The sequence below is a fragment of the Antrihabitans spumae genome (assembly GCF_043944905.1).
Lineage (GTDB): Bacteria > Actinomycetota > Actinomycetes > Mycobacteriales > Mycobacteriaceae > Antrihabitans > Antrihabitans spumae.
The window spans coordinates 1-56,596 of record NZ_JBIMSN010000098.1 but is presented as its reverse complement, the minus strand read 5'-3'; the positions used below and the strand labels follow the sequence as shown (position 1 = coordinate 56,596).

The window sequence follows — 56,596 nt, the reverse complement described above, 5'->3', positions numbered from 1 at the left end:
GCAGATCACCGACGCGATCGTTCCGGTCATGATGCTGGCACTGTTCCCGTTTTTCGAGTGGATCATCCACGTGCTGATCCTGCATTGGCGTCCCCGTAAGGTCGCCGGGCTGACGATCGATCCGCTGCTAGCCCGCAAACACCGTGAACACCACACCGATCCGCGCGATGTACCGCTCATCTTCATCCCGTGGCAGGCGTTGCTCTGGGTGCTGCCTGCGACGCTCGCGATCGCGTTGCTCGCCTTCCCGCGCCTCGGACTCGGGCTGACCTACCTTGTGTTCATCGCGATGCTCGGCATTGTCTACGAGTGGAGCCACTACCTCATCCACAGCGACTACAAGCCGAAATCCCGCGTCTACAAGGCGATCTGGCGCGACCATCGGCTGCATCACTACAAGAACGAGCACTTCTGGTTCACGGTCACGACCTCAGGTACAGCCGATCGTGTGCTCGGAACCTTCCCGCACGCCGAAGATGTGCAGACCTCGCCGACGGCCAAGAACCTGCACGCCGCGCGGTAGTTCGGGTCGACTACGCAATGCTGGTTCGCACTTCGCAACGCCTCGAACCTGCTGGGGGCGTTGCGAAGTGCGGCTATGCGTTGCGCAGTTCACTTATCCCGCCGCTCAGCCTTTGCGCGTCGTTCGGCAAGCTCCGCCTCTTCCAATTCGGCGGCCGCACCGAGATCGGGAGCCCCACCTCCGAGACGCGCGGGCACCCACGGCTCCCCCGCCGGCGCTGGGTAGCCAGCCTGAGCCTTGTCGAGCAAGTCTTTCATCGCCGCACGCAACTCTCCGGTCAGTGCGTCGATCTCTTCGCGCGGCGCTATCGGCTCACCGATCTCGATATGAATCGGAAAGTTGTGTCGGCCAAGCTTTTTGGGGAACCCTTTGGTCCAGATCCGGTGCGCACCCCAGATCGCGATCGGAACAATCGGCTTGTTCGATTCCAGGGCCATCCGCGCCGCGCCGGATTTGAAGTCCTTCAGTTCGAAGCTGCGACTGATGGTCGCCTCCGGATAGACGACGACCAGTTCGCCGTCGCGCAATGCCGTCACGGCGTGCTCGTAGGCTTCGGCACCCGCAGCTCGATCGACCGGAATTGCCTTGCAGTGCTTCATCAGAAATGCGACGAACCGATTGTTCTGCAGCTCAGCCTTCATCATGTAGCGGACGTTGCGGCCACGGTTGCGGCCGACGAGCCCGATCTCGATGAAGTCGAGATAGGCCGTGTGATTCACGGCGAGCACGGCACCACCGACGGCAGGAATGTTGTCCTGACCGTTGATGCGCAGCCGCACACCCTGCAGCTTCAGCATCGACCGCCCCACGATGTTCAGCGCGTCGTAGACCAACTCGCGGGCCATCGACTAGCACGGCCTACTCGGCAGACTTCGCGCGTCGGGCCGCCATCCTCGCTTCTGCTTCTGCATTGTCGAGTGCGGTGGCTTCCTCGAGTGTCGGCGCACTTCCGCCGAGCCGAGCGGGCACCCAATATGCGCCTGCCGGATGGTCGTAGTCCTTCTGCAGTTCGAGTAGCAGTCCCTGCATCGTGGACCGCAGTTCTGCCGTCAGATCAGCAGCCGGTTCGTACGGCTGGATCGGCTCGCCGACCGCGATCGAGATAGGAGTGTTGGTGCGGCCCAACCGTTTAGGGTGACCCTTCGTCCAGACGCGCTGTGCACCCCAGATCACGATCGGGACGATCGGCACATTCGCCTCGATCGCCATACGCGCTGCACCGGACTTGAATTCCTTGATCTCGAAGCTTCGGCTGATCGTCGCTTCCGGATAGACGCCGACCAGTTCGCCGCGGCGCAACGCGTCGACAGCTTGACGGTACGACTCAGCGCCAGCAGTGCGGTCGACCTCGATGTGCTTGAGGTTGCGCATGATCGGCCCGGAGATCTTGTTGTCGAAGACCTCCTTTTTCGCCATGAAGCGGATCAAACGTCTCGGCGTCCGCGCGGGCAGGCCCGCATAGGTGAAATCGAGGTAGCCGGTGTGATTGACCGCGACGACGGCACCACCGGTAGCCGGGACATTCTCTGCACCGTGGACCGTGAACTTCAGGCCCTCCAGCGCGAAGACGGCGCGCGCGATACCGACGATGGTCTGATAGAGGGGTTCCACAGTCGGCTAGCGTAGTCGGTGACCAACCGATCACACACACCGATCGAACGCACACGCGCGGCGGAACGACGACGAAAGGTTCGATTCGTGAACCGACAGCGGACAGCGGTATTCACCTGTGCGGTGGGAGTGTCGGCAATCCTGCTGGTGAGTGGCTGCGACAGCCGTAGTGGCGTGGACACCGCGTCGAGTCCGTCCACAGCGTCGACTGCGCGACCATCCGCCGCGGCCTCGACGGCCCCGACGACCGGGACGCCGACCTCGGCTACCACTGTCGCGACGGTCCCTGTCGGCGAAGTCCCGACCAATCCGCAAGCAGCCGAAGCGCTGCGACCATGGGCGACCGACCTCGTCGACGGTGACATCGACCTGCTGACGAAGACGTGCTGGACGATCTCGCCGCAGGGCGTCGCAGAGATGTACACCGACACCGACGCCATCCTCGCTGCCATCGCACAGCCCGGCGTAGATGGCCAGTTCGCAGTCACCTGGACGGGTCCGCAACGGACGGTCAGCGTGAAGCGCAGCGAGATCGTGTCCGGCTATGCCTGCCCGTCGGTACGCCCGACCGGCAGTTCCGCCGACCTCGATCCTCGCGAAGCACGGCACACCGTTCGGCGCTACCTGTCGCGTTTCATCGGAAAGCCCGTCAACCCGGCCGACGTCGAGGGTGACTATCGACTCGTCTGCGATGGCGCGCTACAGACGTGGGACCCGGACGGCACCGGCACAGCGACGGCTCCCCCGCTGGCCAACAACCCGGGGCGCCTCACCGGCATCACGGCGTTCCAGGACAGTGAGATCACCTCCGAGCAACTCGGCAACTCCTATGTGCGGGTTTCGGTGCCGGTGACCAACGCGGCCGGCGTCACCACAACCGAAATTTTCACCCTCGATGTCGGCGCGAACGGCTACTGCATCGGCGACGTCAGCCCGTAGGCCCTACTCTGGATAGCTGCAGTCGGTCACCAGGAGGCATACAAGTGCAGGTCACGAGCGTCGGACACGCCGGGTTCCACATTCAGACCAAGGCGGGGTCGATTCTGTGCGATCCGTGGGTCAATCCCGCGTACTTCGCGTCGTGGTTTCCCTTCCCGGACAACTCCCAGCTCGACTGGGACGCACTCGGCAACTGCGACTACCTTTACGTCTCCCACCTGCACAAAGACCACTTCGACCCGGCGACCCTGACAAAGCACGTCAACAAGGACGCAACGGTTCTGCTGCCCGATTACCCGGTGCCGGACCTCAAGCGCGAACTCGAAGCGCTCGGCTTCACGAAGTTCTTCGAGACCGAAGATTCGGTGAAGCATCACGTCGACGGGCTCGACGTGATGATCATCGCCCTGCGCGCACCCGCCGACGGACCGATCGGTGATTCCGGTCTCGTCGTGTCCGACGGCGAGACGACGTGTTTCAACATGAACGACGCGCGGCCGGTCGACATGGATGTGCTGCACGATCAGTTCGGGAAGATCGACATCCACCTGCTGCAGTACTCGGGCGCGATCTGGTACCCGATGGTCTACGACATTCCCAAGCGCACCAAGGCGAACTTCGGCAAGCAGAAGCGCCAGCGCGGTATGGATCGCTGTCGCAGCTACATCGAGCAGGTCGATGCGACATGGGTCGTCCCGTCTGCAGGCCCGCCGGTGTTCCTCGATCCGGAGTTGCGGTACCTCAACGACGATCAGGCGGACGAAGGCAACATCTTCCCTGATCAGATTGTTTTTCTCGAGCAGATGCGGATCCACGGCAAAGACAAGGGTGTCTTGATGATTCCCGGCTCGACCGCGGACCTGCACGGCGCCGACCTGACGCTGACGCATCCGGTCGAGGACCCGATGGCGATCTTCGACAACAAAGCGGACTACATCGAAGAGATGGCTCAGCGGATGGCGCCGGTCCTCGCGGCCGAGAAGGCGTCGTGGGCTTCGGCCGAGGGTGAGCCGCTACTCGGACCGCTGCGGGACCTGTTCGAGCCTCTGATGGCCCTGACCGATCAGATCTGCGACGGCATCGGCTATCCCGTCGGACTCGTGCTGGGTGACGAGACGGTTGTCCTCGACTTCCCGGCGCGTACCGTCCGGGCACCTGGTGAGAACGACGGCAAGTATCGGTTCGGTTTCCGCATCGCGCCCGAACTCGTCCGCACGGTCCTGCGCGACAACGAGCCCGACTGGGTCAACAGCATCTTCCTGTCGACGCGTTTCACCGCCTGGCGCATCGGTGGCTACAACGAATTCCTCTACACCTTCTTCAAATGCCTCACAGACGAGCGCATGGCCTACGCAGACGGTTGGTTTGCGGAGTCTCACGACGACTCTGCGTCCACCGAGCTTGCAGGTTGGGAAATCCAGCGGCGGTGCCCGCACTTGAAAGCGGACCTATCCAAGTTCGGCGTCATCGAAGGCGAAAAGCTGACCTGCAATCTGCACGGCTGGCAGTGGGATCTGCCGAGCGGCCGGTGTTTGACGTCGAAGGGCCACGAACTGCGTTCGCGGAAGCTCGAAGCGTAGTCAGGCGGATCGGTCAGGCCCGGTTGAGCACCGCGTGCACGGTGTTCGCGACGCGGCGTGACCGTGTCTCCGGCCGTTTGGCGTCGGTTATCGCGGTCACGTGCTCGCGGCGAAGCGAGAAGGCAAGCTTGTCGAACGCCTCCCGCACACCAGCTTCGGCGAGCGCTGCTGCGAGATCGTCGGGGACGTCGACCGTCCGTTCGGCGTTGTCCCGCTCGACGGTGACGAGCACCGAATCGCCTGGATGTTTGCTGAGTTCGTTGCGTATCGACTTGAGAATGCCGAGGCACGGGCCGGCACCCATGTCGACGACCGAACCTTTGTACGGAATGCCGTCGAACGTCGCTTCGACCGGAATTCGTCCGCCTCCACCGAGTGCATCGACCACGGCCGCCGGAACTGCCACGTAGGCTCCGCCGCCGCCGGACTCTGTCGACTTGATCTGCGCCTCGAACTCCTCCACCGACAGCAGAGTAGTCCAATGGAAGGCCGGGCCGTGACGACTCGGGCCTACGTTTTGCTTCTGCCTGCCGCAATCCACACGGCGACGAGCGTCAGCACACCGCCGACCACCACCGTCACGGTCAGGGTCGCCCCGCTCGCAGGGACGATCGCGTCGAGTAACAATGCGCCGAGAAGTTGACCGGCGATGACGCTGAGGCCGAGCAGCAGCACGCCGAGCGTTCGCACCAGCACCGCCGCGGCAGCGATGTGCGCGATGCCGAGCGTTCCGCCGACATAGAGCCACCAGTCTGTCGGCGGCGTCGACGGCCAGCCCCGGACCGTCAGCCCGATCGCCGCGACGATCACCAGCGCTGTCGTGCCCGTTGCGAAATTGATCCACGTCGCAACCATCGGACCGCCGACAGCGGCGACGCGACCGTTCACTGCCTGCTGCCAGGCGAGACCGATACCCGCGATCGCAGGAAGGACAGCGAACAGCAACGCGCTTGCGTCGGCGTCGATCCGACCTGAACTTGCAACGGCGACCGCGACCAAAGCCAACGCGGCACCCAGCACACGGTTGCCGGTGAGCGGGCTCGATTCGGCAGGTCCGAGTCCCGCACGATCGACCAACAGACTGCTCAGCAACTGGCCACCGACAACGGCGACGGTGAACACGGCGACACCGATCGTCGAGATCGTAATCCCCTGGCACGCAACGTAAAAAGCACCGCACACGCCGCCGATGCACTGCCATGGCGCAAGGGTTTTCGTCCGCAGCGCAGTGCGCACCTCGGCGAGCCGGTTCTGCATTCGTCTGCTGAAAGCCAAACCGATGCACAACAACACGAACCCACTGCCGAAGCTGATCACCGCGGCTGCGACGCCATCGTCCAAACGTGCCCCGAGAGCGCCGTTGAGTCGCGACTGACCGGCGATCGATACACCGACCAGAATCGCGACGACAACACCGAAGCGTTGCGAATTCACTTGGCCAATAGTGCCATCCGCAGTGAACTCGCCCGACAGGGCCGACGAGTGGTTAGCCGCCCTCGGGGTCCTCTGGCACGACTGGCGTTGTCGTGATGACGGCGGGTGCCGTTGTTGTCGGTACGACCGGAGCCAGTGTCGTCGTCGGTGCCGGCGTCAGCGGCGCGGGCGCCGGTGTCAGCGGTGCCGGCGCAGGCGTCAAGGGAGCAGGAGCCGGATTGAGCGGCGCCGGAGCAGGATTCAGCGGTGCAGGCCTCGGGTTTCCTGGTTCGACGGGCGCTGCTGGTGGCGGTACGACCGCCGGCGTCGTCGCACTCGTACTGGTCGCGCTTGGTGTCGTCGTTGCCGACTTCGTCGTGCTGGACGTATCGGACGGCTTCGGATCACCGTCATCGGATCCACAAGCACCGACGAGCAACAGGGCAGCGCAACTAACGGCAGCAATAATCAGGCGTTTCAAGACTGGACCCCTCCATTGTCAACATGTACCGAACAGCCGATCGTTACCGACGCTACTGTTCTGCCGCACGGAATCTTGGCGAATCGGCAAAAGTCAGCCTACGGTTTCCGACGCGGCCGACCAGGTGTTGCAGGTATCCAGCGACGTCCGACCCGCACCCTTCGTGAACCACTCACCGAAGTTCCTCGGCGATCCGTGGTCAGCAGGCCTGCCCGGCGCATCGCCACGTGTGTAGTTGTCGCGCTGGGCCACCTGAATGCTTGCGATGTCGAAGTTGGTTCCGACGAAGATCCCCGACAGGCACTGCGCTTGCAGTTCGGTCCGGCGCGAAATCTCGAGTCCGGCGGGCGTCTCCCTGCCCATCAGCGTGATCATCTCGGTCGCCGCGCCCAACGTGCCGCTCAATTGCTGCAGGTGATGGCCATATTCGTGGGCGAGCATGCTGATCGCCGCCGTCGGAATCGCATCCCGACCCGCATTTGTGCCCTGGTAGCTCGACGGGGCGAGATAGATCGTTCCGTCGCAGTAGAAGCTGTTCTCCTCGGGCGGGCGACCGCAACCCAACGACGCGACTGACGCCGAAACCTTCAACTCGGGCGCGGTGAACGGGATCGACAACCGTGCCAGAACCGGTTGCCACGTGGAATTGAGGCAGCCCATCGCCACGTCGAGGAACGTGCGGACCGTGGGATCGTCCTCGGCCCACGGCGGTAGAACACATGCCTGCTTGCGCAGCGACACGGGCGAGGTGAGCGGATTGGTCCCTATTCCGACGACCGAATTCGGGCGCAGTGACGTAGGCACGGTCGACGGACTCGGTGCGACCGTGCTGGCCGCGGGATTCGTGGTACTCGACGCCGCGCCGGACATCACGTACTGCGACCCCTCTTCGGAATCGCCGACCATCCGCGCGAGGAGCAACAATCCGGCAAGAACGAGTCCCGCGACAACGGCAACCGACGCGATCACCAGCGGGCCGCGTCGATGCCGTTCGATCACCCGGTCACTGTAGGGCCATGTGACTGGCGCGGTAGCCACTTCGGCACAAGGGCTGCCGCCAGGACCACCGGTATCCCGAGTAGTGCGACCAACACCGGCGTAGACAGCCACACCGAACCGAGTGCGACAGCGGCAAAGATAGCCAGACTGACAACCTCTGCCAGCAAACTCGATGCCGACGTCACAGTCGCGCGGGCGGGTCCCTCGATCGCGTCCTGCAGGCGGGCTTCGCTCACGATCACAGCGTTGGTGATGATGCCGTAGCCAACTCCGATTGCGGCGAACCCGATTATGCCGAGTATCCCGGGTCCACCGATCAGGGCACCACCTGCCAGCGCAATGCCGGCAACGACAACACCGCGAGCCATCGTCGACGCCTTCATCGACGCCGTTCGACCAGCCAGCGCAGAGCCGACGAGCGAACCCGCTACGGTCAATCCCACCAGAATCGGGATGAAACCTGTTGCGGCACCATTGTCTTCGGCAAGAAGGCCGAAGTACTCGTCGATTGCCGTGAATCCGAACAGCACCGACGACAGCAGGACGCCACGGCGAACGGTCTTGTGCCGCAGCGCTTCCGTGACACCACTGCGCAGCATGGTGAGGTAGGTACTAGTCGGGGTGTCGGCGGCAACGTCCGGGTCGTCTTCGTAGTCGTCTCCGTCGTCGTCGATTTCGGCGACGGCGGCAACGGATGCCGCCTTCGGCGCGCTCGGCAACGAGGCTGCCAGCAGTGCGGCGCACAGTGCGACGGCGACACTCGACGCGCCGACCAATCCATAGCCGCCCCATGCGAACAGCGGTGCGGCAGAGAGGATTCCCAACAATGCGCCCGTCTCGGCGGCCGAGTTCGCGAACCCGATAATGCGCGCGTACTCACGCGTCGCCGATCGTGCAGCCAACTCGTCGTACAGCAAGGCTTGGAACGTTCCCGACTGCAACGAGCCACCTATGCCCCACAGTACGAAGCCGAGCGCAAAGCCCGCATACGAGGGAAAGACGGTCCAGACTGCGAACCCCGACGCGGTTACCAGCGCGCCAAGTACGAGCAGCCCGCGACGGGAGACCGTGTCCGCCCAAGCACCCGACGGCACCTCGAAAACGAACGCGGTGACCGACCAGATGAACAGCAGCGACGAGATCTCCGCTGTGTCCAGACCATGGTCGGCGAAGAGCAGCGCGTAGAGCGCGTACAACGGGATCAGTTCACCGACACCGGAATACGCGATCGCGCGAACGGCAAGCGAGCTATTGGAACTGGGTCAAGTGTCGCCGCTGAAGAATCGCATGCGTCCACTCTGGCAACGAACCGACCGAGCCGTCAAGGCATTAGTTCGGCGGCACCTTCCAGTACCAGACGGCATCGGCTTCGACCCGGATGCTCTCCAGCAGAGCTCCCCTACGCGTGACTTTTACGTCGATTGCCCGATCCAGCCTGTTCGCCAGACGAAAGTCGTTGTCCTGCTGGACCGTCGTCGTGTCGATTCGGTAGGTACCAGGAACGAAGCCGGGCAGCACGGTGACCAGGTGGTTTCGCGGATTCTCGAGTTCGAACGCGGTCTCGCGGGAATCGATCGTGAGGGTGAATCGATAGCCGTCGTTCGGCACGGGTGTCTCGGGACCCGGACCTGCCGAGCCCGAACCCGACGAACCGGTATCGGGTGCAGCCGCGGCAGGTTGAGCAAGGAGTACCGCTGCGCATCCGATGACGATGACGGTGACGACGGAAATGACCGCAGAAACAAGTGCCCGCAACATGCTCAAAACGATATAAGGCCGCTCCGCGGCTTGTGAGTCCTTTCGGAGGGCGGAACCGCCGAAAAGACTCACGAGGCGCGGAGCGCCATAGACTTACCGATCAGTACGAAATGGCCCTACTCGAGGAGCAGCGTGTCCAAGATTCGCACCGAGCGCGACGGCAGGGTCCTCACGGCGACGATCAGCAACCCGCCGTACAACTTTCTCACCGGCGAGATCATGAAGGAACTGCACGAACTTCTGCTCGAGATCAACGGCGATCGCAGCATCGGCACCGTGGTCCTCGCGAGCGATCTCGACGGAATCTTCATCTCGCACTTCGACGTTCGTGAACTTGCCGTCGCGCCCGACGTCCCGATGGACCAAGGGGTACCGCATGCTGTCGCCAGCGGAACATTGAGGCTGCAGGGTGTCATCGAGCAGATCCCCGGTGCCAGAAACGCGCTCAGCAAAACTGCGGCCGCGGCTGTTTCCGACCTCCTGCATTTCCACGAGACCTGCGCCTTGATGCAGCGCATCGACAAGGTGCTGATCGCGTCCATCAACGGTCGCGCGCTCGGCGGTGGCTCCGAACTCGCCCTCGCCTGCGATATCCGGATCATGGCCCAGGGCCCGTTCCAGATCGGTCAGCCAGAAGTGCTCATCGGAATCATCCCCGGCGGCGGCGGAACGCAACGCCTGCCGCGGGCGATCGGACACGGACGCGCGCTCGAGCTACTGCTCGAAGGCAGGCCCCTGAGCCCGATGGAAGCCCTCGACATCGGCTACGTCAATCACGTCGTTGCACCCGGCGATCTCGTCGAGTTCACCAACATCACCGCTCATCGCCTCTCCCGTCGGTCCAACGATGCCGTCGCCGCGATCAAGCGGACGGTCAACGGCGACGCTTCGCTCGCGAAGGGGCTGCGCGCCGAACGCTCGGCCTTCCTCTCGACCGTCTCGTCGAAATCGGCGCGCACGGCGATGCGCGCCTACATCGACCACATCGACGCGCTCGAAGCCGCAGGCGAGGACCTCAGCATCGAATCGCTCGGGCAGTGGCTCGACGGGACGGCGTACGACTTCAACACCTGACCAGCGTCGGGGTGGTGTCGCGTCAGGGCAGTGTCGCTTCAGGGCGCTGTCAAGACGTCCGTTCCGACGAACGGCACCAACGCCGCAGGAACGCGAACCGAACCATCGGCCTGCTGGTGGTTCTCCAGAATCGCGACGATCCAGCGTGTGGTGGCAAGGGTGCCGTTCAGCGTCGCCGCGACCTGCGGCTTTCCGTTCTCGTCGCGGTAGCGGACGCCGAGGCGACGGGACTGGAACGTCGTGCAATTCGACGTCGACGTCAGCTCTCGGTAGGTCTGCTGGGTCGGCACCCACGCCTCGCAGTCGAACTTGCGGGCCGCCGACGATCCCAGATCACCGGCGGCGACGTCGATCACCCGGTAGGGCACCTCGATCGCGGCGAGCATGTCGCGCTCCCACCCGAGCAGACGCTGATGCTCCGCGTCGGCGTCCTCGGGCTTGCAGTAGGTGAACATCTCGACCTTGTCGAACTGATGCACCCGAATGATGCCGCGGGTGTCCTTGCCGTAGCTGCCCGCCTCGCGACGGAAGCACGACGACCAGCCCGCGTAGCGCTTCGGCTTCTCGGCGAGGTCGAGGATCTCGCCGGAGTGGTAACCAGCCAGCGGCACTTCCGACGTTCCGACGAGGTAGAGGTCGTCGTCCTGCAGGTGATAGACCTCGGCAGCGTGCGCGCCGAGGAAGCCCGTTCCGGCCATGATCTCCGGTCGCACCAGCACCGGCGGAATCATCATCGTGAAACCGTTGGCGGTCGCTCGCTGCGCGGCGAGCTGCAGCAATCCGAGCTGCAACATCGCGCCGTACCCGGTGAGGAAGTAGAACCGCGCGCCGGACACCTTGGCGCCACGTTCCATGTCGATCAGATTGAGCGACTCGCTGAGCTCGAGGTGGTCCTTGGGTTCGAAATCGAAGGTCGGTACGTCGCCGACCGTCTCGAGAACGACGAAGTCGGCCTCGCCGCCCGCGGGCGCACCCTCTTGCACGACGTTCGAGATCGCACGGTGCGCGGCGTCCAGAGCTGCATCGGCCTGCTGCTGAGCAGCCTCGGCCTCCTTGACCTTCGCCGACAGCTCCTGCGCACCGGCGAGCAGAGCCGGCCGATCCTCCGGACTCGCCTTGCCGACCAGCTTGCCGCGTGCCTTCTGCTCGGCGCGCAGATTGTCGGCAGCGGCAACCGCAGCGCGTCGGGAGGCGTCAGCTTCGAGCAAGGCGTCCACCAGGGCCGGATCTTCACCCCGTGCTCGCTGCGACGCACGGACTACCTCTGGGTTATCGCGCAGAAATCTCAGGTCGATCACGCCTGCAAACCCTACTTTGGCCGCATGCTGCTGGTCATTCGGGTTTGCGCTTGAACCTGTCGACAAGGTCCTCACGGCCGAACATCTCCGCGGTTTCGACTGCGGTCGGGCTGCCGCCGGTCGGGTCCGCGCCGGCTGCGAGCAAGGCGTCGAGGACGTCGTCGTGCATCTTGAACACCACTCCGGCCAACGGCGTCTGCCCCTTGTCATTGGCCTGATTGACGTCGGCGCCACGATCGACGAGCAGGCGCACAACGTCGAGGTGGCCGTGATAGCTGGCCAACATCACCAACGTGTCGCCACTCTGATTCGACATGTTCACTGGGACACCGGAATCCAAGTACTCGGCCAGTGTCGCCGCGTCGCCGCTGCGTGCCATCGTGAACAGCCGATTGGCAAGATCATGGACGTCTTCGCTCATAGGAAGTCAAACTACGCTGTGCGCCGCAACGGCGACCGGGCATGATGGAGCCTGATGTCCGAAGAAAATGCACCCGCCGACAAGACTTCGAATGCGAAAGCTGCACTGAGCAGACTGCGCTCGAAGCTCATCCCGAATCGACCCGAGGCCGCCGAGGGAACCACTCCCGATGCTGCTGGGGATTCGACGGCCGAGACCGTCGACCTGTCGAAAGTCGACGATGGAATCGGTCCCGATGGGACTGCAACCGAATCTGCCGCTGCCGAAGGAGCCGATCCCGCCGCTCCCAGCCCAGCGAAGCGGCACATGTCGGCGAGCACGACGCGGCGCGTTCTTGCTGCCGTCGCCGTCGGCGCCGTCGTTGCGGCTGTCGGAACGATAGCGATTGCGGGTGGTTTCAAGAAGCCGACTGAACTCGAGACGCACCAACCGGGCGAAGATCCCAAACTCTCCGCGGTCGAAGGCGAAGCGTTCGGAACTGCGGTGCAGGGCGACTGCCTCACGTGGACGACCAGCACCGAGGACATCGGCAAGATCGACTGCAGCGAACCGCACCAATTCGAAGTTGCATCGGAACTCGACCTCAGCCTCTACCCGGGTCGCGAATTCGGGCCCGGTTCGGCCTTCCCCGGCGTACTGCGGTTCACCGAGTTGCAGGACGAACACTGTGTACCCGCCGTCGACGCCTACCTCGGCGCGAAGTTCGATCCGCAGGGCAAGTTCGATGTCGGACTGATCTTCCCGAGCGAAGCAGGCTGGAACGCTGGTCAGCGCACGTTGCGCTGCGGCATCAAGTTCGCGAAGACGAACGGTGCACTGATGCCGATCACGGGGACAGTGACCGGACAGGACCAATCGAAGATCTGGGAAACCGGCACCTGCGTCGGAATCGACCGCAATCTGCCGACCGATCCCGTCGATTGCTCGCAAGCACATGCCTTCGAGGTGTCCGGAATCGTGGATCTCACCACTCAGTTCCCCGGCGGTCCGCCGTCGTCGGACGATCAGGACAAGTACCTGACCGACACCTGCGCCAAGATCACCGACGAATACCTCGGCTCCCCTGACACGCTGCGCAACAAGACCCTGACGATGTTCTTCCCGAGCGTCGAGCCGATGAGCTGGCTCGCAGGCAGCCACCGCGTGAACTGCATGGTCGGCAAGGGGTCGGGCGCCGAGGGTTTCGCGCCGATCATCGGAACGGCGAAGGGCGATATCCTGATCGACGGTCAGCCGCCGGTTCCGCCGCCCGCCGTCCCCGAGGGACGTGCACTGCCGACGCCGTTGCCGGGTGCCGCACCCCGGCCGATCCCTGGCGCAGCACCCGCTCCGCGCTGACCATGTCGGTTGTAATGTCCGACGACCGCTTCGAGGAGCTGGTCGGAGAAGCGCTCGACCTCATCCCTCCGGAGTTGGCGAAGGCGATCGACAACGTCGTGATCCTCGTCGACTCACGCAACGAGGACGAGCCCGGCCTGCTCGGGCTCTATCACGGCATCGCCCTCACCGAACGAGACAGCTACTACGGCGGTTCGCTGCCGGACACGGTCACGATCTACCGCGACAGCATCCTGGAAATCTGCGCCGACGAAGACGAGGTCGTGCACGAGGTCGCTGTGACAGTCATCCACGAAATTGCGCACTACTTCGGCATCGAGGAAGACCGGCTCCACGAGTTGGGTTGGGGCTGAGCTGCGAAGCTGTGTCGGTATCGGCGGCTAGCGTGAATCGGGTCCGCACATGGTCGATCCAGGAGGTAGCCGATGTCGCATCCTGTCGTGCATTTCGAGGTAGTAGGTAAAGACCCAGCGCGTCTTCGCAAGTACTTCGGCTGGGAGTTCGACGTGCCATCGCCGGTGGCGCAGGAAGTCTCGGAACCGGACAGCTACGGATTCGTCGACTTGATCACCACACCGGACGGCTCCGGCATTCGCGGAGGTATCGGGGGTGGCGCCGAATACGAGAGCCACGCCATCTTCTACGTCGGAGTATCAAACGTCGAGGCCGCTCTGCAGCAGGCAGAAGCACTCGGCGGTAAGCGGGTGATGGGACCCGCAACATCTCCGCGCGGACTAGTTGTCGGACACTTCACCGATCCCGAGGGGACTCTGATCGGCGTTGCCGGAACCGCTTGAATCACGGTCGGCTGTTGCAATACGCGACAGAAGATGTCGTGATCAGTTGCGAGACTGCGGTAATGGACGAGTTGGACGCCAGGCTGCAACGCATCGGGCAGCATCATTTCCGCGCGAAGTTCCGGCTTCGCGGGCGGGACCGCGCTGTGGTCGATCTGCGCGGCATCGCCACTGTCCGCAAACATGCCGAGGACTTGATCGCAGCCAGGCTTGCCCCGGCCGAGCCACGAAACGACGGCCGCCAGACGCCATACCGAGGACATCCCGTATTCGTCGCCCAGCACGCGACCGCGACGTGCTGTCGGACCTGCCTGGCGCGCTGGCACGACATCCCTGCCGGTCGTGCGCTCGCGAACGCCGAACGCAGCTACGTCGTCGAGGCGATCTGCCGATGGATCGTGGGTCAGTACACGCCGAAGCTGCCTCCGACCTGACGCAGATTTTTCTTCGACACCGATGGAACCGATCGCAATCGCGTCGCGTCCTAGTCATCGAGGGGGCATTTCTCGGTGATTCGCAGACAGGCGGACTCCGGCCCAACGGTGACCGTTAGCGAAGGAGTCCGAGACGATGACCGGTCCGGAAGTAGTCGTCATCCCCGAGATCGTGCTGGCAGCAGCAGCCGAACTCGACGCACTCGCAGGTCGGCTCGAAGTCACCGCGGCGACGGCGGCACCACTGACCCACGTAGTGCCTGCCGGTAGCGAAGAGGTGTCGGTGCTCGCATCGACGTATTTCAATCGGGCTGCCGCAACACACGACACCGCACTTGCCGCCGCGATTGCCGAGCTTCATTTCGCGGCCAACACGCTGCGTACGCAGGTCGCGTCGTACATCGCCGAGGATCTGGCCAACGCGGCGACCATCGCCGCCACAGTCGTTTGAGAATTCACGTAGTTATCGAGATGGGGAATCGATCGTGACTTTTGGTATCACCGGCGTCTTCTGGCTGCCGCGCACCGCAACCGTCAACTCGACCACGCTGTGGGCCGGCGCCGGGCCCATTCCGCTGTCGACGGCCGCGCCCGCATGGTCGGCGATCGCCGCCGCATACGGCGACGCATCGTTCACTGTCACCAGGGTGCTTGCCGAGCTGGCCGTCGGGTGGCAAGGCATCACGTCCGTCGGCGCCTTGGCCCGGCTGGGTGGCTTCAAGATCTGGGCCGACCAAGCCGCTGCGACTGCAATCGTGGCATCGACCAAGGCCGGAGCAAACGCGATCGCATCGACGACCGCACGCGTTGTCATGCCGAGCCTGCCCGAGATCGTTGCAGTTCAGACGGCCAAGGCTGTCGCGTACACGACAGGTGGCGTGCTGAACGGCACCGCCGAAGTGGCCGAAGCTGCCGACCGCGCAATGGATCTGCGTGCCGCGCTCGTCATGGAAGCCTACGAAGCTGCAACGACGACCGTCGTCGTCACGCCGACCGAATTCGTTCCGCCTCCACCGATCGCCAACGGTCTCGCCGAGGCAGGCAATGCCGATGCCGCTCAACAGGGTTCGACCAACCCCGTGCAGGCAGCCGCACTTGCAGCGGGCGCGTTCCTGCAGAACCCCGCAGTGCAGAGTGCTGCCGCCCAGGCCGGACAGATCGCGGGTTCAACCGCGTCGACTGCAGTGTCGGTCGCAAGCAATGTCGGCAGCAACGTCGCATCGGCCATGACCGCGCCGGGTACGTCGACGCCGTTTATGGGCTCACCGATGTCCGGACCGCTCGGCGGTCGTGGCGATTCGAACCCAGGGTCGTCGGTCCGGGCTGTGTCGTATCCGAGCGGAATGCCGGGAGCGACGGGCATTTCACTTCCCGAAGGCTGGGGTCAGCACTCGAGCCCGATCGCAAACGGCTCGCCGGCACCAGCCGCGCCTGGAGCGACGCCGCCCCCGCAGCCCGGCCTCGGCCCGATCGGCACGGCCGACTCCGCCGCGACCCGCGCGGCCTCGTCCGGGGGCCCGATGCTCGGTCACCGCGGTGCCGATGCGTCCGATGACGACGACGAGCACTCCTCGCCCGACTACCTCAAGAACTTCGAGCACTTCGCAGACGGCCGAACAGTGATCCCATCGGTCATCGGCGCCGAATCGGAGCACGCGCGGTGATCGATCTCGGAACCTCCTCCACGGCAACGACGTTGGGGCGAGCAACCCTCTCGGTCGACGAGCTGGACCTGCTGCTCGACCTGCTCGGAATCGACGAACTACCTGTCGTGCTCGACTGGGGTCCACGGTTCGACACGAAGCCCGCACGCGACGCCGCCTTCGAGCGTGCCGACGAATCACTGAGGGCGCGAGGCGCACTCGGCGACGGCGAGGTCGAGGAAGGTCTCGCCGACCGGCTCCGCGCGTTGGCCCGCCCACATTGGGTCCTCGCCCTGCGGTTGTTCGTGGGCGACACGATCTCTCGGCTCGCCATCGCGAAGGGTGAATCGACGTCCGTGCTCGCCCTACGCGGACCGGACTCGCTGATTCTCGACGACGTCGCTACCTCAGCGGTCGGCAACGACATCGCAGGCATCATCGCGACCGCTCTCGGACCTGCCCAGGCCTTGGACTTCGGCGGCCTCAACGCCCCGACTCAGCAGTTGGGCGAAATCTTCGACGACACCCGCGACGCTGCCGTGACTACCCGGAAGTTGTCGGCGATCGGCATACCTTCTCGCGATTCGAACACGATCGCGACGGCGATGGTCCACTGTTTCGCACACGCCGAGATCGTCGGCGTCGTCTATTCCGACGGTTCGCGAGACACCGCTGACGGACACCTCGCAGTCTTCGACACTCGCGGTGGCCGCTTCCTCGCAACAGCAAGCCGAGCACAGGACGGCACCAAGTGGTCGGCCCTGAGTCCGGGTACGAACGCCAGACTGCGCCAAGCCGTCAACAGCCTTGTTGCGTCGCTTCCCGACCGTGCGGAATTCGCGCCGCAGCCTGCCTGATTCGACTCAGCCCATCGGATCGTCGGCAACAGGACTGACGTCGTCGGCAAACGGCGGGTCGAACCGTCCCCACCGCACACATTCCCAGCCACCGTCGGCGGTCGGTAGCAACTCGACGGTCTCGGTATTGTCGAGATGATTGTTCGCGGCGAACAAGCCGGGAACATTCGAAAGATGCCGTCCGACAAGCCGAATCGCGGCGCCGTGGCTGACAACGACCACGTCGCCGGACTGTCCGTCGTCGAGGTACTTGCTGCGCAACTCACCGACGACCGGTAGGTACCGAGCGAGCACTTCGTCAGCTGATTCGCCACCAGGCGGTCGGGCAGCCGAATCACCTGCATGCCAGGCGTGGAAAACAGCCTTGAACATCTCGTGCGACGCCGTGTCGGACCGGTTCTCCAGATCGCCGGCCTGAACCTCGTGCAAACCGTCCATCACCTCGACCGTGACGAAGGTGGCAGCTTCGATATGGCTCGCTGTCTGCTGTGCCCGCAATGCGCGGGACGACACCAGCGCTGCCGGCGTGTGTTCGGCCAAACGCCGACCCACCGCCTCCGCTTGCGTCACGCCGAGCTCGGTCAGCGGCGCGCCAGGAAGTCGGGTGTCGAGGCGCTTGGCGACGTTGCCCTCGGTCTCACCGTGCCGGACGAGAATGAGCCTGCCTGTCATAGGTCGGCCGTCCCTTCGCGAAGATCGGCGAGCCATGCCGCAGCGTCCTCGTCCGAGGGCGGCGCAGTGCCGCTCGGAACCGCGGCGGCCCACGATCCGAGGAATCGAACCGGTCCTGTGCGGTGCAGAGCTTTGAGCGTCTCCCCGACAGCGGGGTCGTCGACGTGCCCGACGCAGTCGAGGAAGAATCGGTAGGTGCCCATGCCGGTGCGTGTCGGGCGCGATTCGATTCGGATGAGATCGACCCCGCGAGTGGCGAATTCCGCGAAGGCACGCATCAAAGAGCCCGGCTCGTTGGACAGTTGAAAAACGACGGCGGTGCGGTCGGCTCCGGTCGCGGCAGGCGCACGACGGGGCGGTGTCACGTACACGAACCGCGTGCGGGCGCCGTCGTGGTCGGCAACACCGTCGGCGAGCGTTGCGAGCTGTAAACGCTTGCCCGCCAACGCCGTCGACACGGCGGCATCGCCGATTCCCTTCGAAACATCTTCGGCCGCACCGGCATTCGACGAGGCGACCTGCACCTCTGCGTTCGGCACGTTCCGTTCCAGCCACAACCGAACCTGTGCCGTAGCCACGGGATACGCACGAATCGATGTGACCTGCTCGAGTGTGGTTCCGGGTCGCGCGAGAATCGAGAAACTCACGTCCAGCTCGGTTTCGGCCACGATCTGCAATCGCGAACCGACAGCGAGGGCGTCCATCGTCGCCGAGATCGATCCCTCGACCGAACTCTCGATAGGTACGACGGCGCCGTCGGCCTTACCTTCGCGGACGAACTCCAAAGCGGCGGGCTGGCTCGGTGCGGCGATTCGTTCGACGTCACCGCCGAAGATGCCGGTCGCCTCCATTTGGGCGAGCGCCATCTCGGTGAAGGTCCCGGACGGTCCGAAGTAGGCGATTCGCTGCACGCCTTCGAGGTTACGCAATCGGACCCACGACCAACCGCATGCAGGGGATGCGTTGGGAAGGCGTTCAACTTTTGTCATCGCGACGGCAAACTGGCGAGGAAGATGAAACCGTCGTCGCACCGAGGAGGGACCAGTGCCGGAGCAACCGATCTCGCCTGCAGTCCTCGGCAGCGCCGTGCTCGATCGCGCCCGCGCGTCGTCGCCGATCAAACCGAACGAGACGGTCACGTTGTTCCCCACCTACGCCGCGAGATCGGCCGACAATCGCTGGTGGGAGTTCGAGCTGCGCGGCTGCATCTTCGAAGCCGAAGAGGACAGCAGGCTCCGACGCCTCAGCATCGACGCGCTGTTCCGGAGATTGAAACTGCAGGATCCGGTCGCTGCGGCAATCGCCCGGACCCGCATCATGGCGTTCCTCGTCGACAACGAGGGCGGCAAAGCCGTGACGGTTATGGTCGCCGGACACGTCTGCACATTGGGCAGGTCGACCGAGGACGGCCATTTCGGCGGACGTTTTCGCCTCACTACGGCGACCGCCGAAGCGCACGCGAAAGACGGGGTGCTCGATGTCGTTGCGATTCTGCCGCCCGGTGACCGCAGGATGTTCCAGACCCGCTTGTTCCTGGTCGAACCCGAAGGTCTGACGATCGTCAGCGACATCGACGACACCATCAAGATCACCGAAGTCCACAACCGAAAATTGATGCTGCGCCGCACTTTCGCCATGCAGTTCGAAGGTGTGCCCGGCATGGCCGAGCGCTACAGCACGTGGCTCGCGAAGACGGGCGGTCACCTGCATTTCGTGTCGAGTTCGCCGTGGCAACTGTCGGCACCGCTTGTCGAATTTCTGGACAGCGCCGGATTTCCGATCGGAACCTACGACCTCAAACGCGTACGCCCCAAGCGTGTCCGCAAGACCCTCGCGTCGCTGAAGGCCGACCCGATGGCGACCAAACCGCCGTTCATCCGCGCTCTGATGGCCGTCTACCCGCGTCGGCGTCTCGTGTTGGTCGGTGATTCCGGCGAGAAGGATCCGGAGGTGTACGGCTCGATAGCGCGGGAAGCACCCGGGCGGATCGCACGCATCTACATCCGCAACGTGACGAACGAACCCCAGACCGCGCCGCGCTATCGATACGCATTCAAAGGTGTGCCCGACGACCTCTGGGTTGTGTTCACCGACGTGTCGGAGCTGCCCGAGACGCCGTGAGCAACTCGGCTACACGCGAGCGAAACTGTAGTCGTCGAGATCGAAATGAGCACTGCGCCATGCCACTTCGAGGGTCGGCGACGGTCGTAGCGGAACGTCACCGTGCGCATCGAAGTAGTAGCTGTTCGAACCGTCGCACGTGCCCTGGAAGAAGATCTGTCGCGGACGGCGGCCCAGCATCTCCGCGAAGTACTTGTCGTGAGCGGCCGGGGTGACCTCGACGCGGGTCGCCTGCTCCTTGCGCGCCCGGGTCAGGCACCGGACGATGTGCCGCGCCTGATTCTCGATCAGAGTGAAGTACGACGAGCCGTTGTAGCCGTACGGCCCGAGGACCGTGAAGAAGTTCGGGAAGCCGGGCACGCTCGCGCCTTCGTATGCCTGGTAGCGGTTCTTCTCCCACCAATCACTGAGGTCGAGGCCGTCGCGGCCACGGACAATGAAGGGCGGCATGTTTCCGCTCTCGAACACCTTGAAGCCCGTCGCCAGGACGAGAACGTCGATGGGATGGTGGACGCCGTCGGAGGTCGTGATGCCGGTCGGCGTGATCTCGGCGATGGGCGTCGTCTCCAGATAGACGTCCGAGCGGTTGAACGTTGCAAGGTATTCGTTCGAGAAACTCGGGCGTTTGCAACCGAGTCCATATTTCGGCGTCAGCTTCTCTCGGACGATCGGGTCGTCGACCTGCTGCTTGAGGAACCCGCGAGCCAAGCGCGCGCCGACTGCGGCAACCGGCAGCACCGACGCGAAATGCGCGGCGAGGGGGAAAGTTGCTTCGACGTAGGTCTGGCTCAAGGCGCGCAGTCCCGCCTTGGCACCTGGCAACCAGCGCAGCCCTGCACGCAGCGGCGCGATGATCGGAGCGTCGAACTTCGGCATGCACCAGATCGGTGTGCGCTGGAAGACGGTCAGATGTTCGACCTCTTCCGCAATCGACGGGATCAACTGCACGGCCGACGCACCCGTGCCGATCACGGCCACCCGCTTGCCTTCGAGGTCGACTTCGTGATCCCAGCGTGCGGTGTGAACCGTTGTACCCGCGAAGCTTTCGACGCCCTCGATCTGCGGTGGTTTGGGCTGGGTCAGCACTCCGGTCGCACCGACGATGTGCCGGACGCGAAGCTCGGAACCGTCAGCGAGGACGAGGCGCCAAAAGTTGTTCGACTCGTCGAAATGCGCCTCGGTCACCCGGGTGTTCAGACGGAGCCGACCGCGTAAATCGAAGTCGTCGACGCACTCCTCCGCGTAGTTCTTCAGCTCCGAGCCCGGCGCGTAGACGCGGGACCAGTCGCTGCGCTGGCGGTAGGAAAACTGGTAGCTGAACGACGGAATGTCCACGGCGACACCCGGGTAGGTGTTCCAGTGCCACGCCCCACCGACGCCGTCGCCATCTTCGATGATCAGGAAGTCGTCGATTCCCGCGCGATCAAGTGCGATTGCCACACCGATTCCGGAGAACCCGCCTCCGACGATCGCTACTTCGTGGTCGAGCACGGGCGCTTGCGAACTGTTCCGCGGCATTGCGGGCCTTTCGTCGGTGAATCGGAGTTACAGCTATCCGACACGATATACAGTTTTGATACTTCTGTATATGCGGGGCGGCGATCCGACTACGCTGCAGAACGTGACGATTGCCGACGAGACGCACGAAAGCACTGCTTCGCGCATTCTCGACGGTGCACTCCGCGCGGCGGAGAATCACGGGGTCCGCAAGTTGACGATGGACGATATCGCCGGTGCCGCCGGCCTCGCCCGCATCACCTTGTATTCGCACTACCGCAGCAAGGACGCGCTGGTCGCCGCAGTGGTGAGCCGCGAGCAACAGCGATTCTTCGCGCATCTCGAAGCGGTCGGCAGCCAATACGCCGACCTCGACGACCGCCTGGTCGAGACGTTCGCGGTCGGTGTCCGCGCCATGCGACAGCACGCTCTACTGCAGCGAATGCTGCGGTCCGAACCCGCCGCGATTTTGCCGCACATGATGTTCGGAAGCCCGCTGCTCGACATCGCTCGGCAATGGATCGCTCGACAGCTGGCCGATCCCGCAGGCGAGCCCGGCTTGGCGCTCCAATCGGTCGCCGAGCTGAGCGTTCGCCTGGCGCAGTCGTTGATCCTCAGCGAGCCGTCGGTCCACAACCTCGACGATGCCGACGAGATTCGCGATATCGCACGCCGCTGGATCCTGCCGGCGCTGCACAGCGCAATCGACGCGCGGTAGTTGGGCCTGGGGCTACATTATTCGCGCTTATCGGCGGGATCCCGCATTTCAGGCCGAATTATGTAGGCGTAGGCCCATTGCTCAGGCGCGCACGACTCCAACGACCGGCGCATAGTCACACGGCGGCAGACCGTTGCTGGTGCTATCCAGCACGCTGCCGAACACCGCGAAAACCACTGTGCCCCTTCCGGTTACGATGGTGTTCGAGAGCGTGACCACGTAATCGTTGGGACGTTCCTGGAACATCGGAGCCCGACCCGAAGCACCCGTCGACAGATTGAGCCACGCGACTTCGAGGTTGTCGCCCTGCAGCGGTGACGACATCGCGGTGTTCATCGCGTTGAAGAAGACGTTGACCGTGCCTGCCGGAATCACCGGGATCGGGAGGTTGTCGTCGACCGCCGGTCCGGCGATGGCTTGGGCTATTCCGACCGAATCGCTCTGGTCGCCGAATCCGCTCGGCAGGCAATCCGCGGCGACCGTGTCGTACAGAAACGGCTGCGCGACGCCCTCGACAAGGTGGACCGACCGCGGGAAATAGTTGTAGCGCGGCGTGCCGCTGGCCGTCCGCGCGAGCGCGAGCGCGATGGATTGCGCCGTACGCGTACTGATCGGCATCGCTGCCGAGTTGAGCGCGGAATGTACCGCAGCAACATCGACACTTTCCGGTTCCGCGTGCGCGGTTCCCACCGATCCCGCAATTGCCGCAGCACATGCCGCGACCGCAACGATTCGTGAACGCATGACAACCCTCCCCTAGGTGCACACATGAGCGCGACCGCCCGTGCACTGACACCTACGTCGGCTTTATCGGGACCACCGTTACGCGCGGCGCTGGTCAGGGCGCGCGCAGACCACGAGCATCGAAGTACGCCAACGCCTCTCGAATGTCGTCGACTTCGATGCCGAGCAGGATGTCGCGGACCGCCGCGGCTGCGTCGGGATGCAGGGCGAGCAAACCATCGACGTTCGGCTGCGCCAGCGCCGACCGCACGTCCGCGCCACTCAACGCGGCAACCGTTGCGGCGAGGATCGACAGTGCATCGCGGCCTCCGGCGGCGCGCACGAAGAACCCCACATCGGCGTGAGCAACGACGGCGAGGAAGTCGGCGATTCGGTCGGGCGCGGCAGCCATGTCGATGCCGGCACTGTGCCCGGCGGCGACGATCTCGCGGACGACCTCGGCGGTGACGTCCTCGACGAATACGACGATCCGAGTCGGTAAGCGCAACTGCAACGCGTCCGCCACCTGATCCGCGCGGCAGTCGACCTCAACTCGGGCAACGCCGGGGAAATCGTGAGCGAACGTGTCCTGTTCCGGCACAGGATGCTCCGGGTCGAGAACCACGGCGACGCCATCGGCATCGGACCGCACCACGTCGTACACGGCTGCAGTAACAACGGGGAGTCCGACGAGCCTGCCGACCACCCGATCACGAAACACGTCGGCGTCGTTGCAGCGCTGCTGCAACAGTCCCGCGGTGAGCGCGCGATTGTCGCGCGGCTTCGGAACTCCCAAGGTCAGCGGTACCGGCACGCGTCCACCGTATTCGAGCGTTCCACTTGCGAATCTTGCCGCCGTCACTTAGCTTAGGTTTACCTGACTTAGCCAAACCTTACTTGTCCGATAGACACGACGCGGAAAGGCGATCCATGACGCGAGCGACAACCCAGCAGGGACCCACGACCGCGGAACGCATCCTCAGCGCCGTTGCCCGCTCGCAGGACTCCATGCTTGCGATCCCTGCCAGCGATCCGATACCGACGACGCTGCACCACCTGCGCTCGTGCGGCGACGTCATCGTCGCCATCGCGACCGACTCCCGAACGACCGCGCTCGCGTGGCAAGCCGGGCAGGGTGGGCTGCCTGCTGTACTCGAACTCGCAGATCACGCGCCGCTCCCCCTGTGTGAGCCGGTCCGGTCGTTGGTCTGGCTGCGCGGCACGGTGCGCCCGGTGCCCCCGCACGTCGAGCGCGTTCTCGCTGCCGAGGTCGCCGCTGAGCATCCACACGAAGCCCTGCTCGATGTCGGTCACGGCACTTCGCTGCTCTGGCTGCGCCTCGATTCCGCCGTTGTCGCCGATGCAACAGGGGCCGAGCCGGTCGACATAGACGAACTCCGTCTCGCCGAGCCCGACCCCTTCTGGGAACTGGAGACCGCCTGGCTTCAGCATCTCGACGAAGACCACGCCGACCTGATCTCCCAACTCGCTCGCCGCCTGCCACCGTCGCTGCGGCGAGGCCGAGTGCGCCCGCTCGCCATCGATCGCTACGGCATCAGCCTTCGTGTCGAAGCATTCGACGGCGACCGCGACGTGCGATTGCCCTTCGCCGAGCCGGTGGCAGACATGGCCGGCCTGAGCAAAGCGGTCCGGGTCCTCGTCGGTTGCCCCTTTCTGAACGGTCTGCGAACAAGGTAGGCGGCACATGGGTCGTGAGTCCTTTCGGAGGGCAGGCGCGCCGAAAGGACGCACGAGGCGCGGAGCGCCCTGAGGCACAATCGCTGAGTGCCGATCACCGACTGGCTGCGCTCGCAGCCACCCGAATCCGACCGACCCGGGCCCGATTCGCACGAACGCATCGGCATCCGCATCGAGATCGTGGTCGTTCTGGTCGTCACGTTCGGTCTCAGCGGGCTCAGCGCCGCGATCTCGCTGCTCGAATCCGCACTCGCGGCCGGTGGTCTGGGCGATCAATCGGTAGCGCTCAACCAGACGGCGTCGTCGATCTCGTTCATCGACCTGCTCTACCAACTGCTACGGGTGCTCCGGCTGTGCGGTTGGGCGGCACTCGGGCTGTATCTCCTGTGGCGGAGCGGGGTCGGTCCTCGGCTGGTCGGGCTGGCCAAACCCGTACTGCGCGGCGACGTCGTTCCAGGTCTAGGACTCGCAGCGCTGATCGGCCTGCCCGGCCTCGCGCTCTATCTCGTCGCGCACGCGCTCGGGCTGAACGTCGCCATCGTTGCCAGCGGACTGCAGGACCATTGGTGGCGGCTACCTGTATTGGTGCTCGCCGCGATCGCCAACGCCGTCGCGGAAGAAGTGCTTGTGGTCGGCTATCTGATCACCCGCCTGCGACGCCTCGGCTGGTCGGACAATGCGAGTTTGGCCGCATCGTCGTTGCTGCGCGGGAGCTATCACCTGTACCAAGGCCTCGGCGGCGGTATCGGGAACGTCGTGATGGGCCTGGTCTTCGGCCGCTTCTGGCAACGGACGAATCGGCTGTGGCCACTGCTGATAGCGCACGCAACCATCGACGTCGTGGCCTACATCGGATACACGCTGCTACACGGACATCTCGCTTGGCTTCCTTGATGCGTAAAGTCGTCCCTCGTGAACGGCGATTTCTTCTCCGACGAACCCGGCAGGCAACCGCCGCCGCGTAGATCGCCGCCGCCACGGCAGGGTCCGCCGCCCAGGCAGCAGCCACCTCCGCCCCGACGCCCGGACCCCGAGGAGACGGAGTTCGTGCGCCGCCCGAGTGTGCGTCCACCGACGCCGCAGGCCTGGTCCCAAGCGCCGCAACAGCCCAACTACCGGCCTCCGCAGCCGCCGCCGCGACAGGCCCAGCCCCCGCGACCCCCGGCTGGTCCACCACCCGGCCACCGACCGCCCGAACGCAACGACGGCGTCCGTTACGCCCCGACGCAGCAACCCGAACGCTTCACCGAACGCCCTCCGCGCTATGCCGCGTCGCCGCCACCACCACCGCCGCCTCGCCGCAGCACCGGCCCGACCGGTCCACCACCGCGGCCGCCGAGAGCACGCAAACGACGCAGCCCATGGCGTTGGGTCCGGCGGATCCTCCTGCTGCCGTTCATTCTGCTGCTTGTTCTGATCGGCATCACGGTCTACATCGTCACGCTGCCGCTCGAAAAGGTCGACGCGCTCGTCGACTATCCGGGCCGCGTCGCCGACACTCCCGGCACCAACTGGTTGCTCGTCGGCTCCGACAGCCGGACCGGGCTGACCCCCGAGGAAGAGCAGGCGCTCGCAACCGGCGGCGACACCGGGCCGGAGCGAACCGACACGATCATCCTGATCCACCTCCCCAAGTCGGGTCCGGCGGTCATGGTGAGCATCCCCCGCGACTCCTATCTCGCGATCCCCGGCAACGGGACCGACAAGGTCAACGCATCCTTCGCGATCGGCGGACCCGCTCTGCTCGTGCAGACCATCGAAGGTGCGACGGGCGTGCACATCGACCACTACGCGCAGATCGGCTTCGACGGTTTCGCCGGCTTGGTCGACTCGCTCGGCGGCGTCGATATGTGCCTCGACCAGCCGATCGACGATCCATTGGCCGGCATCAACCTGCCCGGTGGGTGCCAGAAATTGAACGGCGCCGAGGCGCTGGGAGTTGTGCGTAGTCGCGCGACCCCCCTCGCCGATCTCGACCGGATCAACCGGCAGCGCCAATTTATGTCGGCACTGCTGAAGAAGTCGACCAGCCCGACCACCCTGCTCAACCCGTTCAAGCTGCTGCCGTTCGCCAAGGGCACCGTCGAATCGCTCAAGGTCGACCGCGGCGACGGCATGACCGACCTCGCACGGCTCGGCTGGGCGCTGCGCGGGGAAATGATCACGACAACCGTGCCGATCTCAGGCTTCGAAGACGTCGACGGGTCCGGCAACGTGCTGCTCTGGGACGACGCCCGCGCGGCACAGTTCTTCGGCGCGCTTGCCAACGACGAGCCGATTCCGCCCGAGCTGATCACGACGGGACCGTAGCTCCCGGTCCGGACCTCGGGACTAGTAACGTCAGAGCCTATGTCCACGCTTATGTCGAATTCGAATGTCAACAGCGACAGCGCTTTCCACGAACTCCTCCGCGAGCAGATCCGGCACGAGTTCACCGCGTCGCAGCAGTACATCGTCATTGCCGTGTATTTCGACTCGAACAAGCTTCCGCAGCTGGCTCGCCGGTTCTATGCGCAGGCCGCCGAAGAGCGCTCGCACGCGCTGATGATGGTCCAGTACCTGCTCGACCGCGATGTGCCGGTTCGCATCGACGGCCTCGATCCGATCACCTCGGCGGTCACCTCGGTCCGCGGCGCCGTCGAATTCGCACTGAATCAGGAACGGGACGTGACGACGAAGATCACGAACCTCGCGCAAACAGCTCGCTCGTCCGGTGACTATCTCGGCGAACAATTCATTCAGTGGTTTCTCAAAGAGCAGGTCGAAGAAGTCGCAAGTATGACGACGCTCCTCGCGGTCGTCGATCGAGCCGACGGCAATTTGTTCGACGTCGAAGACTTCGTTGCTCGTGATTTTGGGGGCGCTGCGGGGCGGGATCCGAGTGCTCCTCGCGTTGCCGGAGGCGGCGTATAACGCCTACGTAATAGGCGCGCCTTATTTAGGGAACACTGCCCTAAATAAGGATGGACTTGCATGACAAGTGCCCTGACCAGCGGATATGTTGGTTGTCATGACTTCGTTGCAGACCCAGAGAAGCAAGTTCCATTCCCTACTCCACGACCAGATTCGACACGAATACAACGCCGAACATCAGTACATCGCAACGGCTGTCTGGTTCGACAATGCGGATCTGCCGCAGTTGGCCAAGCATTTCTACGCCCAGGCCGTCGAAGAGCGTAACCACGCGATGATGATCATCCAGTATTTCCTCGACCGCGATATGAGTGTCGAGCTCAGCGGTGTCGACGCCGCGAAATCGGAGTTCGCCGACGCGCGCGAGCCGATCGCACTGGCCCTCGCGCAGGAAAAGACGGTCACCGAACAGATCATCCAGCTGGCGAGCACCGCCCGCGACGAGGGCGAGTACCTCGGCGAGCAGTTCATGCAGTGGTTCCTCAAGGAGCAGATCGAAGAGGTCGCCACCGTGACGACGCTGCTCACGATCGCCGACCGAGCAGGTGCGAACCTGTTCGATCTCGAAGAGTTCGTCGCCCGCGAGATGGGCGCACCCGCCGAAACCTCCGGTGCACCCACCGCTGCGGGCGGCGCGATCTAGCTGGAACTCAACCCAGCTCGCGTAGCGGCCGTCGAACACAGTTAGCCGAGTCTCGAAGAATGAGAGACACGGCTAACGCAGCGTGACCTGACGGCCACGCAGACCGTCGCGCGCCCGTCGCTCGTCGGAGGTCAGCGGACCTTCGATGGCGAGGGCGTCGGCGAGGCGCTCACCCAGTTGCGCGGTGGCGCTGTTCCATTCACTCGGATGACGTTCCGGGTCGAGATCGAATACCGGCACGAGCAGGCCGTGCGTGCGGAACGATCCTGCGAATCGTGAGCCTTCGCCGAGGTGGAGATTGCCCGCGGCGTGCACTCGTGCGAGCGCGAGCATCAGCTCGTCCTCGTCCTCGGGCCGAACCCACCGCAGATGCGCTTTGTCCCCAGCGTCGACCCACCACGCGGCAGAAACCCCGTCGAGCCGTGCCGACGGCATGATCGCCGCATTGGCCTGGGTGACCGTCGCAGCGACGTCGGCTGCCGGTTCGACACCTTCCGGGATCCACCAGTTGAAATCGCTGTGGACCGTAATGTCCAGTGCCGCAGTCGCATCGATGACATCGGCGAGACGAGGTGACGTCTCGTCGGGTCCGGCAGCAGCGAGCGATTCGCCTGCTCCAGCCGTCGACGCCCACGCGATCGCAGCACCGAGGTCGGCGGCGGGATCACCCGACTGCACCTGAACCTGCACGCCGACGTACCCGATTCGCGCGCCACTCTCCTCGCGGGCAAGGGCAGCTACCGCACCCGGCAGAACGGTCACAACAACGACGGACTCCCCGCTGGTCACCGGTAGCGGCGCAGTCGCCGACGGGACGAACTCGCGAAGCGCAACGAGGTCGCATTCGGCCTCCAGACCTTCGAACGGTCTCGTGATCGCGGTCGACGCCTGCTCGAGCGCGGCCTTGCGCTCGGCGATCTTCTCCGCGCGATTACTACCCGGCTTCGGACTGTTCCTCTTGCTCTTCTTTGCCACGACGCCAAAACCTACACCGCTCACCCGGGACGCGGACCGAGTGTGCGTGTACGGACAGCAGAATTGCATGCCATCTGCTAAGTAATGAGGACCTGTTTCTTCAGCGCGAGGGGTGGCAGATTGTTCGGGATAGTGCGGCCGTGTCGACACCGGCTCAGCGACGACATGCAAACCCAATGGCTGGCCCACCTCTGCGGACTCTGCCTCGCCCTCCGCAAAAACCACGGCCAATTCGCCCGCATCGCAACCAACTACGACGGACTCGTCATCTCCGTCCTCACCGAAGCCCAAACCGACCACACGGCGACAGACCGCCGCACCGCCGGACCCTGCCCACTCCGCGGCATGCGCACCGCCACCGTCGCCACCGGACAAGGCGCCCACCTCGCCGGCGGCGTCTCCCTCATCCTCGCCTCCGCCAAAGTCCGCGACCACATCGCCGACAAAGACGGCGTCATGGCCCGCAAACCGATCGCCGCAGCCGCCAAACGCATCGCCACCAACTGGGACCGCGCCGGCACCGGAACCACCACCACCCTCGGCTTCGACCCCACCATCCTGCTCGACGCCGTCGACCGCCAAACCACCCTCGAAACCGCCGCCGGACCCAGCACCGCACTGCTCACCCTCACCGAACCCACCGAAACAGCCACCGCCGCCGCCTTCGCCCACACCGCACACCTCGCCCACAAACCCCACAACGCCGCACCACTGGCAGAAGCAGGCAAACTCTTCGGCCGCCTCGCCCACCTCCTCGACGCCGTCGAAGACCACCAAACAGACACCGCCACCGGTGCTTTCAATCCGCTGACGGTCACTGGCACCACACGCCACGAGGCCAGGCGACTCTGCAACGACGCCGTGCACGGCATCCGTCTCGCTCTGAAAGACGTGGACTTCGGCGGCGACATTTCCCCTCGCTCCGCTCGACCGGGTCCGGCGTTGGCGCACCAACTTCTCGCGCACGAACTGAAAGAGTCCGTCGGTCGGGCATTCGGCGACAGCCACAATCACGCACCCGACCTGCAGTTCAACCCCCAGGTGCCGAATCTGCCGTGGGACCAACCACCTCCACAGCGTCCGAGGCGTGGCCTGATCCAGGGTTGCGCGGTGTGGAGCGGACTGTTCTGCACGTGCCAGATCTGTTGTGCCGATCCGTATCACAGCCCGTGGACGGGCGAACCGAAACAGGGTTGGTGCGTCGGCTGTGACTGCTGCTCCGGGTGCGCCGATTGCTGCGACTGCGACGGTTGCTGCTGCGATTGTGGCGATTGTTGCAGCTGCGACTGCTGACTTCTATTCGGCCGCAACAGCTTCGATGATGTTCAACCGTCCGGCATGCAGTGCGGGTGGAACCGATCCGAGCATGCTCACGGCTAGCGCAGCCAGCGCGAACACCACTTGCGCAGGGCTGAAACGGTATTCGACGTCGATCGTCGCGATCGCTGTGAACGCCGTCGACGCCACGAGGTGGGTGACCGAGCCGAGCAGCAACCCGAGCAGGCCACCGACAATGCCGATCGCGCCCGCCTCAGCAAGGATCGTCAGCGACGTGAACCTCCGACTCGACCCCATCGCTCGCAGCACACCGAGCTCACGACGCCGCTCGAGGACCGAGAGCATCAGCGTGTTCAGCAGAGCGATCGCTCCGACGAGGGCGATGATCCAGGTCAACGCCTGACTCAAAGCTGCTCCCTGCGTCAGGGATTGCGTTCCCGCGTCGAGAAACTCGGTGCCGCTGTAGGCGTACACGTCGTCGGGAATGGCTGCTTGTACCGCGGCGCGCACTGCTGCCGCATCGGAGCCGGGCACGAAGTCCACCTCGAGCCACGTCGACCCCGGGCGATCGAACCACTCGCGCAACAGCGGCAGGCCGATGCCGATCGCGCCGCCGAGCAGGGACAGATAGTCGACGAGTTCGAGCACTTCGATCTGCTTCACACCCTGAGACGTCTGCAGTTCGAGCAGGTCGCCGACGTGGAGATTCATCGACCGCCCGATATCGCGCGAGACAACGACACCCCTGCCTGCAACGACCGCCTCTTTTGTCGCCGGTGACGCCGACTGGTCGAGCAGGTCGTTCGCACCGGGAGCCAGGCCTTGCACGATGATCCGATCGTCGCCGACCGCAGCGTAAGTCGCCTGTGCAGGAACAACTCTCGCTACGCCCGGTACTGCGGCAACCGTGGCTTCGAGGTCCATCGGAAGGATCACGCCCGTCGGCGTCGATTCCGGTGGTGTGGAACTGACGAACAGATCGGTGTCGGCGACCGTCGCGAACCATTGTGTGCCGGAGGAGATCAGATCGTCGTTCGATCCTGTCACCGAGACAACCATCGCGACAACGGTCGCGCCCGTCATCACCGTCGCCCACACCCGGCGTGGCGCCCGCTCGATCGATTCGGCGCTGAGTCGTCCCGGCGCACCGAAGAGCGCTGCCGCCTTCGACGTCGCAGCAACGATGGGACGGGTTGCGACGAAACAGAATCCGAACGTGCCGATGAAGAACAGCACAACTGCTGCCAACGCGATTCGGCTGTCGACACGCAGCGCGACGACAAGTGCGACGCCGACCAGCACAGCCGAGATCGCCGCGACCGCAACTTGAACCGACATCCGCGTTCGTTCCATCGTCGATGCCGGCACCGGCGCGAGCGCCTCGATCGGCTCGACCCGATACACCTGCCGCGCCGCAGCGATGGACGCGACGACGCTGGCCAGGACACACGCCCCGACAGCGACGCCGATCCCGTAGGTCGGCGGTATGTAGTCGACCCGAGCATCGAAGGACTGCAGCACAACCGGCGGCAGCGAACCGATCGCCAACTTGCCCATCAGCAACCCCAGCGGGACCCCGATCAGCGCGCCGAGCAGCCCGACCAACGTCGCCTCGACGAGCAGGTCGGCGACGATGCCGGACCGCTTACCGCCGAGTGCGCGCTGCGTCGAGATGATCGGTCGGCGGCGAACCACCGTCATGTTCATGGCGTTGAAGACAAGGAACGCGGCAACGATCAGCGCGATCGATGCGGTCAGGATCAGCGAGTACTTCATCAGCACAATCGAGTTCGCGGCCTGGACCGATCGAAAGTCCGGGTCGGCGACGAGGGCGCGGCCGGCAACCGCGCTGGTGACGGCGTCGCGGACCGCATCCAGATCTGCGCCGGGAGTTGCGATCACAACGATCGAGTCGATTTTCTGCGGCCGGTCCGCAATGCGTTGGGCTAGTCCCAAGGGCGCGACGACGAAGTGGCCACCGTTGATGCGGTCGGCGGCGGCACCCGACGCGACCCCCGACACCCGGACACTTTGAGAGCCGAGGGGCACCGTTGCGCCGCGCTCGGCACCGAAGGCCGGACCGACGACGACGCCGGTCGGATCGAAACCGACGTTGCCCGTGACAGCCGACCGCAGGTCGCTGTCCAACTTCGTCGCGGACACATCGGCACCGATCAGAGTGAACCGATCGTCGCCTCTGCCGAACTGCATGCGCAGCAACGGAACAGCCGCTTCCACGCCCGGCGCGGCGGCAACCTGCCCGAGCACACTCTGATCGAAGCCACCTTCGGTCACGCCCGCGACCTCGAGGTCCGCGTTGCCTGCGACGGCGGTGCTCAGCCGTTCGACCGACCCGACGATCGAACCGCTCACCCCGAGTACACCGACGAGCAATGCAGACGACACCGCAATGACCGCGATGGACGCTATCGACCGACCCCAGTGCACGGCGAACTCACGAAAGTTGAACAGACGTAGCCGATCCAGTGCAGCTAGCACGGGCAGATCGTCTCGTCGGCCGTGATCGGCAACGGTGGCATGGATGGTACGGGTGGCATGTACGAACCCCAGTCAGTAGTAACTCTCGCAAGGTAGCCGAATTCGCGAGTGGGGCGGTGTTATTCTCGCGCGGTGACGCTGGCGCCGGGATCGGTTTTTGCCGGATACCGGATCATCCGGCTGCTCGGTGTGGGCGGTATGGGTTCGGTGTACCTGGCCGCGCATCCCCGCCTGCCCCGAAACGACGCAGTCAAACTGCTCAGCGGCGGCAATGCTCGCAACCCCGAATTTCGTGCGAGGTTCGAGCGTGAGGCGGATATCGCTGCCGCCATGCGGCATCCGAACATCGTCTCGGTGTACGACCGTGGCGCCGAAGGCGATCAGCTGTGGATCTCGATGCAGTACATCGAAGGTCGCGACGCCGCGGAACTGATCGAGGCCGGACCCAACGTACTTACCGTGCAGCGCACGGTCGACATCATCGACGACGCCGCGAAAGCGCTCGACTACGCGCACAGTCACGGATTGCTGCACCGTGACGTGAAGCCCGCCAACATCCTCGTCACACCACCGATCGATCGGTACAGCCGAGAGTCCGCGCTGCTCACCGACTTCGGGATCGCGCGGGCCATCGCGTCCGCGAACGAGGGTCTGACCATGCCGGGGGACGTCCTCGCGACGATCGCCTACGCCGCGCCCGAGCAACTCGAAGGCAGCCATGTCGATCATCGCGTCGACATCTATGCGCTCGGCTGCACGCTGTACCAAATGCTGACGGGAAGCTATCCGTACCCGCGTAACTCGATGGCGGCAACGATGCACGCCCATCTGACCGCTCCGCCACCGCAGCCGTCGCAGGTCCGCCCCGGGTTGCCACCGGCCATCGACCGAGTGATTGCGAAGGCACTCGCGAAGGCACCGGAGAATCGCTACAACAGCTGCCACGAACTCGCTGAGGACGCCGCCCGGGCGTTGGCTGTCAACCCTGCACCGGCGGGGAAATCCGGTCTCAATCGAGGACTCTTGATCGGGCTGGGAGCTGCTGCCGCTGCTGCCGTCGTCGCGGTCGGTGTGGTCGTCGCCGTGCAGGTCGGGTCGAACGACAGCGGATCCGGGGGCACGACAACAACCAGCCAAGCCGCCGCTGGACCGACTGCCGAAGCGTCGGACGGCAGTTTCGTCGTGAGCCTGCCCGACGGCTGGAGTGCCGAGGATCCCGAGGATTTGCTCAAACTCCTCACCTCCGACGGGCAGGCGAACATTCTCGTCAGCAAGAATCCGTCGTCGAGTCGCGGCAAAACTGTCGACGAGTCCGCTGACATCAATGCCACGAGCATCCAGGACGACGTCAAAGGCGTCCTTGATTCCGGAGGTGTCGAGGCGACCACCGTCGGCGGGGAGCCGGCACGGCGCTTCACCTACAGCCTCTTCGCGAAAGACGGGCAGGTCCCGAAAGATGTTCGGGGACGCCAACTTTACGTGCGGCACAAGAGCACCGAGTACATCGTCACCTACACCGGACTTCCCGAGGCGTTCAATCTCGGCGTCGCCGAATACGAAGCCATCATGGATTCGTGGGAGTGGACGGACTGACGGTCGTTTGCCGCGCCCAATCACGTCGTTTGAATTATTCTCCTAGCCAGCCCATCAGGTCGGCGCCTACTCGTTAGGGGAGCAATGTTCGGGATTGTGCGGCCGTGTCGACACCGGCTCAGCGACGACATGCAAACCCAATGGCTGGCCCACCTCTGCGGACTCTGCCTCGCCCTCCGCAAAGACCACGGCCAATTCGCCCGCATCGCAACCAACTACGACGGACTCGTCATCTCCGTCCTCACCGAAGCCCAAACAGACCACACCACAGCCAACCGCCGTACCGCGGGACCCTGCCCACTACGCGGCATGCGCACCGCCACCATCGCCACCGGACAAGGCGCCCACCTCGCCGCCGGCGTCTCCCTCATCCTCGCCTCCGCCAAAGTCCGCGACCACATCGCCGACAAAGACGGCGTCATGGCCCGAAAACCGATCGCCGCAGCCGCCCGGCGCATCGCCACCACCTGGGACCGCGCCGGCACCGGAACCACCACCACCCTCGGCTTCGAGCCCACCATCCTGCTCGACGCCGTCGACCGCCAAACCACCCTCGAACACACAGCAGGACCCAGCACCGCACTGCTCACCCTCACCGAACCCACCGAAACGGCCACCGCCGCCGCCTTCGCCCACACCGCACACCTCGCCCACAAACCCCACAACGCCGCACCACTGGCAGAAGCAGGCAAACTCTTCGGCCGCCTCGCCCACCTCCTCGACGCCGTCGAAGACCACCAAACAGACACCGCCACAGGTGCCTTCAACCCACTCGCCGTCACCGATACCGACCGCACGCAAGCACGAAACCTCTGCGACGACGCCGTCACCGGTATCCGACTTGCCTTGAAAGATGTTGACTACAGCCATGATTCGAGGTTGGCGCATCAGCTCCTCGCCCACGAATTAGCCGAGTCGGTCAACCGTATCTTCGGCAGCTACGACCCCTACGGTCCGTCCTACCAACCGCCCTATCAGCCGCCGCCACCGCCGCGTCGTGGCGCGCTGTCGGGATGCGCCGTCTGGACCGGGTTGTGCTGCACAGGCCAACTCTGCTGCAAGGATCCGTACGAGGATCCATGGGACCGCCGACCCAAACGCGGCTGGTGCCGGGGCAATAACAACAACAAGCGATCCGACTGCAGCGACTGCTGCGATTGTTGCGACTGCTGCTGACTCGAGGGCGGGTCAGGCCAGTTCGGCGAGCATCGCCTTGGTTCGTCCTGGATGGTTTGTCGCTATCCAGCTGACGCCGAGTTCGCGGCACAGTTTCACGTCGTCGGCGTCGTCGACGGTCCAGCAGTAGGTCGCGCGGCCGGCTGCCGCGGCGCGATCGACGAGGTCGGGGTGGTCACGCAGCGTCTTCACCGACGGACCGACGGCGGTGGCACCGACGGTCGTCGCTGCGCCACCACCCAGGTAGACGGAAGAATCGCCGAGTAGAACGGTCGGCAACAGCGGCGCTGATCGCCGAATACGCCAGACCGCTGTGGCGGCGAAAGACATGACAACCGCTCGCGAATGGGCAGCCGACGGCGGCGACGCGATACCGAACCGCTGCAACTCGGCGAGCACCTTGTTCTCGACCAGACCGCCGTATCGCACGGGGTGCTTGGTCTCGACGAAAAGCTTGATCGGTCTGCTGCGCCAATCCAGGACGAGCGTGATCAATTCGGAGAGCGTCAGCACGGAGGCCGCGTCGTCGTCACCGCCGAAATCGAGTTCCTGCAGTTCCTCCAGCGTCATCTCACTGACCAGCCCGGTGCCGGACGACGTCCTGTCGACCGTGCGGTCGTGCACACACACGAGATGGCCGTCCCGAGTCAGCCGAACGTCGCACTCGAGTCCGTCTGCGCCTTCCTGCAGGGCAAGTTCGTATGCGGCGAGTGTGTGCTCCTGCTTGGCGGCCGACGCTCCGCGGTGCGCGACGACAAACGGCGCACGATTGTCCGGGCTCATTTCGCCATGACCTCCTGCTGCGCACCGTCTGACCCCGCACCGGCAGTTGGTTCGGGGCGTTCCGCTGGACGAACGGGGGCGATCACGTGGGTGGCTGGCCCGGTTGCAACGAGCCAGCGTTTGACTGCGCGACGCCGTCCGAGGACATCCTGATCGTCCAACTCGCGGATGACCAGGATCGTCACGATCGCGACGCCGGCAGCGACCAGATCGGCGAAAGCGTTGAGCAGCACGCCATCTGCCTCCGCCTGCAGCGTCGTGCGGAACCGCCACACGAGCGCAACGAGTGCGACGACCGCACCGAACACCCATGCGCACCACCAGACGACAACGAGCCGTCGTGTGCGTGGCAGTGCGTCGCGGGTGATTTCGGTGAGGAAGACGCCGGGGAAGATCAGATTCGCGCCGGGGATGATGCAGCCCATCACGATCTGTTCTACGGGTCTTGGATCACGCCGACCGTCGCGCTCGAAGGCCCGCCGCCGGGCGCCGATCAGCCACCCTGCCGCGGCGAACACCGCGAGTGTCGTGACCAGCAGCGCGAGTATCGACGTCGCGAGCACAGCCGTGTCGGACGCCGCGAGCAGCAGCGGGTCGATCAGACGCGTGCGGTTACGCAACAGGATCGCGTAGCGGCCGACTTCGGCTACGGCAGCGAGGAAGAACAAGATCGCGGTGAGCGTGAAGATGTTGACCACTTGCCGACCGAGCCCGGCGAGATCGGCGTCGTCCGTCTTCGGCGGTGGTGGCGGCGGGTCCACCAGGCCCCACTGCGGGGTCGAGCCGTAGCGTCCGCGGTTCCGCGGGACCGCAGTCGCGGCAGGAGCCGACGGGCGACCAGCATCGGGGCGGCGCGCCACCCAGCGATAGGCGCGGCGCTGCTGAGCGGGCGCACTTGCCGCAGCCATCGGCGCCGACAGGACACCCCGACACCTCGGACACCACTGCGCAGGCGATTGCTGCACCTGCCACCGCGTACCGCAGCGGGCGCAGACCTGGATGACTTTGCCTGGAATCGGAGCACTCATCGGCGACGGACATCCGTTCGACAGGTTCGGATCATCAGTAGATCTTCGCCTCGGCGCTGCCGTCGCTCACCAGCGGCAAACCCGCCTTCTGCCACGCGACCATGCCGCCTCGCACGTTGACCGATTCGTATCCCACCTGTTGAAGATATTCGACAACCCGTGCGGAGCGCCCGCCTTGTCGGCAAATGACATAAAGCTGCGCGTCAGGATCTATTTCGCCGAACCGCGCAGGCACGTCGCCCATCGGAATGTGCACGGCTGACGGGGCATGGCCGAGCTCCCATTCGTCGGCCTCGCGGACGTCGAGCAGGACAACGGAGTCCGAGAAATCCGCGGGCAGGTCGGCAACGGAAACAGAGTCGACGTGAGGGAATGTCACACCATCGATACTGTCACGCCTCGCCCGACCCGGGTATGCAAAGGGACGGTAGCAATGCCCCCACCGGGCAAACCGTCCCTAATCTCTGATACGGATAACTTTCAGCGAACTCGGACGTTCGGTCTGTTTTCGGCGTTGTTCCCCACATTCTGCTCCGTTCTGTGATGTGGGTCACCGCATGAAGGTGGGTTATCCACAGTTTCCACAGGCTGATCCACAGAAGTGAACAACTGCGCGGACCCACATCCACAGTTCGTGCTTGCTCGCAGCAAACACTCAGTCGACCGACCTCGAATCCCGAATGCGACCGCAGGCCGAAACGACGATGCGCCGAGGCGGGTCCTCCCCCTCCAAGGACCCGACTCGGCGCAGCGACTGGACGTAGAGCGTGCATTTTTCGGCTTCTCCCTACATCAGCTTTGACGCCGGCAGGCGGCGATCGGTTCCTTCGAGAACACAATCCGATAGCCTGAACGAGTGGATCTGAGCGATGTGCAACGCAAGGGCCTCAACACCGCCCTGTCCGAAGCAACCTGCCTCGAAATCGATGTCGACCGGACGAACCTCGTGTTCCGGGTGACTCTCGACGTACTTACGCTGCCCGAATCGGGTCCGGCACCACAGGACCGAACAGTGGTCGTCACCTGTTCGGGGATCAGCCGGATCGCGGCGTCGCTGCGAACTCAGGCGCTGAATCAGTCCGAACCCCTCGTCCTGCCGCTCACGCTCGACGAACTTCCCGAGGCGTTGCACAGCTTCGGCGGCTGCCATCTACATGGCTGGGAATTCATCGATCTGCCCGAGAGCAGTTGGACCCAGTGGGGCGATCTGCTCAGCTTCGACACCGCTCTCGCCGAAGACGCAGCACCGCACGTGCTCGAGCTGTCGCAGGAAGAGGGGATGGCGCCGCGCGAACTCGACCTGCGGGTGTGGTTCACGTCGTTGCAGATCACCGACCGAGACGGCAACCCTGTGGATACGCAGGAGTTCATCGACGGCGGTCGGCGCTGGTGGGCAGCGCACGACGCGAACGACCCACGGACCAGATCCGACTCCGCGGATGTTGCGCCGCCGCTCTAAGTGTTGGAACCGGCCGGGCAACTGACGCCCGTGGCGTGCACAGGGCAGTACCCGCCGGGATTCTTCGCGAGGTATTGCTGGTGGTACCGCTCGGCGTAGTAGAACTCCGACGCCGGTGCGATTTCTGTGGTGATCTCGCCGTAGCCAGCCGCGCCGAGCCGCTCCCCATACGTCTTCGCGGTGGCGCTGGCTACGTCGATCTGGTCGGGGGTCGTCGTGAAGATCGCCGAACGATATTGCGTGCCATGGTCGTTGCCCTGCCGCATGCCCTGGGTGGGGTCGTGATTCTCCCAGAAGTGCCGTAGGACGGACGTATAGCCGATGATCTTCGGATCGAAGACGACGAGGACCGCTTCGGTGTGGCCGGTCCGTCCGGAGCAGACCTCTTCGTAGGACGGATTCGGCGTGAAACCACCCGTGTAGCCGACCGCTGTCGCGCTGACACCGTCGAGTTGCCAGAAGACCTTCTCGGCTCCCCAGAAACACCCCATGGCAACGACCGCGGTCTGCAAGCCCTCGTCGAACGGCGGGCGCACCGATCGACCGTTGACGAAATGGGTGTCAGGTGGCCGGATCGGTTCGGTGCGCCCCGGCAGCGCTTCCCCCGCCGTCACCAGCGTCGACTTCGCGCCCACTCGGCCCAGCAATTCTTGAAACCACGACATGATCCGATGCTACGCCCGGCTTTTCGGGGCGACGCTCGCGCAATTTTGCCGTCAACCAGCGGTTGGTCGGGACCTCGACCCAGCGGTAGAGCGCTTCGGAAACGGCCGCAGTGATGATGAGGAACACGACGACCGCAGCGGTCGGGCCGAATTGAACGGCGACGTGATCGAACACGCGATACAGGATGAGCGTGTGCACGAGATAGATCGGATAGCTGCGTGTACCCAGCCAGTGCACGATCGGCGAACGCGAGAAACGGGTGTCCCGCCGAGCCACGAGCAGCACACAGCCCGTGATGACGAGCATCGTCCACAGGTAGTGGTCGCCTCCCCAGTACGAATGGGTGTCGGTTGCGAACCGCACGACGGCGACCTGTGCGAGCCCCGCGGCCGCGACGGCTAGCCAGCCCGCCTGGCGGGTCCATGCCAGATAGATGATCTGGCCGACGAAGACGGCAGGCATCGTCGCCGCGACCTTCGACAGCATCGGCACCGTCCACGCTTCCGGGACGATCTTGTTGTAGGCCAGCAACGCGATACACAGCGCAGCACCGAGCATGGACGCAGCAATCGGCACAGCCCGCAACAAGCGGCGCGCAGCGACGCAGTAGACGTAGAAGACGATCTGGACGACCAGGGTCCACGTGACCCCGAGCACGACGACCTCGGGCTTGAGGAAGAACCCACCGAGGACGAAACTCAGCGCGGCTTCGACGTTGGAGATGCCGTCCTGCCTGCTGAACATCGTGTTGATGTCGAGACGCACGAGGACGATCGCGGCCGCGACCGCAATCCACAACAGCGGCAGCAGTCGACCGATCCGCAGCGCCAGAAACCGTCCGGGACTGTGCCGCATCGCCGAGCCCGTGATGAGCAGGCCGGTGAGCATCATGAAGAAGGCGACACCGACGAACGACAGGTGCTGATTGAGGCCGAAGCCGCCGATGAAGATCCCGTAGACACCGTCGATCAACCACCAGCCGGTGCCGAGATCGTCGATGACGTAGTAGGAGACGTGTGAATAGATGACCGCAGCGACGGCGATCGCACGAAGCGCGTCGACGCCCGGTAATTGGACTCGAGGGACCGAAACTGCACCGGCTTGCGCCGTTGAGTCCCGCCCGTCGGTGTTCACGACGCCTTATGTTAAGGCCCTGTTCACCCCGGGGTCGAATCGAAACGATCCACCGCAGGTGAGACCGGGTGCGAGTTCGCACCTCGATGATCACGACTATTGCCGGGGGTGTACGAATGATAAAAGGTGGCAATACCTGAGAAACGACGAACAGAACATGGGCTGCGCGCCCAGGAGGAAGGGACACTCGTGTCTGAATACACACTGCCGGACCTCGATTACGATTACGCGGCGCTGGAGCCGCATATCTCGGGCCAGATCAACGAGCTGCATCACTCGAAGCACCACGCGGCCTACGTTGCCGGCGTGAACACCGCGCTCGAAAAGCTGGCCGATGCGCGTGACAAGGAAGATCACGGCGCCATCTTCCTGAACGAGAAGAACCTCGCGTTCCACCTCGGTGGCCACGTGAACCACTCCATCTGGTGGAAGAACCTCTCCCCCAACGGCGGCGACAAGCCCGAAGGCGAGCTGGCAGCGGCGATCGACGACCAGTTCGGTTCGTTCGACAAGTTCCGCGCACAGTTCACCGCTGCGGCAAACGGTCTGCAGGGCTCGGGCTGGGCAGTACTCGGCTACGACTCGCTCGGCAAGAAGCTGCTGACCTTCCAGCTCTACGACCAGCAGGCCAACGTCCCGCTCGGCATCATCCCGCTGCTGCAGGTCGACATGTGGGAGCACGCTTTCTACCTGCAGTACAAGAACGTCAAGGCCGATTACGTCAAGGCTTTCTGGAACGTCGTGAACTGGGCCGATGTGCAGGCTCGCTTCGCCGCGGCAACGAGCCAGACCGGTGGCTTGATTTTCCCGTAGGGCGCTTCGCGCCTCGTGAGTCCTTTCGGAGGGTCCGCCCTCCGAAAGGACTCACGAGCGGCGTAGCCGCCTATTGGCACTCTGCCTATCTTGTGTGCCAGCGGGTTTATGCCGCATCCTCCGTAGTAGCTGGGCAAGGTGGCCCCGGAATGTTCGACCCAGGGTCGGGATCCACCTCGGAGGTAGATATGAACGGGTACGACTACATCGGGATAGCGCCCTTCCACGCCGACGGCACGCTGCGCGGCTTCGTGATCTCGGGCCGCTGGCCCAATACGACCAAGGAATGGGCCCAGATTCTGGTCCTCGCGGTTCGGGTTGCGACCCTTCCCGGCCTACTTTCCACGTCGACCGTCTTCGGTGCACGTGAAGAATTGCCCGACGATCCCGAGCCGGGAACGGTCGGCCTCGTACTTGCCGAAGGTCCGGTGATCGGCGAATTCGCCGTTGCCCCCGGCCGCTTCGCGCAGCACCAACCGCCCGCATTGTTGATGCTGCATCCCCCGTCCGAAACACGGCCCACGCTGCCCGAATGCGTCGGAGCCGCCTCGGGTTGCCTGCTCCTGCCAGGCTTGCCGCACCTCGGGCTCGAGCATCGCGCAGCCTGGGTCGAGACCGAGCGCGACGGCACGGTGACCTCGATGATCAGCCGAGTCGGCCTCGATCCGATCAGTGATCCCGATACCGCGGTTTTGGCCATGCTTCTCGCCGCATAAGGGCACCCGAAATATCGTGGTCGGATCCCCAAACTTATTGTGCGCATTGGGTTTTCGAGATGAACGAGTTGCCGGATAACGCGCGTACGGGTATCGTTGGCCGCAGCGAAGGGGAGTAGCCCCCAATTGCGAAGTCGACATACTGGCGAACTCGAGACGAGACGCCCGGCTCCGTGAACCGGTTCACCCGGTGGGCGAGACCTTCGGTCAGCAACCGCGACCGGAGGTATGTCCATGTTTTCCGCGATAGTCCTGAGCTTCGGCGTGATCTTCGTTGCCGAGTTGGGCGACAAATCCCAGCTGATGGCGATGACGTTCGCGCTGCGGCACAAGTGGTGGGTCGTCCTTGCCGGCATCACTGCCGCGACCACCGCGGTCCACCTCATTTCGGTCGGCGTCGGCCACTACCTCGGTGCAGCGCTGCCCGGCCACCTGATGGCCGCCATTGCAGGCGTCGCCTTCATCGGTTTCGGAGCGTGGACGCTGCGCGGTGACTCACTCACCGACGACGAAGCCGACCGCGCAAAGACGACAACCGCACCCGCATTCTTCGCCGTCATGTCGGCATTCCTGCTCGCCGAACTCGGCGACAAGACCATGCTCGCGACCGTGACACTCGCCGCGGACAACGACTGGGTCGGCGTGTGGATCGGGTCGACGATCGGCATGGTCGCCGCCGACGCCCTCGCCATCGTGGTCGGAGCCGTCGCAGGCAAACATCTGCCGGACAACTTCATTCGGATCGCCGCAGCCGGATTGTTCGTCCTCTTCGGCGTCTGGATGCTGCTGGACGTGCTCGGTGCGAACACCGTGCTCACCGCGGCAGGCGCGCTGGTGGGAATGGCAGCCGTGGTCGTGTTCGCAAACCGTTCCCGCTGGTCGGGCAGTTCTAGCGGCGACTCGACACTCGCCGAGTCACCTGCTTCCACGCCGGAACGTACTCCGCAGCGTGGCGCGCAGCCTCGATGATCGAGCTCATCGACTCCGGCACCAACTTCGTGATCGGCGTCGCAACTCCAACCCGCGGCGGACCGTCCCCGTCCCACCACACGGGCTCGAGGAGATGCTTGATCATCGGCAGCGATTCCTCCACCGCTGCCCGACCCCACTGGACCGCACGATCGATGGACGGCCCAGCCGGCGCGAGGTTCGTCGCGGCCAGTGTGGGACTGAACCTGACGATCCGGTCTGCGAACGGCGCATTACCGACCATCTGTACCTGAACTGCCTGCGTGATCGGCTGCAGCCAGAGATGCTTCGGATTCCACTGCGGATGGAAGCAGTCCCACGCGTAGTAGCAGGCGTTTCTGGTGCCGAGCTTGCCGTCCTTCACCCGCAGCCACGCCAACTCCGCAGGCACATTGCTGACCGCTCCCCCGTCGACCAGCGCAGCGACCCCCTTCTGGTCCATCAGTTCGTCGAGCAGCGGATGCATCCGCGGATCTGCGCTCTCGTGGTGCAGCACACCCGGTATCGCCGAGGAGAAGCTCGCCGCGTCGACGACATTGGCGTCGACGGTCAGTTCGTCGGCGCCGAACACGATCGGCTTCACCACGCGAGTGTCGATGAACGCACTGACCTGCCAGAGCCGTGAGATCAGCGCGGTACCCGTGCCGAGTGTGATGTTGGGCAGCACCCGCATACCGATGGCCGTGAGCTCCGAGCGCCGGAACCGCGACGGCAGCTGGTCGAAGGATTGTTTGCGAACGCCCGCAACAACCGTCTCGTACGGAATCGCCAGGTCCGACAGCCGCAGCTGTTCGCCGTCCTCGCGACGGAACATGTCCGCGGCGAAGGCGTCGAAGCGCAGCGAGAAGACACCGGTGAGGCCGTGCCGTCGTTGCAACATCTCGCGGCCGAGAATGCCGCGCAACGTCACTGTCTTGACCCATTCGATGTAGTCGTCGATCGGGATCGGGTTGGTGCGAGCAACGACACTGCCGACCACAGACCCGATCGAGGAGGTCAGGAAGTAGCTCGGGACGACGTTCTCCTCGACGAGCCGTTGCAATCCACCGACGTAGACGTAGCCGGCACCCCCGCCACCGCCGAGGACGCACACAAGCGCTTTGTAGCCGACCTCGGCGTCGAGTTCGTCGAGCGAGAAGTCGTTTGCGTGCCGTTCGGCGAGCAGCCTGCGCTGTTCCTCCAACGGCTCGACGAAATCGACGAGTGCTGCTTTGGCCGCGACGAGGCGTGCTTCGAGATTCTGTTCGGTCCGCAGTGGGTCGTGCAGTGCGTCGACGACTCGGGTCCGGAAGTCGGCCAACTCGTCGGCGACGGACACGTCGCCGCGACCCCGTGTGCCACCGGGACCGGCGGCGCCAGGCTCGAACACCGTCAGCCGTGCAAAGCTGATCAGATACCGCAATCGCCGAAATTCGGTGCGTGTCAACACATCCGGATGGACCAGATCGGCTCGCGTGAGCGCAGCCTCCATGTGCTGCAACGCCAGCACCGGATCCCGCTTCGGTAAACCCACGTCCTCGGGTGCCTCCGCGATGTCGGGTAGGGGTCCCGAACCTGTCACTGCATCGTCGTCGACTCCGGCCGCTCTGCCGTCCTGCGCCATACGTTCAGTCTCGACCACACAGCCCGGCGGCAAGGCCGAAAGCGAATTACTGCATCCGGCTCGGAGCGGCGCTCTGCGACACTCGGCATGTGAGCGCAGGCTTTTCCCACCAACGCATCGTCGCGGCCTTGGTCGAGGTCGGGCGATCGGTAGCGGCTGCGCCGGGTCCGCATGTCGTCCTTGCGGACCGCCGAGACGTCACGGTCGTCGGGGTCGGCGGCTGTGCGGTGAAGCTGCACTCGGCCGCTACCTCCCTTTCCGACCTCACCGTACAGCTTGCGATTGCCGCCGATCCCGCACTCGCCGATGTCTTGCTGCCCCCGATCCCGTTGGGTCCCAACGGTTTCACAGTGACGATCGCCGACCGTCCGGTCACCGTCTGGCCACTCGGCACACCCGTCGATCCCGACGACCCCGACAGCGCACCCTGGCAACAGGGCGCCGAACTCCTTGCCCGCCTTCATCGCGCGCCGCTGCCGGGCGGTCGTGTACCCCCGATGGGCGGACCCGCCCGCGTCGCCGCCGCCGTCGGTCGGCTGCGCGGTTCTCGAGCAGTGTCGATGTCGCAGGCACGAACAGTTCTCGACGCCCACGACACCCTCCCCGCCTGGACCGCACACGGCGGACCCGCGCCAGCCGAGCTGCACCACTGTCTCGTGCACGGGGATTGGCACCTCGGCCAACTCGTCCGCGTCGGCGACACGTGGCGGCTGATCGACGTCGACGACCTCGGAATCGGTCCCGCCGCATGGGATCTCGCGCATCCAGCAGCGTGGACAGCGGTCGGGATGCTGGCGCCCGAGGACTGGCAGGAGTTTCTCGACGCCTATCGGCACGCCGGCGGTCCGGCAATTCCGGCCGGGGTCGACCCATGGTCGGTGCTCGACCTGCCCGCCCGCGCGATCACGGTGCAGGCAGCAGCGCGCGGCGTCCTCGCAGCTGCCGCGCAGGATCGGGCGCTCGACGAGGTCGAGGAACTGCTGATCGAATCGTGTCGCGGAATCGTGCGGATGGGTACGATTCCCGAAGTGCCCTGAGCACCCGCCGGGGCGGATGAATGGTGGAGGCACACCGTGAGCCAGCAGTTCAAGTGTCCGAAGTGTCCCGGCTTCATGCGGACCTACTCGCGAAGCGGACTCCAGATCGAGCAGTGCGACCAGTGCCGCGGAGTCTTTCTCGACTACGGCGAACTCGAAAGCCTCAACCGGGCCGAGCAACAGTGGAATACCCCGGCACCGCCGCCACCGCCACCGCCCGCCTACCCTCAACAGCCCGCATACGGTGCGCCGCAACCGGTTTACGCGGCACCGGCCTGGGGCGCCTCACATGGTGGCCACTACGGCCACCGCAAGCAAAAGAGTTTCGGAAAGATGCTCTTCTCGTCCTGACGGTGCACGCTCACCGCCCACTATCGACGTTTTGGGACGGTTTTTTCCGTTCGAAAACGTCAGGAATGGGCGCTGAGCGTGTCTGTTTACAAACCGAAACCCCGAATGATCCCCGCAAGACCGTCCGCGAAGCCTTGGCCGACCGCGCGGAACTTCCAATCCGCGCCGTGCCGGTACAGCTCGCCGAAGATCATCGCCGTCTCGCTGTAGGCCTGCGCTGACAGGTCGTAGCGCGCGATCTCGCGATTGTCTGCCCGATTGACGACGCGGATGTACGCATTACGCACCTGCCCGAAGTTCTGACCTTTCTCCTGGCCGTCGTGAATCGAAACGGCGAACGCGATCTTGTCCGCGTTGGACGCCAACCTGACCAGATCGACGAGAATCTGCTCGTCGTCGCCCGACCCGGCTCCGGTGCTGTTGTCTCCCGCATGGACGACGGCGCCGTCAGGGCTGTTCAGGTTGTTGAAGAATACGAAGTGCTGGTCCGACAGAGCCCTCCCGTCGGGGCCTGCCACGATCGCCGACGCGTCGATGTCGATGCCGCCGCCGAACGAACTCACATCCCAGCCCAAGCCGATCGACACCGCAGACAAACCATTGGCCTGCTGGCTGAGGTTGACGTTGCCGCCCTTGCTCAGGTTGATCCCGCCACCCTGCCCGGACCGCGCCGGTGCAGCGGGCGGCGCCGGGTTATACGCCGGCGCCGGTGGTGGAGGTGGCGGCGGCGCGTTGTACGCCGGGGCCGGTGGAGGTGTGCCGTACGCAGGTGCAGGTGGCGGCGTGCCGTAGGCAGGCGGTGCACCGTAAGCCGGGGCAGGCGGCGGAGCACCGTACGCGGGCGGTGCGCCGTAGGCAGGTGGTGCCGGAGGTGCGCCGTACGCGGGCGGTGCGCCGTAGGCAGGTGGTGCCGGAGGTGCGCCGTACGCGGGAGGAGCGCCATAGGCAGGCGCAGGCGGCGGACCGCCGAACTGGGGAGGCGGGGTATTCAGGACTGGAGACGCGTGCCGGGACACGCTGCCGCCGAACGAGCCGCCGCCCATGATCCGAGCGAGGTGATCGTTGAGTACCGACGGCCAGTCCTGATGATCGACGGTCGCGAAATCGACTGTGAAACGGTTGGTCTTGTCGCTGCTGCCGAAGAGGCTGCGCCGATCGATTTCGAGGACGACGTCCATGCTGTTGGATCGCGTCACGAACTTCACCTCGAGTTCGTTGACCTGACCGCGAAACTGCGGCGCCGGGTGGAATTCGACTTCCTGATAAAACGGCAGCGGCGAGCCACTCAGTCGGCCACGCTCCAAGTCGGATCCTTTGAGTCGGAAGCCGATCTCCGCGAACGCGGTCACGATCCGTTCCTGCGCGGGCAACGCGAGGATCTGAATCTGATCGACGTCGCCCTTGTCTACGGACCGTGCGATATCGAGTTCGGTTCGCACGCCGACGCGGACCCCGTGGAACGTTGTGCCCGCTACGACGTTGAACGGCGCTTCCCACGGAATGTCGAGTGTGAACGGCACCGGGAATCGTGCGCCTGCCGCCAATCTGAACGGCCCGCTGATGCGGCGTTTGTTGAACTCGACATTGGAGTTGTACTCCGAGTCGTCGGTCTCGACTTCGACCCTTGCCTTCAACGCGAGTTCGATGAAGTTGACGTCGCGATCGGTATGTCCGCCAACGACGTTCACCGTCCCCTGCAAGACGCCACCCGGGTACACCCGCGGATCGTGCAGCACTGTGTCGACGCTGGCGCCGCCACCCATCAGCCCTCTGAATGCCATAGGCCACCCTACCCAGGCCGGCCTACCCGGAAGGGACAATTCGACTAGCCTCTGGCTATGTCGAACGCTGCACTGGTCGTCGGGCCACTCCTTCGTTATGTGGACACCACTCGTGCGACGGTCTGGGTCGAAACCGACCAACCCTGCGAGGTCGAAGTACTCGGTTGCACAGCCCGCACGTGGACCGTGCACGGCCACCACTTCGCACTCGTGATCATCGAGGGGTTGCAACCCGGTTCGCAGACGCCCTACACAGTTCGGCTGAACTCCAATCAGGTCTGGCCTGAACCCGATTCACGCTTTCCGCCGAGCGTCATGCGAACTTTCCGTGACGACGAGACGTTTCGCCTCGCGTTCGGATCGTGCCGGCGCAGCGCACCTTTCGACGACGACGGACTGAAGCGCTTCGGCGCCGACGCCCTCGCGGCGCTTGCCGAGCGCATGGCAACGGCGCCCTACGAGGAGTGGCCGGACGCAATGTTCCTCGGCGGGGATCAGGTCTACGCGGACACGCCGTCGGACGCGCTCGCCGCCAGGCTGGCGGTGGCGCACGAGAATTTGCCGGAGAGTTGGGACGAGGTACGCAAAGAGATCGGCAACTTCGAGGAATACACCTGGCTCTACGCCGACAGTTGGACCCCCGAACCGATCCGGTGGCTCTTCTCGACGGTACAGACCTGCATGCTGCTCGACGATCACGATCTGCGCGACGACTGGAACACCTCGCAGCAGTGGCGAGATTGGATCACCGCCGAGCCGTGGTGGCCGGACCGTGTTCGGGGTGCTTTCGGGTCGTATTGGATCTATCAGCACCTCGGCAATCTGTCGCCCGCCGAACTCGAAAACGACAGCACGTGGGCGATGGTCCGATCCGACATCTCCGACGCCGAGCGATCCGCCAAACTCGATGCATTCGCGTGGCGATCGGATTCCGAACCCGACAGCGCGCGCTGGAGTTTTCATCGCGACTTCGGCAACGAGCACCTGGGGATCCGGATGCTCGCCGTCGATGCGCGCTGTTCGCGCCGACTCGATCCGCAGGATCGTGGCATCGTCGACCACACCGAGCGCGCCTGGCTGGAGGAGAAGGCGAGTACACCTGCGCCAGGCCAGAATTTCGACCATCTACTTGTTGCGACGACGCTGCCGTTCCTCATGGCCCAGGGCATTCATCATCTGGAAGGGTGGAACGAAGCAGTAGCGGGCGGGGCATGGGGTCGCCGATTCAAACGAGTCGGCGAGAAGATCAGACGTGACGTCGACCTGGAGCACTGGGCGGCTTTCCGGTCGTCGTTCGGCATCGTCGTCGACATGCTGGCCAAGATCTCCCGTTCCGAGCACACCCCGGCGACGATCCTCATGTTGGCGGGCGACGTGCACTGCTCCTACACAGCGCGTGCCACGCTGCCGGGCGTCGATCCGCAGGAACCTGCCATCCATCAGCTCACGATGTCGCCGTTCCGCAATCCGCTCGAGAAGTCCATTCGCGTTGCCAACCGCGCAATGAAGACGAGGGCAGTCCGGTGGCTCACCCATCGCATGGCCAAATCCGCAGGTGTAGCCGACGTCGACATCGACTGGGAGATCGACAACGGACCGTGGTTCGAGAACGGCGTGATGACCGTCGTCATCTCCGGCCGGGAGGCCACGCTCGAGGTCGACCACGCCTACGTCGACAACGGTCACCAGTTGCTGCGCCGCACCGCAACCCTGGCGCTGACGGGTCCCCAACAACCTCCCGCACCACGCCGACTCGGCCGTGTGCGCAAACCGCGACGCAGGAAGGGGTCTACTTCCGTGACGTCGGACACGTCGCGCGCCCTGCCTGATTCGCTCTGACCCGGATTTGCCCAGCGTGGGCGTCCGAGATCGGTTTCGAGCGGTTCTCCGGACGGGCAGTGTTGTGACGTCGGTCGGTGATAGACAGAGGACATGAATCCGCCCGCCGACTGGAAACGCAGAGCGTTCCTGCTGCGTGTGCGGTATTCGGTCGGCATTCTGAGCGCCTACGTCATCGGTGCGATCGAGGTCCTCGCGATCATCGCGCTGCTGTCACGGGGCAAGGAGTCCGTCACGCAGGACCTGTTCACGGTTCGCAATATCGCCACCGGAACGTTGGTGCTGACCGGCAGCCTGATCGTCGCCGCGGTATGTACGACGACGTTCGTCGTTCCGGCCCTCGTCTGGTACTCGAAGGGCGAGACGCCGACGGAGGGTCAGGCGTATGCGGCGCTCGAAATACCGCTGCGCCAGACGCTGGTCCACGTCGGCATGTGGTTCGTCGGCGGCGCGGCCATCTTCTTCCTCAACCTGCACTCCGGACTCCGCACGCTTGCGTTGATCGCACTCGGCGTCGTCTTCGGTGGTGCCGCGATCGCCTGCCTCGGCTATCTCGTCACCCAGCAGACACTGCGGCCGATCATCGCTGTCGCCATGTCGGCGACGCCGCCGCAGCGTCCCTCCCCCGGCGTTATGCAACGACTGATCGCGACCTGGGCGCTGTGTACCGCGATACCGACGACTGCGATCTGCGCGATCATCGTCGACAGGTACACGGAGTGGGTCATTGCGCCGGATACGCCGATCGAAGCACCGATCCTCATTCTCGCCGCGACGTCTCTCGGCGCAGGTCTGCGGGGATTGCAGCTCGTCGCCCAGACCGTCTCCGATCCGGTCCGCGAGGTCGGCCGTGCCATGCGCGAGGTCGAGAAGGGCAACACCGACGTCACCGTCAGCGTGTACGACTCCTCCGAGATCGGTCGGCTGCAGATGGGCTTCAACCAGATGGTCGCGAGCGTCGCGGAACGGGAGCGCCTGCAGGACCTGTTCGGCAAACACGTCGGGCAACACGTTGCGAGCCGCGCGATGGAAGAGGAGCCGACGCTCGGTGGTGACGTTCGGGTCGTTGCCGTCCTGTTCATCGACCTTGCGGGATCGACGACGTTGGCTGCGACGCATCCGCCGACCGAGGTCGCGGAGGTGCTCAACGACTTCTTCCACATCGTCGTCACGGCTGTCGACGAGCACGAAGGCCTGATCAACAAGTTCACCGGTGACGCCGCGCTTGCGATCTTCGGCGCACCCCAGGAGATCGACGATCCCGCAGGTGCCGCACTCGCGACGGCACGTGCGCTGCGGACCGCGCTGCGAGCGTTGACGGCCGTCGACTTCGGGATCGGCGTCTCGCACGGCTCGGTGTTCGCAGGCAACATCGGTGCGGAGCACCGCTACGAGTACACGGTGATCGGCGACCCGGTGAACGAGGCAGCGCGCCTCACCGAACTCGCGAAGGACCGCAAGAGCCGGATCCTTGCTTCGCGTCAGGCCGTCTGGGCCGCGGCGCCCGAGGAAGCTGCGCACTGGGCGTCCCGAGGGTCTACGAAATTGCGGGGCCGCACGTCGCGAACCGTTTACGCCGAACCGAGTGCCGAGCCGGATTAGAGTTTGCACATGCTGGATCACCTGGCGATTCAATGTGGCGACGTCGCCGCGAGTGCCGAGTTCTACGACAGCGTGCTAGCCCCGCTCGGCGGTGTGAGACTGATGGATTTCGGCGAGGTGATCGGCTACGGCGTCCCACCGATGCCCGACTTCTGGTTGGGTCCGCAGACCAGCGGCGAGGGCTTCCGCGAATCCCACATCGCCTTTCAGGCCCAGGATCGCGACACGGTTGTTGCATTTTTCGACGCTGCCGTCGAGGCGGGCGCCGAAGTGCTGCACGAGCCTCGGGTCTGGCCGGAATACGACTCGAACTACTACGGTGCCTTCGTCCGCGATCCCGACGGCAACAACGTCGAAGCGGTATGTCACCGCCCCGAATAGCTACCGGTCGGTAACGCCCCGCGCCAAATCGGCATCTGCTCGTGCAGGTTATGGTGCTGTCAATCGTGGTGGCCAAGGACGGTCGCCGGAAGAGAGGTTGAACTAGTGGAAATTTCGGGAAGCGCAGCGCTGGTAACCGGCGGTGCCTCGGGTCTCGGCGCGGCAACTGCCAAGCGCCTTGCCGACGCCGGTGCGACAGTGTTCGGCCTCGACCTTGCGGATTCGATCGAGCGTGCAGGCGACAGCGTTCCTGCGGGTGTCACCCTCATCGCAGCCGACGTGAGCAACGGCGACGAGGTCAAGGCCGCTGTCGACCAGATCGTTGCCTCCGGTGTGCCGCTGCGCATCGTCGTCAACTGCGCAGGTGTCGGTTGGGCCGGTCGCATCCTTTCCAAGCACGGCCCGCACGACCTCGAACTGTTCCGCAAGGTCATCACGATCAACCTGCTCGGAACCTTCAACGTCATGCGTCTCGCGGCCGACGCCATCTCGAAGACCGACGTGGTCGACGAGTCGGGTCAGCGTGGTGTCGTCATCAACACCGCATCGGTTGCAGCATTCGAGGGCCAGGTCGGTCAGATCGCGTACTCCGCATCCAAGGGTGGCGTGCACGGCATGACCATCCCCGCTGCGCGCGATCTCGCGCAGTTCGGCATCCGCGTCAACACGATCGCTCCCGGCATCGTCGACACCCCGATGCTCGCGGGCGTCACTCCCGAATACCGCAAGGGGCTCGAGGCCGGCGTGCCGTTCCCGTCGCGTCTCGCACAGCCGACGGAGTACGCGCAGCTTGCGCAGATGATCGTCGAGCACGACTACCTCAACGGCGAGACGATCCGTATGGACGGCGCTCTTCGGATGGCGCCGAGGTAACGATTCAGCGACAGACAACAGGTGCGGGCGATTCGTCGCCCGCACCTTTTGTGTTTCACGACTCCGGCCAGCGCTGTGACCTGCGGTGGAGCAAACATCATGATGTGTTATTGGCCACCGTCAGACGCCGAGGTGGGATCTAGCACAGATCACCTGTCCAGTTAACAGTTTTCGCCCCAGAACGATCTAACTATTGGTTTCATATTTGAAAGCAATTTCGGTTTGTTTTTGGAAGGAAATTCGATGGGCAAGGCCAAGGTCGCCCGGCAGTGGCGTGACCGCAAGCGCTATCTGTGGGTCATGGGTCCACTGGCGCCTGCGTGCAGTCTGCTGCCGTCGCAGCTTGTCCTGCACACCGGACTCCCGATCTTCTGGTGGATCGGACCCATCGTCTTCTTCGTCGCTATTCCGATCCTCGACTTCTTCGCAGGCGACGACGGCGTCAACCCGCCCGAAGAAGCCTTCGAAGAGCTCTCCGGCGACCGCTTCTACCGCTGGTGCACCTACCTTTTCCTGCCCGTGCAGTTCATCAGCCTGGCAATCGCCGGGTACCTCTGGTCCGACAGCGCTCTCGGCGTCGTCGACAAGATCGGTCTGGCGGTCACCATCGGCCTCGGCAGCGGCATCGGCATCAATGCCGCCCACGAACTCGGTCACCGCGTCGAGAAGCACGAACGTTGGCTTGCCAAGATCGCCCTCGCGCCGAGCGCGTACGGACATTTCTTCGTCGAGCACAACCGCGGCCACCACGTCCGCGTCGCCACCCCCCTCGACCCGGCAAGCTCGCGTTTCGGTGAATCGCTCTGGCACTTCCTACCGCGGACCATCGCCGGTGGCATGCGGTCGGCGGTCCGTCTGGAAGGTCAGCGCTTACGCAGGCAGGGTCGCCGGTGGTTCAGCATTGGAAACAACATCATCCAGGCGTGGGCAATGACCGCAGCGCTGTTCGCTGCGCTCCTCGTCGCCTTCGGTTGGCAGATCGCGCCGTACGTACTGATCAACGCCGTGATCGCGTTCGGCCTCCTCGAGGCCGTCAACTACGTCGAGCACTACGGCCTGTTGCGGGAACGCAAGAGCAACGGACGCTACGAGCACTGCGCACCCAAGCACAGCTGGAACAGCGACCGCATCGTGACCAACGTGCTGCTGTTCCATCTGCAGCGCCACAGCGACCATCACGCCAATCCGACGCGGCGCTACCAAACCCTGCGGACCAGCGACGAAGCACCTCAGTTGCCCGCCGGCTACGCAACCATGGTCGTCCTCGCACTGTTTCCTCCGCTCTGGCGACGGGTCATGGACCCGCTGGTTCTCGCGCACTACGACGGTGACGTCCGGCGGACCAACATCCTGCCGTCGGCGCGCAAACGCATCCTGACCGCACACGGTTACAGCGACGACGATCGTGTCGACGCGGCGGTCGAGCACCCTCGCGCGGCCGTGCCCGTATAACCTCCCTGGTGGAACCTGATTGCCGCCCGTGGGAATCCGGTTGACGGATCGGACGCGGAGGGCACCAGCTTGCTGAACAGACGCCAATTTCTGATGGCCGCAGCCGCGTCGACCGCAGCGGTCGGCGTTGGGGTCCAGTTTGCAGCGCACGCGCAGGCAGAAGGTCCGTGGACCCCACTCTTCCGCTCGTGGGTCCCGGAGATATTCGCACCGCTACCCGATCCACCCGAACACAGCGAGGCCCTGGTCATCGGGTCCGGGTTCGGCGGTGCGATCGGCGCGCTGCGACTCGCGCAGGCTGGCATCCAGACGACAGTGCTCGAACGCGGCTCACGCTGGCCAAATGATCCGTGGCGCGAAATATTCACCGGCGACGACCTGCCGGATGGCCGCGGATTCTGGCATCGCACCAGCTTCACCGGCGTCACCAAGGTCCCAGTATTTTTCGACAGTTTCGGCGGCGTCCTGGACTGCACCTCCTACCCAGGCATCGACGTCTGGCGAGCGGCGGCGGTGGGCGGCGGCTCGGTGATCTTCACCGGCGCGATGGTCGCTCCCCCGAAAGCGTTGTTCGACTCAGTTTTCGGCGGCTCGGTCGATTACAACGAACTGACCAGCCGCTATTACCCGCGGGTCCGCGAGATGCTTCGCCTCTCCCCGATCCCCGCCGACCTGTACGGGTCAGCACCGTTCGCACATTCGCGCGCCTGGGACGAGCAAGCGACGAAGGCCGGCTACGCACCGGTGCCCGTCGATTCGATCTTCGACTGGGACATCGTCCGCGGCGAACTCGCCGGTAAGAGCCGACCTTCGGCTACCGCGGCCCGCAGCAACCTCGGCAATTCCAACGGCGCCAAGTTCGACCTCGACCGCAACTACCTGCAGCAGGCCCGCGACACCGGCAAGGCCGCGGTCTTCCCGGGCCACCGCGTCGACTCGATCGGCAGGGACGGCGATCGATTCACGATCGAGATCACCAAGCTGGCACCGACAGGAGATGTACTCGGTCGGCGAACGTTGACCGCCGACCGCGTCTACCTCGGTGCGGGGTCGATCGGGACCACCGAACTGCTTGTGCGGGCACGCGCGACCGGAACCCTGCCGAACCTCAACGAACATATCGGTGAGGGGTGGGGCACCAACGGTGACGTCGTCCTGGCCCGCGGTGCGAGTTCGATCGCGGGCAACGGCCAGGGCGCGCCCTGCGCGAGCCGCGTCTACGACGATTCCCAACTGCCCACAACGCTCGAAAACTGGTTTATACCAGGCATTCCCATCGATGTCGGCGCACTGGCCTCGCTCGGTATCGTGCTCGACCCGACGCGCGGCAGGTTCGGCTACAACGCGACCGACGGATCGGTCACCGTCGACTGGCCGACCAACGGCAACGACGCAGCACGGGCGTCGGCGGAGGCGGTCAATCATCGGATCGCCGAACGTGGTGGGTCCCTCGTCGAATACGACGCGATCGGCTACGCAGCGAACGCGAACTTCACAGCGCACCCCCTCGGCGGAGCGGTGCTCGGCAAGGCGACCGACAACGTGGGTCGGGTGCACGGTCAGCCGGGTCTTTACGTCCTCGACGGTGCCGCGATCCCAGGCAGTACAGCCACAGCCAATCCGTCGCTCACGATCGCCGCTCTCGCAGAACGCAACATCGAGGCGATCCTGCGAAACCCCTAGGCCGCTCCGCGGCTCGTGAGTCTTTTCGGTGGTCCTGACCTCGCAAAAGACGCACGAGCGGCCTGCCGCCCTATGCTTTTTTCCATGGGCTTTTACGACGACCGCATCCTGCCTCGACTGATCGACGTGACCTGCGGGGCCAGCCTGATCGACCCGCTCCGCAAACGAGTGACCGCCGGACTGCACGGCGACGTCGTCGAGATCGGATTCGGGTCCGGGCTCAACGTTCCGTTCTATCCGGCAGCGGTCGAGAAGATCAGCGCCGTCGAACCCGCGGACATCGGTTGGCGGCTGGCGGGCAAGCGCGTCGCCGAGTCAGCGGTGCCGATCGAACGGTCGGGGCTGGACGGTCAGTCCCTACCGTTCGACGACGACACGTTCGACAGCGCGTTGTCGACGTTCACCCTGTGCACGATCCCCGACGTCATGGCTGCGTTGCAAGAGGTCCGCCGGGTGCTCAAACCCGGCGGGACCCTGCATTTCGTCGAACACGGCATCGCCCCCGACCCGTCCGTCCAGCGCTGGCAACGGCGACTCGAACCGATCCAGAAGCGGGTGGCCGGGGGCTGCCATCTGACCCGCGATACCGCACAACTGGTCACCGACGCCGGCTTCGAACTGATCGAGGTCGACTCGTTCTACCAGCACGGAACGCCGCGGCCATACGGCGCCGCGACGGTGGGGGTAGGCCGCACCGGCTCGTGAGTTAAAGGTGCCCTCCGGACGCGCTGCTGGGGTGAAAATGGGGTGTGGT

The 56,596-nt window shown here is 64.7% G+C and carries 58 protein-coding genes and 1 pseudogene (1 of these 59 cut by a window edge); 34 read left to right on the top strand and 25 right to left on the bottom strand.

Annotated features, from left to right (window positions below; all coding sequences use genetic code 11):
- Window positions 1-523, top strand: the 3' portion of a protein-coding gene (locus ACHIRB_RS21445; RefSeq protein ID WP_395124944.1) for a sterol desaturase family protein. It extends 143 nt beyond the left edge of the window; 523 of the gene's 666 nt are visible here — the last part of the coding sequence; its start codon lies beyond the left edge, outside the window; its stop codon occupies window positions 521-523.
- Between the two features lie 89 nt (window positions 524-612).
- Here the strand turns inward: ACHIRB_RS21445 and ACHIRB_RS21440 are convergent, their stop codons facing one another.
- Window positions 613-1,368 carry a lysophospholipid acyltransferase family protein gene (locus ACHIRB_RS21440; RefSeq protein ID WP_395124945.1) on the bottom strand — a complete coding sequence of 252 codons (756 nt, stop codon included), beginning with the start codon at window positions 1,366-1,368 and terminating at the stop codon, window positions 613-615.
- A 13-nt stretch (window positions 1,369-1,381) separates the two neighbouring features.
- Complete coding sequence (locus ACHIRB_RS21435; protein ID WP_395124946.1) at window positions 1,382-2,134, bottom strand: lysophospholipid acyltransferase family protein; 753 nt, start codon at window positions 2,132-2,134, stop codon at window positions 1,382-1,384.
- A gap of 87 nt (window positions 2,135-2,221) precedes the next feature.
- On the opposite strand from ACHIRB_RS21435, the gene ACHIRB_RS21430 reads away from it, so the two are divergent.
- The gene (locus ACHIRB_RS21430; protein ID WP_395124947.1) at window positions 2,222-3,073 is read left to right on the top strand and encodes a hypothetical protein; all 852 of its coding nucleotides are present in this window, start codon (window positions 2,222-2,224) and stop codon (window positions 3,071-3,073) included.
- Window positions 3,074-3,117: 44 nt separating this feature from the next.
- On the top strand, window positions 3,118-4,653 hold the full coding sequence (locus ACHIRB_RS21425) for a Rieske 2Fe-2S domain-containing protein (RefSeq protein ID WP_395124948.1): 1,536 nt from the start codon (window positions 3,118-3,120) through the stop codon (window positions 4,651-4,653).
- 13 nt (window positions 4,654-4,666) lie between these two features.
- Here the strand turns inward: ACHIRB_RS21425 and ACHIRB_RS21420 are convergent, their stop codons facing one another.
- From ACHIRB_RS21420 to ACHIRB_RS21395, 6 genes are all read right to left on the bottom strand, one after another.
- A complete protein-coding gene (locus ACHIRB_RS21420) occupies window positions 4,667-5,116 on the bottom strand; it encodes a YdeI/OmpD-associated family protein (RefSeq protein WP_199704668.1) in 450 nt (149 codons plus the stop codon).
- Window positions 5,117-5,163: 47 nt separating this feature from the next.
- Complete coding sequence (locus ACHIRB_RS21415) at window positions 5,164-6,087, bottom strand: DMT family transporter (RefSeq protein WP_395114085.1); 924 nt, start codon at window positions 6,085-6,087, stop codon at window positions 5,164-5,166.
- 52 nt (window positions 6,088-6,139) lie between these two features.
- Window positions 6,140-6,547, bottom strand: coding sequence for a hypothetical protein (locus tag ACHIRB_RS21410; RefSeq protein WP_395124949.1), 408 nt, complete (start codon window positions 6,545-6,547; stop codon window positions 6,140-6,142).
- Between the two features lie 93 nt (window positions 6,548-6,640).
- On the bottom strand, window positions 6,641-7,546 hold the full coding sequence (locus ACHIRB_RS21405) for a neutral zinc metallopeptidase (protein ID WP_395117253.1): 906 nt from the start codon (window positions 7,544-7,546) through the stop codon (window positions 6,641-6,643).
- Complete coding sequence (locus ACHIRB_RS21400) at window positions 7,543-8,742, bottom strand: MFS transporter (protein WP_395124950.1); 1,200 nt, start codon at window positions 8,740-8,742, stop codon at window positions 7,543-7,545. Before ACHIRB_RS21400 ends, ACHIRB_RS21405 begins: the two co-directional genes overlap by 4 nt.
- 133 nt (window positions 8,743-8,875) lie before the next feature.
- The gene (locus ACHIRB_RS21395) at window positions 8,876-9,304 is read right to left on the bottom strand and encodes a hypothetical protein (protein WP_395124951.1); all 429 of its coding nucleotides are present in this window, start codon (window positions 9,302-9,304) and stop codon (window positions 8,876-8,878) included.
- A gap of 132 nt (window positions 9,305-9,436) precedes the next feature.
- Between ACHIRB_RS21395 and ACHIRB_RS21390 the strand changes: the two genes are divergently transcribed.
- On the top strand, window positions 9,437-10,378 hold the full coding sequence (locus ACHIRB_RS21390) for an enoyl-CoA hydratase/isomerase family protein (protein ID WP_395117260.1): 942 nt from the start codon (window positions 9,437-9,439) through the stop codon (window positions 10,376-10,378).
- Between the two features lie 38 nt (window positions 10,379-10,416).
- Here the strand turns inward: ACHIRB_RS21390 and serS are convergent, their stop codons facing one another.
- Together serS and ACHIRB_RS21380 are read right to left on the bottom strand one after the other, a co-directional pair.
- Window positions 10,417-11,676 carry a serine--tRNA ligase gene (gene serS / locus ACHIRB_RS21385; RefSeq protein ID WP_199704662.1) on the bottom strand — a complete coding sequence of 420 codons (1,260 nt, stop codon included), beginning with the start codon at window positions 11,674-11,676 and terminating at the stop codon, window positions 10,417-10,419.
- A gap of 34 nt (window positions 11,677-11,710) precedes the next feature.
- A complete protein-coding gene (locus ACHIRB_RS21380; RefSeq protein ID WP_199704661.1) occupies window positions 11,711-12,097 on the bottom strand; it encodes an ankyrin repeat domain-containing protein in 387 nt (128 codons plus the stop codon).
- Window positions 12,098-12,403: 306 nt separating this feature from the next.
- Between ACHIRB_RS21380 and ACHIRB_RS21375 the strand changes: the two genes are divergently transcribed.
- The 7 genes from ACHIRB_RS21375 to ACHIRB_RS21345 all read left to right on the top strand — a co-directional run bounded on the left by ACHIRB_RS21375 (window position 12,404) and on the right by ACHIRB_RS21345 (window position 17,166).
- Complete coding sequence (locus ACHIRB_RS21375) at window positions 12,404-13,435, top strand: septum formation family protein (protein WP_395124974.1); 1,032 nt, start codon at window positions 12,404-12,406, stop codon at window positions 13,433-13,435.
- A 2-nt stretch (window positions 13,436-13,437) separates the two neighbouring features.
- Window positions 13,438-13,788, top strand: a complete 351-nt coding sequence (locus tag ACHIRB_RS21370; protein ID WP_199704660.1) for a metallopeptidase family protein — start codon at window positions 13,438-13,440, stop codon at window positions 13,786-13,788.
- Window positions 13,789-13,860: 72 nt separating this feature from the next.
- On the top strand, window positions 13,861-14,232 hold the full coding sequence (locus ACHIRB_RS21365; protein ID WP_395124952.1) for a VOC family protein: 372 nt from the start codon (window positions 13,861-13,863) through the stop codon (window positions 14,230-14,232).
- A gap of 62 nt (window positions 14,233-14,294) precedes the next feature.
- Window positions 14,295-14,666 carry a DUF4186 domain-containing protein gene (locus ACHIRB_RS21360; RefSeq protein ID WP_395124953.1) on the top strand — a complete coding sequence of 124 codons (372 nt, stop codon included), beginning with the start codon at window positions 14,295-14,297 and terminating at the stop codon, window positions 14,664-14,666.
- Between the two features lie 136 nt (window positions 14,667-14,802).
- Entirely contained in the window at window positions 14,803-15,117 is a 315-nt protein-coding gene (locus tag ACHIRB_RS21355; RefSeq protein ID WP_199704657.1) for a PE family protein, read from the top strand.
- A 34-nt stretch (window positions 15,118-15,151) separates the two neighbouring features.
- Window positions 15,152-16,330, top strand: coding sequence for a PPE domain-containing protein (locus tag ACHIRB_RS21350; protein WP_395117265.1), 1,179 nt, complete (start codon window positions 15,152-15,154; stop codon window positions 16,328-16,330).
- Entirely contained in the window at window positions 16,327-17,166 is an 840-nt protein-coding gene (locus ACHIRB_RS21345) for an ESX secretion-associated protein EspG (RefSeq protein ID WP_395124954.1), read from the top strand. Before ACHIRB_RS21350 ends, ACHIRB_RS21345 begins: the two co-directional genes overlap by 4 nt.
- A gap of 6 nt (window positions 17,167-17,172) precedes the next feature.
- Here the strand turns inward: ACHIRB_RS21345 and ACHIRB_RS21340 are convergent, their stop codons facing one another.
- Both ACHIRB_RS21340 and pheA read right to left on the bottom strand, forming a co-directional pair.
- Window positions 17,173-17,838 (bottom strand): histidine phosphatase family protein, encoded by a 666-nt coding sequence (locus ACHIRB_RS21340; RefSeq protein WP_395124955.1) that lies wholly within the window; start codon window positions 17,836-17,838, stop codon window positions 17,173-17,175.
- Entirely contained in the window at window positions 17,835-18,749 is a 915-nt protein-coding gene (pheA, locus tag ACHIRB_RS21335) for a prephenate dehydratase (RefSeq protein ID WP_199704653.1), read from the bottom strand. Before pheA ends, ACHIRB_RS21340 begins: the two co-directional genes overlap by 4 nt.
- Before the next feature lie 133 nt (window positions 18,750-18,882).
- Between pheA and ACHIRB_RS21330 the strand changes: the two genes are divergently transcribed.
- Window positions 18,883-19,959 (top strand): phosphatidate phosphatase App1 family protein, encoded by a 1,077-nt coding sequence (locus tag ACHIRB_RS21330; protein ID WP_395124956.1) that lies wholly within the window; start codon window positions 18,883-18,885, stop codon window positions 19,957-19,959.
- A 9-nt stretch (window positions 19,960-19,968) separates the two neighbouring features.
- Here the strand turns inward: ACHIRB_RS21330 and ACHIRB_RS21325 are convergent, their stop codons facing one another.
- Window positions 19,969-21,477 (bottom strand): flavin-containing monooxygenase, encoded by a 1,509-nt coding sequence (locus ACHIRB_RS21325; protein ID WP_395124957.1) that lies wholly within the window; start codon window positions 21,475-21,477, stop codon window positions 19,969-19,971.
- A 103-nt stretch (window positions 21,478-21,580) separates the two neighbouring features.
- Here ACHIRB_RS21325 and ACHIRB_RS21320 point away from each other — a divergent pair, with 103 nt between their 5' ends.
- Window positions 21,581-22,174: a TetR/AcrR family transcriptional regulator gene (locus ACHIRB_RS21320; RefSeq protein WP_395117276.1), complete on the top strand. Its 594-nt coding sequence runs from the start codon at window positions 21,581-21,583 to the stop codon at window positions 22,172-22,174.
- Window positions 22,175-22,255: 81 nt separating this feature from the next.
- Here ACHIRB_RS21320 and ACHIRB_RS21315 read toward each other — a convergent pair whose 3' ends face one another.
- Both ACHIRB_RS21315 and ACHIRB_RS21310 read right to left on the bottom strand, forming a co-directional pair.
- A complete protein-coding gene (locus ACHIRB_RS21315) occupies window positions 22,256-22,918 on the bottom strand; it encodes an Rv1157c family protein (RefSeq protein WP_395117278.1) in 663 nt (220 codons plus the stop codon).
- Window positions 22,919-23,012: 94 nt separating this feature from the next.
- Entirely contained in the window at window positions 23,013-23,711 is a 699-nt protein-coding gene (locus ACHIRB_RS21310; protein WP_395117280.1) for a hypothetical protein, read from the bottom strand.
- A gap of 116 nt (window positions 23,712-23,827) precedes the next feature.
- Between ACHIRB_RS21310 and ACHIRB_RS21305 the strand changes: the two genes are divergently transcribed.
- From ACHIRB_RS21305 to ACHIRB_RS21285, 5 genes are all read left to right on the top strand, one after another.
- Window positions 23,828-24,595: a DUF2470 domain-containing protein gene (locus tag ACHIRB_RS21305; protein ID WP_395124958.1), complete on the top strand. Its 768-nt coding sequence runs from the start codon at window positions 23,828-23,830 to the stop codon at window positions 24,593-24,595.
- Between the two features lie 87 nt (window positions 24,596-24,682).
- Window positions 24,683-25,489 (top strand): CPBP family intramembrane glutamic endopeptidase, encoded by an 807-nt coding sequence (locus ACHIRB_RS21300; protein WP_395117284.1) that lies wholly within the window; start codon window positions 24,683-24,685, stop codon window positions 25,487-25,489.
- Between the two features lie 18 nt (window positions 25,490-25,507).
- Window positions 25,508-26,905 carry an LCP family protein gene (locus ACHIRB_RS21295; protein WP_395124959.1) on the top strand — a complete coding sequence of 466 codons (1,398 nt, stop codon included), beginning with the start codon at window positions 25,508-25,510 and terminating at the stop codon, window positions 26,903-26,905.
- A gap of 51 nt (window positions 26,906-26,956) precedes the next feature.
- Window positions 26,957-27,508: a ferritin gene (locus tag ACHIRB_RS21290; RefSeq protein ID WP_395117288.1), complete on the top strand. Its 552-nt coding sequence runs from the start codon at window positions 26,957-26,959 to the stop codon at window positions 27,506-27,508.
- A gap of 97 nt (window positions 27,509-27,605) precedes the next feature.
- Window positions 27,606-28,151 carry a ferritin gene (locus ACHIRB_RS21285; protein ID WP_199704644.1) on the top strand — a complete coding sequence of 182 codons (546 nt, stop codon included), beginning with the start codon at window positions 27,606-27,608 and terminating at the stop codon, window positions 28,149-28,151.
- A gap of 72 nt (window positions 28,152-28,223) precedes the next feature.
- Here ACHIRB_RS21285 and ACHIRB_RS21280 read toward each other — a convergent pair whose 3' ends face one another.
- The gene (locus ACHIRB_RS21280; protein ID WP_395124960.1) at window positions 28,224-29,126 is read right to left on the bottom strand and encodes a DUF5926 family protein; all 903 of its coding nucleotides are present in this window, start codon (window positions 29,124-29,126) and stop codon (window positions 28,224-28,226) included.
- Window positions 29,127-29,210: 84 nt separating this feature from the next.
- Between ACHIRB_RS21280 and ACHIRB_RS21275 the strand changes: the two genes are divergently transcribed.
- Window positions 29,211-30,419, top strand: a complete 1,209-nt coding sequence (locus ACHIRB_RS21275; protein ID WP_395124961.1) for a DUF5685 family protein — start codon at window positions 29,211-29,213, stop codon at window positions 30,417-30,419.
- A gap of 3 nt (window positions 30,420-30,422) precedes the next feature.
- Here ACHIRB_RS21275 and ACHIRB_RS21270 read toward each other — a convergent pair whose 3' ends face one another.
- Window positions 30,423-32,903 carry an FtsX-like permease family protein gene (locus ACHIRB_RS21270; protein ID WP_395124962.1) on the bottom strand — a complete coding sequence of 827 codons (2,481 nt, stop codon included), beginning with the start codon at window positions 32,901-32,903 and terminating at the stop codon, window positions 30,423-30,425.
- Between the two features lie 132 nt (window positions 32,904-33,035).
- On the opposite strand from ACHIRB_RS21270, the gene ACHIRB_RS21265 reads away from it, so the two are divergent.
- Both ACHIRB_RS21265 and ACHIRB_RS21260 read left to right on the top strand, forming a co-directional pair.
- Window positions 33,036-34,496: a protein kinase domain-containing protein gene (locus tag ACHIRB_RS21265; RefSeq protein ID WP_395124963.1), complete on the top strand. Its 1,461-nt coding sequence runs from the start codon at window positions 33,036-33,038 to the stop codon at window positions 34,494-34,496.
- Between the two features lie 84 nt (window positions 34,497-34,580).
- Window positions 34,581-35,672 carry a DUF5685 family protein gene (locus ACHIRB_RS21260; protein ID WP_395124964.1) on the top strand — a complete coding sequence of 364 codons (1,092 nt, stop codon included), beginning with the start codon at window positions 34,581-34,583 and terminating at the stop codon, window positions 35,670-35,672.
- Between the two features lie 12 nt (window positions 35,673-35,684).
- Here ACHIRB_RS21260 and ACHIRB_RS21255 read toward each other — a convergent pair whose 3' ends face one another.
- The 3 genes from ACHIRB_RS21255 to ACHIRB_RS21245 are packed head-to-tail and all read right to left on the bottom strand — an operon-like array spanning window position 35,685 to window position 37,862.
- Window positions 35,685-36,455, bottom strand: a complete 771-nt coding sequence (locus ACHIRB_RS21255; protein ID WP_395117299.1) for a glycerophosphodiester phosphodiesterase — start codon at window positions 36,453-36,455, stop codon at window positions 35,685-35,687.
- Entirely contained in the window at window positions 36,452-37,483 is a 1,032-nt protein-coding gene (locus ACHIRB_RS21250) for a DUF4328 domain-containing protein (protein ID WP_395124965.1), read from the bottom strand. Before ACHIRB_RS21250 ends, ACHIRB_RS21255 begins: the two co-directional genes overlap by 4 nt.
- 34 nt (window positions 37,484-37,517) lie before the next feature.
- Entirely contained in the window at window positions 37,518-37,862 is a 345-nt protein-coding gene (locus ACHIRB_RS21245) for a rhodanese-like domain-containing protein (RefSeq protein ID WP_199704637.1), read from the bottom strand.
- Window positions 37,863-38,339: 477 nt separating this feature from the next.
- Here ACHIRB_RS21245 and ACHIRB_RS21240 point away from each other — a divergent pair, with 477 nt between their 5' ends.
- On the top strand, window positions 38,340-38,942 hold the full coding sequence (locus ACHIRB_RS21240) for a hypothetical protein (RefSeq protein WP_395124966.1): 603 nt from the start codon (window positions 38,340-38,342) through the stop codon (window positions 38,940-38,942).
- Here the strand turns inward: ACHIRB_RS21240 and msrA are convergent.
- Window positions 38,939-39,607 (bottom strand): peptide-methionine (S)-S-oxide reductase MsrA, encoded by a 669-nt coding sequence (gene msrA, locus ACHIRB_RS21235; protein ID WP_395124967.1) that lies wholly within the window; start codon window positions 39,605-39,607, stop codon window positions 38,939-38,941. The two genes, ACHIRB_RS21240 and msrA, sit on opposite strands and share 4 nt — an antisense overlap.
- Window positions 39,504-40,742, bottom strand: a complete 1,239-nt coding sequence (locus ACHIRB_RS21230; RefSeq protein ID WP_395117309.1) for an acyltransferase family protein — start codon at window positions 40,740-40,742, stop codon at window positions 39,504-39,506. The genes msrA and ACHIRB_RS21230 overlap by 104 nt, the downstream gene beginning before the upstream one ends.
- Before the next feature lie 189 nt (window positions 40,743-40,931).
- Between ACHIRB_RS21230 and ACHIRB_RS21225 the strand changes: the two genes are divergently transcribed.
- From ACHIRB_RS21225 to ACHIRB_RS21215, 3 genes are all read left to right on the top strand, one after another.
- Window positions 40,932-41,555 (top strand): superoxide dismutase, encoded by a 624-nt coding sequence (locus ACHIRB_RS21225; protein ID WP_199704634.1) that lies wholly within the window; start codon window positions 40,932-40,934, stop codon window positions 41,553-41,555.
- 188 nt (window positions 41,556-41,743) lie between these two features.
- Window positions 41,744-42,271, top strand: coding sequence for a peptidase (locus ACHIRB_RS21220; RefSeq protein ID WP_395124968.1), 528 nt, complete (start codon window positions 41,744-41,746; stop codon window positions 42,269-42,271).
- Window positions 42,272-42,505: 234 nt separating this feature from the next.
- The gene (locus ACHIRB_RS21215) at window positions 42,506-43,240 is read left to right on the top strand and encodes a TMEM165/GDT1 family protein (RefSeq protein ID WP_395124969.1); all 735 of its coding nucleotides are present in this window, start codon (window positions 42,506-42,508) and stop codon (window positions 43,238-43,240) included.
- Here the strand turns inward: ACHIRB_RS21215 and ACHIRB_RS21210 are convergent.
- Entirely contained in the window at window positions 43,161-44,843 is a 1,683-nt protein-coding gene (locus tag ACHIRB_RS21210) for a patatin-like phospholipase family protein (RefSeq protein WP_395124970.1), read from the bottom strand. The genes ACHIRB_RS21215 and ACHIRB_RS21210 overlap by 80 nt on opposite strands.
- An 89-nt stretch (window positions 44,844-44,932) precedes the next feature.
- Here ACHIRB_RS21210 and ACHIRB_RS21205 point away from each other — a divergent pair, with 89 nt between their 5' ends.
- Window positions 44,933-45,880 (top strand): phosphotransferase, encoded by a 948-nt coding sequence (locus ACHIRB_RS21205; protein WP_395124971.1) that lies wholly within the window; start codon window positions 44,933-44,935, stop codon window positions 45,878-45,880.
- A 36-nt stretch (window positions 45,881-45,916) separates the two neighbouring features.
- Window positions 45,917-46,231, top strand: coding sequence for a TFIIB-type zinc ribbon-containing protein (locus tag ACHIRB_RS21200; protein ID WP_395124972.1), 315 nt, complete (start codon window positions 45,917-45,919; stop codon window positions 46,229-46,231).
- A gap of 86 nt (window positions 46,232-46,317) precedes the next feature.
- Here the strand turns inward: ACHIRB_RS21200 and ACHIRB_RS21195 are convergent, their stop codons facing one another.
- Window positions 46,318-46,878, bottom strand: a complete 561-nt coding sequence (locus tag ACHIRB_RS21195) for a TerD family protein (protein WP_395117348.1) — start codon at window positions 46,876-46,878, stop codon at window positions 46,318-46,320.
- Between the two features lie 513 nt (window positions 46,879-47,391).
- Window positions 47,392-47,994: pseudogene (locus ACHIRB_RS21190) on the bottom strand (sporulation protein); the annotation flags it as partial.
- Between the two features lie 75 nt (window positions 47,995-48,069).
- Here ACHIRB_RS21190 and ACHIRB_RS21185 point away from each other — a divergent pair.
- The 7 genes from ACHIRB_RS21185 to ACHIRB_RS21155 all read left to right on the top strand — a co-directional run bounded on the left by ACHIRB_RS21185 (window position 48,070) and on the right by ACHIRB_RS21155 (window position 56,547).
- The gene (locus tag ACHIRB_RS21185; protein ID WP_395117319.1) at window positions 48,070-49,851 is read left to right on the top strand and encodes a DUF7800 domain-containing protein; all 1,782 of its coding nucleotides are present in this window, start codon (window positions 48,070-48,072) and stop codon (window positions 49,849-49,851) included.
- Window positions 49,852-49,944: 93 nt separating this feature from the next.
- Window positions 49,945-51,453, top strand: coding sequence for an adenylate/guanylate cyclase domain-containing protein (locus ACHIRB_RS21180; RefSeq protein ID WP_395124973.1), 1,509 nt, complete (start codon window positions 49,945-49,947; stop codon window positions 51,451-51,453).
- A 9-nt stretch (window positions 51,454-51,462) separates the two neighbouring features.
- Window positions 51,463-51,834 carry a VOC family protein gene (locus ACHIRB_RS21175; protein ID WP_395117323.1) on the top strand — a complete coding sequence of 124 codons (372 nt, stop codon included), beginning with the start codon at window positions 51,463-51,465 and terminating at the stop codon, window positions 51,832-51,834.
- Between the two features lie 105 nt (window positions 51,835-51,939).
- On the top strand, window positions 51,940-52,707 hold the full coding sequence (locus tag ACHIRB_RS21170) for an SDR family NAD(P)-dependent oxidoreductase (RefSeq protein WP_199704625.1): 768 nt from the start codon (window positions 51,940-51,942) through the stop codon (window positions 52,705-52,707).
- A gap of 243 nt (window positions 52,708-52,950) precedes the next feature.
- The gene (locus ACHIRB_RS21165; protein ID WP_395117325.1) at window positions 52,951-54,159 is read left to right on the top strand and encodes an alkane 1-monooxygenase; all 1,209 of its coding nucleotides are present in this window, start codon (window positions 52,951-52,953) and stop codon (window positions 54,157-54,159) included.
- A gap of 69 nt (window positions 54,160-54,228) precedes the next feature.
- The gene (locus ACHIRB_RS21160; RefSeq protein WP_465254678.1) at window positions 54,229-55,842 is read left to right on the top strand and encodes a GMC oxidoreductase; all 1,614 of its coding nucleotides are present in this window, start codon (window positions 54,229-54,231) and stop codon (window positions 55,840-55,842) included.
- A gap of 84 nt (window positions 55,843-55,926) precedes the next feature.
- Window positions 55,927-56,547 carry a class I SAM-dependent methyltransferase gene (locus ACHIRB_RS21155; RefSeq protein ID WP_395117327.1) on the top strand — a complete coding sequence of 207 codons (621 nt, stop codon included), beginning with the start codon at window positions 55,927-55,929 and terminating at the stop codon, window positions 56,545-56,547.
- Window positions 56,548-56,596: the final 49 nt, after the last annotated feature.

What these genes read in the sequence shown, in the direction of transcription:
- ACHIRB_RS21440 (WP_395124945.1), bottom strand. Translation starts at nt 1,368, where the DNA reads ATGGCCCGCGAGTTGGTCTACGACGCGCTGAACATCGTGGGGCGGTCG.
- ACHIRB_RS21395 (WP_395124951.1), bottom strand. Translation starts at nt 9,304, where the DNA reads ATGTTGCGGGCACTTGTTTCTGCGGTCATTTCCGTCGTCACCGTCATC.
- ACHIRB_RS21380 (WP_199704661.1), bottom strand. Translation starts at nt 12,097, where the DNA reads ATGAGCGAAGACGTCCATGATCTTGCCAATCGGCTGTTCACGATGGCA.
- ACHIRB_RS21375 (WP_395124974.1), top strand. Translation starts at nt 12,404, where the DNA reads ATGTCGGCGAGCACGACGCGGCGCGTTCTTGCTGCCGTCGCCGTCGGC.
- ACHIRB_RS21370 (WP_199704660.1), top strand. Translation starts at nt 13,438, where the DNA reads ATGTCGGTTGTAATGTCCGACGACCGCTTCGAGGAGCTGGTCGGAGAA.
- ACHIRB_RS21365 (WP_395124952.1), top strand. Translation starts at nt 13,861, where the DNA reads ATGTCGCATCCTGTCGTGCATTTCGAGGTAGTAGGTAAAGACCCAGCG.
- ACHIRB_RS21360 (WP_395124953.1), top strand. Translation starts at nt 14,295, where the DNA reads ATGGACGAGTTGGACGCCAGGCTGCAACGCATCGGGCAGCATCATTTC.
- ACHIRB_RS21355 (WP_199704657.1), top strand. Translation starts at nt 14,803, where the DNA reads ATGACCGGTCCGGAAGTAGTCGTCATCCCCGAGATCGTGCTGGCAGCA.
- ACHIRB_RS21340 (WP_395124955.1), bottom strand. Translation starts at nt 17,838, where the DNA reads ATGACAGGCAGGCTCATTCTCGTCCGGCACGGTGAGACCGAGGGCAAC.
- ACHIRB_RS21325 (WP_395124957.1), bottom strand. Translation starts at nt 21,477, where the DNA reads ATGCCGCGGAACAGTTCGCAAGCGCCCGTGCTCGACCACGAAGTAGCG.
- ACHIRB_RS21315 (WP_395117278.1), bottom strand. Translation starts at nt 22,918, where the DNA reads ATGCGTTCACGAATCGTTGCGGTCGCGGCATGTGCTGCGGCAATTGCG.
- ACHIRB_RS21305 (WP_395124958.1), top strand. Translation starts at nt 23,828, where the DNA reads ATGACGCGAGCGACAACCCAGCAGGGACCCACGACCGCGGAACGCATC.
- ACHIRB_RS21290 (WP_395117288.1), top strand. Translation starts at nt 26,957, where the DNA reads ATGTCGAATTCGAATGTCAACAGCGACAGCGCTTTCCACGAACTCCTC.
- ACHIRB_RS21285 (WP_199704644.1), top strand. Translation starts at nt 27,606, where the DNA reads ATGACTTCGTTGCAGACCCAGAGAAGCAAGTTCCATTCCCTACTCCAC.
- ACHIRB_RS21275 (WP_395124961.1), top strand. Translation starts at nt 29,211, where the DNA reads ATGAGGACCTGTTTCTTCAGCGCGAGGGGTGGCAGATTGTTCGGGATA.
- ACHIRB_RS21260 (WP_395124964.1), top strand. Translation starts at nt 34,581, where the DNA reads ATGTTCGGGATTGTGCGGCCGTGTCGACACCGGCTCAGCGACGACATG.
- ACHIRB_RS21255 (WP_395117299.1), bottom strand. Translation starts at nt 36,455, where the DNA reads ATGAGCCCGGACAATCGTGCGCCGTTTGTCGTCGCGCACCGCGGAGCG.
- ACHIRB_RS21250 (WP_395124965.1), bottom strand. Translation starts at nt 37,483, where the DNA reads ATGAGTGCTCCGATTCCAGGCAAAGTCATCCAGGTCTGCGCCCGCTGC.
- msrA (WP_395124967.1), bottom strand. Translation starts at nt 39,607, where the DNA reads ATGTCGTGGTTTCAAGAATTGCTGGGCCGAGTGGGCGCGAAGTCGACG.
- ACHIRB_RS21220 (WP_395124968.1), top strand. Translation starts at nt 41,744, where the DNA reads ATGAACGGGTACGACTACATCGGGATAGCGCCCTTCCACGCCGACGGC.
- ACHIRB_RS21215 (WP_395124969.1), top strand. Translation starts at nt 42,506, where the DNA reads ATGTTTTCCGCGATAGTCCTGAGCTTCGGCGTGATCTTCGTTGCCGAG.
- ACHIRB_RS21210 (WP_395124970.1), bottom strand. Translation starts at nt 44,843, where the DNA reads ATGGCGCAGGACGGCAGAGCGGCCGGAGTCGACGACGATGCAGTGACA.
- ACHIRB_RS21185 (WP_395117319.1), top strand. Translation starts at nt 48,070, where the DNA reads ATGTCGAACGCTGCACTGGTCGTCGGGCCACTCCTTCGTTATGTGGAC.
- ACHIRB_RS21180 (WP_395124973.1), top strand. Translation starts at nt 49,945, where the DNA reads ATGAATCCGCCCGCCGACTGGAAACGCAGAGCGTTCCTGCTGCGTGTG.
- ACHIRB_RS21175 (WP_395117323.1), top strand. Translation starts at nt 51,463, where the DNA reads ATGCTGGATCACCTGGCGATTCAATGTGGCGACGTCGCCGCGAGTGCC.
- ACHIRB_RS21165 (WP_395117325.1), top strand. Translation starts at nt 52,951, where the DNA reads ATGGGCAAGGCCAAGGTCGCCCGGCAGTGGCGTGACCGCAAGCGCTAT.
- ACHIRB_RS21155 (WP_395117327.1), top strand. Translation starts at nt 55,927, where the DNA reads ATGGGCTTTTACGACGACCGCATCCTGCCTCGACTGATCGACGTGACC.